The organism is uncultured Pseudoflavonifractor sp., assembly GCF_944387275.1.
GTDB lineage: Bacteria > Bacillota > Clostridia > Oscillospirales > Oscillospiraceae > Pseudoflavonifractor > Pseudoflavonifractor intestinihominis.
On record NZ_CALXEG010000013.1, the window covers coordinates 1 to 55,653 of the forward strand.

53 protein-coding genes, 1 tRNA gene, 1 pseudogene and 1 riboswitch are annotated in these 55,653 nt (G+C 62.7%); of the genes and pseudogenes, 30 read left to right on the forward strand and 25 right to left on the reverse strand.

Features of this window, described 5'->3' with window-relative positions:
• The 3 genes from Q0K23_RS04820 to Q0K23_RS04830 form a co-directional block, all read left to right on the forward strand.
• The coding region (locus Q0K23_RS04820; RefSeq protein WP_294518508.1) for a MoxR family ATPase at positions 1 to 612 on the forward strand (612 nt) is incomplete at its 5' end.
• Positions 612 to 1,619, forward strand: a complete 1,008-nt coding sequence (locus tag Q0K23_RS04825) for a DUF58 domain-containing protein (RefSeq protein ID WP_294518511.1) — start codon at positions 612 to 614, stop codon at positions 1,617 to 1,619. The genes Q0K23_RS04820 and Q0K23_RS04825, both read left to right, overlap by 1 nt.
• Positions 1,616 to 3,931, forward strand: coding sequence for a transglutaminase-like domain-containing protein (locus Q0K23_RS04830; protein ID WP_294518514.1), 2,316 nt, complete (start codon positions 1,616 to 1,618; stop codon positions 3,929 to 3,931). The genes Q0K23_RS04825 and Q0K23_RS04830 overlap by 4 nt, the downstream gene beginning before the upstream one ends.
• Before the next feature lie 61 nt (positions 3,932 to 3,992).
• Here Q0K23_RS04830 and Q0K23_RS04835 read toward each other — a convergent pair whose 3' ends face one another.
• The 3 genes from Q0K23_RS04835 to Q0K23_RS04845 are packed head-to-tail and all read right to left on the reverse strand — an operon-like array spanning position 3,993 to position 8,196.
• Positions 3,993 to 6,032 carry an ABC transporter ATP-binding protein gene (locus Q0K23_RS04835; protein ID WP_294518517.1) on the reverse strand — a complete coding sequence of 680 codons (2,040 nt, stop codon included), beginning with the start codon at positions 6,030 to 6,032 and terminating at the stop codon, positions 3,993 to 3,995.
• Complete coding sequence (locus Q0K23_RS04840; RefSeq protein WP_294518520.1) at positions 6,025 to 7,758, reverse strand: ABC transporter ATP-binding protein; 1,734 nt, start codon at positions 7,756 to 7,758, stop codon at positions 6,025 to 6,027. The genes Q0K23_RS04835 and Q0K23_RS04840 overlap by 8 nt, the downstream gene beginning before the upstream one ends.
• A 57-nt stretch (positions 7,759 to 7,815) precedes the next feature.
• Complete coding sequence (locus tag Q0K23_RS04845; RefSeq protein WP_294518523.1) at positions 7,816 to 8,196, reverse strand: MarR family winged helix-turn-helix transcriptional regulator; 381 nt, start codon at positions 8,194 to 8,196, stop codon at positions 7,816 to 7,818.
• A gap of 348 nt (positions 8,197 to 8,544) precedes the next feature.
• Between Q0K23_RS04845 and Q0K23_RS04850 the strand changes: the two genes are divergently transcribed.
• Complete coding sequence (locus Q0K23_RS04850; protein ID WP_294518526.1) at positions 8,545 to 9,390, forward strand: hypothetical protein; 846 nt, start codon at positions 8,545 to 8,547, stop codon at positions 9,388 to 9,390.
• Between the two features lie 46 nt (positions 9,391 to 9,436).
• Here Q0K23_RS04850 and Q0K23_RS04855 read toward each other — a convergent pair whose 3' ends face one another.
• Complete coding sequence (locus Q0K23_RS04855; RefSeq protein WP_294518529.1) at positions 9,437 to 10,120, reverse strand: TVP38/TMEM64 family protein; 684 nt, start codon at positions 10,118 to 10,120, stop codon at positions 9,437 to 9,439.
• A 154-nt stretch (positions 10,121 to 10,274) separates the two neighbouring features.
• Here Q0K23_RS04855 and Q0K23_RS04860 point away from each other — a divergent pair, with 154 nt between their 5' ends.
• The 9 genes from Q0K23_RS04860 (at position 10,275) to Q0K23_RS04900 (ending at position 16,983) form a co-directional block, all read left to right on the forward strand.
• On the forward strand, positions 10,275 to 10,520 hold the full coding sequence (locus Q0K23_RS04860) for a hypothetical protein (protein WP_294518533.1): 246 nt from the start codon (positions 10,275 to 10,277) through the stop codon (positions 10,518 to 10,520).
• Between the two features lie 131 nt (positions 10,521 to 10,651).
• Positions 10,652 to 10,725, forward strand: a tRNA-Gly gene (locus Q0K23_RS04865).
• A 101-nt stretch (positions 10,726 to 10,826) separates the two neighbouring features.
• Entirely contained in the window at positions 10,827 to 11,576 is a 750-nt protein-coding gene (locus Q0K23_RS04870) for a hypothetical protein (RefSeq protein ID WP_294518536.1), read from the forward strand.
• A gap of 76 nt (positions 11,577 to 11,652) precedes the next feature.
• Positions 11,653 to 11,752, forward strand: a riboswitch (TPP riboswitch).
• Positions 11,753 to 11,828: 76 nt separating this feature from the next.
• Positions 11,829 to 12,464 carry a YkoF family thiamine/hydroxymethylpyrimidine-binding protein gene (locus Q0K23_RS04875; protein WP_294518538.1) on the forward strand — a complete coding sequence of 212 codons (636 nt, stop codon included), beginning with the start codon at positions 11,829 to 11,831 and terminating at the stop codon, positions 12,462 to 12,464.
• A 35-nt stretch (positions 12,465 to 12,499) separates the two neighbouring features.
• Positions 12,500 to 13,099 carry an ECF transporter S component gene (locus Q0K23_RS04880; RefSeq protein ID WP_294518541.1) on the forward strand — a complete coding sequence of 200 codons (600 nt, stop codon included), beginning with the start codon at positions 12,500 to 12,502 and terminating at the stop codon, positions 13,097 to 13,099.
• Positions 13,092 to 14,549, forward strand: coding sequence for an ABC transporter ATP-binding protein (locus Q0K23_RS04885; protein ID WP_294518544.1), 1,458 nt, complete (start codon positions 13,092 to 13,094; stop codon positions 14,547 to 14,549). Before Q0K23_RS04880 ends, Q0K23_RS04885 begins: the two co-directional genes overlap by 8 nt.
• On the forward strand, positions 14,537 to 15,253 hold the full coding sequence (locus Q0K23_RS04890) for an energy-coupling factor transporter transmembrane protein EcfT (protein ID WP_294518547.1): 717 nt from the start codon (positions 14,537 to 14,539) through the stop codon (positions 15,251 to 15,253). Before Q0K23_RS04885 ends, Q0K23_RS04890 begins: the two co-directional genes overlap by 13 nt.
• Before the next feature lie 21 nt (positions 15,254 to 15,274).
• Complete coding sequence (locus Q0K23_RS04895; RefSeq protein WP_294518550.1) at positions 15,275 to 16,492, forward strand: radical SAM protein; 1,218 nt, start codon at positions 15,275 to 15,277, stop codon at positions 16,490 to 16,492.
• Positions 16,493 to 16,494: 2 nt separating this feature from the next.
• Positions 16,495 to 16,983 carry a hypothetical protein gene (locus Q0K23_RS04900; RefSeq protein WP_294518554.1) on the forward strand — a complete coding sequence of 163 codons (489 nt, stop codon included), beginning with the start codon at positions 16,495 to 16,497 and terminating at the stop codon, positions 16,981 to 16,983.
• 60 nt (positions 16,984 to 17,043) lie between these two features.
• Here the strand turns inward: Q0K23_RS04900 and Q0K23_RS04905 are convergent, their stop codons facing one another.
• Positions 17,044 to 17,796, reverse strand: a complete 753-nt coding sequence (locus Q0K23_RS04905; RefSeq protein ID WP_294518557.1) for a carboxymuconolactone decarboxylase family protein — start codon at positions 17,794 to 17,796, stop codon at positions 17,044 to 17,046.
• Between the two features lie 33 nt (positions 17,797 to 17,829).
• Entirely contained in the window at positions 17,830 to 18,996 is a 1,167-nt protein-coding gene (locus Q0K23_RS04910; protein WP_294518562.1) for an iron-containing alcohol dehydrogenase, read from the reverse strand.
• 301 nt (positions 18,997 to 19,297) lie between these two features.
• Here Q0K23_RS04910 and Q0K23_RS04915 point away from each other — a divergent pair, with 301 nt between their 5' ends.
• Together Q0K23_RS04915 and Q0K23_RS04920 are read left to right on the forward strand one after the other, a co-directional pair.
• Positions 19,298 to 19,858, forward strand: coding sequence for a TetR/AcrR family transcriptional regulator (locus tag Q0K23_RS04915; RefSeq protein ID WP_294518565.1), 561 nt, complete (start codon positions 19,298 to 19,300; stop codon positions 19,856 to 19,858).
• A gap of 146 nt (positions 19,859 to 20,004) precedes the next feature.
• Positions 20,005 to 21,972 carry an oleate hydratase gene (locus tag Q0K23_RS04920; RefSeq protein ID WP_294518569.1) on the forward strand — a complete coding sequence of 656 codons (1,968 nt, stop codon included), beginning with the start codon at positions 20,005 to 20,007 and terminating at the stop codon, positions 21,970 to 21,972.
• 101 nt (positions 21,973 to 22,073) lie between these two features.
• On the opposite strand, the gene Q0K23_RS04925 is transcribed toward Q0K23_RS04920, so the two are convergent.
• Positions 22,074 to 22,859 (reverse strand): hypothetical protein, encoded by a 786-nt coding sequence (locus tag Q0K23_RS04925; RefSeq protein ID WP_294518572.1) that lies wholly within the window; start codon positions 22,857 to 22,859, stop codon positions 22,074 to 22,076.
• Between the two features lie 289 nt (positions 22,860 to 23,148).
• Between Q0K23_RS04925 and Q0K23_RS04930 the strand changes: the two genes are divergently transcribed.
• Positions 23,149 to 25,383 (forward strand): FMN-binding protein, encoded by a 2,235-nt coding sequence (locus tag Q0K23_RS04930; RefSeq protein ID WP_294518575.1) that lies wholly within the window; start codon positions 23,149 to 23,151, stop codon positions 25,381 to 25,383.
• Positions 25,384 to 25,492: 109 nt separating this feature from the next.
• Here the strand turns inward: Q0K23_RS04930 and Q0K23_RS04935 are convergent, their stop codons facing one another.
• From Q0K23_RS04935 to Q0K23_RS04950, 4 genes are read right to left on the reverse strand one after another with little or no spacing between them, the layout of a single operon-like run.
• Positions 25,493 to 26,002, reverse strand: coding sequence for a cyclophilin-like fold protein (locus tag Q0K23_RS04935; protein WP_294518578.1), 510 nt, complete (start codon positions 26,000 to 26,002; stop codon positions 25,493 to 25,495).
• 22 nt (positions 26,003 to 26,024) lie between these two features.
• Complete coding sequence (locus tag Q0K23_RS04940) at positions 26,025 to 26,999, reverse strand: alpha/beta hydrolase (protein ID WP_294518581.1); 975 nt, start codon at positions 26,997 to 26,999, stop codon at positions 26,025 to 26,027.
• A gap of 21 nt (positions 27,000 to 27,020) precedes the next feature.
• Entirely contained in the window at positions 27,021 to 27,560 is a 540-nt protein-coding gene (locus Q0K23_RS04945; RefSeq protein WP_294518584.1) for a flavodoxin family protein, read from the reverse strand.
• On the reverse strand, positions 27,557 to 28,138 hold the full coding sequence (locus Q0K23_RS04950) for a sugar O-acetyltransferase (RefSeq protein ID WP_294518587.1): 582 nt from the start codon (positions 28,136 to 28,138) through the stop codon (positions 27,557 to 27,559). Before Q0K23_RS04950 ends, Q0K23_RS04945 begins: the two co-directional genes overlap by 4 nt.
• Positions 28,139 to 28,279: 141 nt before the next feature.
• Between Q0K23_RS04950 and Q0K23_RS04955 the strand changes: the two genes are divergently transcribed.
• Positions 28,280 to 29,167 carry a LysR family transcriptional regulator gene (locus tag Q0K23_RS04955; protein WP_294518675.1) on the forward strand — a complete coding sequence of 296 codons (888 nt, stop codon included), beginning with the start codon at positions 28,280 to 28,282 and terminating at the stop codon, positions 29,165 to 29,167.
• A gap of 83 nt (positions 29,168 to 29,250) precedes the next feature.
• Here Q0K23_RS04955 and Q0K23_RS04960 read toward each other — a convergent pair whose 3' ends face one another.
• Complete coding sequence (locus Q0K23_RS04960; RefSeq protein WP_294518590.1) at positions 29,251 to 30,228, reverse strand: ADP-ribosylglycohydrolase family protein; 978 nt, start codon at positions 30,226 to 30,228, stop codon at positions 29,251 to 29,253.
• Positions 30,229 to 30,410: 182 nt separating this feature from the next.
• Between Q0K23_RS04960 and Q0K23_RS04965 the strand changes: the two genes are divergently transcribed.
• Positions 30,411 to 31,232: a DNA-3-methyladenine glycosylase gene (locus Q0K23_RS04965; protein WP_294518593.1), complete on the forward strand. Its 822-nt coding sequence runs from the start codon at positions 30,411 to 30,413 to the stop codon at positions 31,230 to 31,232.
• A 134-nt stretch (positions 31,233 to 31,366) separates the two neighbouring features.
• Here the strand turns inward: Q0K23_RS04965 and Q0K23_RS04970 are convergent, their stop codons facing one another.
• Positions 31,367 to 32,254 (reverse strand): LysR family transcriptional regulator, encoded by an 888-nt coding sequence (locus tag Q0K23_RS04970; RefSeq protein WP_294518596.1) that lies wholly within the window; start codon positions 32,252 to 32,254, stop codon positions 31,367 to 31,369.
• Positions 32,255 to 32,399: 145 nt separating this feature from the next.
• On the opposite strand from Q0K23_RS04970, the gene Q0K23_RS04975 reads away from it, so the two are divergent.
• The 9 genes from Q0K23_RS04975 to Q0K23_RS05015 all read left to right on the forward strand — a co-directional run bounded on the left by Q0K23_RS04975 (position 32,400) and on the right by Q0K23_RS05015 (position 44,752).
• Positions 32,400 to 32,879, forward strand: a complete 480-nt coding sequence (locus Q0K23_RS04975) for a flavodoxin (RefSeq protein ID WP_294518599.1) — start codon at positions 32,400 to 32,402, stop codon at positions 32,877 to 32,879.
• The gene (locus Q0K23_RS04980; RefSeq protein WP_294518602.1) at positions 32,879 to 33,916 is read left to right on the forward strand and encodes an aldo/keto reductase; all 1,038 of its coding nucleotides are present in this window, start codon (positions 32,879 to 32,881) and stop codon (positions 33,914 to 33,916) included. Before Q0K23_RS04975 ends, Q0K23_RS04980 begins: the two co-directional genes overlap by 1 nt.
• Positions 33,917 to 34,403: 487 nt before the next feature.
• On the forward strand, positions 34,404 to 35,891 hold the full coding sequence (locus Q0K23_RS04985) for a TIGR02677 family protein (RefSeq protein ID WP_294518604.1): 1,488 nt from the start codon (positions 34,404 to 34,406) through the stop codon (positions 35,889 to 35,891).
• The gene (locus tag Q0K23_RS04990) at positions 35,884 to 37,041 is read left to right on the forward strand and encodes a TIGR02678 family protein (protein WP_294518607.1); all 1,158 of its coding nucleotides are present in this window, start codon (positions 35,884 to 35,886) and stop codon (positions 37,039 to 37,041) included. Before Q0K23_RS04985 ends, Q0K23_RS04990 begins: the two co-directional genes overlap by 8 nt.
• A complete protein-coding gene (locus tag Q0K23_RS04995; protein ID WP_294518610.1) occupies positions 37,019 to 41,071 on the forward strand; it encodes a TIGR02680 family protein in 4,053 nt (1,350 codons plus the stop codon). Before Q0K23_RS04990 ends, Q0K23_RS04995 begins: the two co-directional genes overlap by 23 nt.
• Positions 41,068 to 42,351 (forward strand): TIGR02679 family protein, encoded by a 1,284-nt coding sequence (locus tag Q0K23_RS05000; protein WP_294518613.1) that lies wholly within the window; start codon positions 41,068 to 41,070, stop codon positions 42,349 to 42,351. Before Q0K23_RS04995 ends, Q0K23_RS05000 begins: the two co-directional genes overlap by 4 nt.
• Before the next feature lie 158 nt (positions 42,352 to 42,509).
• Positions 42,510 to 43,967: an RNA-binding domain-containing protein gene (locus Q0K23_RS05005; protein WP_294518616.1), complete on the forward strand. Its 1,458-nt coding sequence runs from the start codon at positions 42,510 to 42,512 to the stop codon at positions 43,965 to 43,967.
• An 84-nt stretch (positions 43,968 to 44,051) separates the two neighbouring features.
• Positions 44,052 to 44,381, forward strand: a complete 330-nt coding sequence (locus tag Q0K23_RS05010; protein ID WP_294518619.1) for a cupin domain-containing protein — start codon at positions 44,052 to 44,054, stop codon at positions 44,379 to 44,381.
• A gap of 20 nt (positions 44,382 to 44,401) precedes the next feature.
• Positions 44,402 to 44,752, forward strand: a complete 351-nt coding sequence (locus Q0K23_RS05015) for a cupin domain-containing protein (RefSeq protein WP_294518622.1) — start codon at positions 44,402 to 44,404, stop codon at positions 44,750 to 44,752.
• A gap of 126 nt (positions 44,753 to 44,878) precedes the next feature.
• On the opposite strand, the gene amrS is transcribed toward Q0K23_RS05015, so the two are convergent.
• The gene (gene amrS, locus Q0K23_RS05020) at positions 44,879 to 45,703 is read right to left on the reverse strand and encodes an AmmeMemoRadiSam system radical SAM enzyme (RefSeq protein WP_294518625.1); all 825 of its coding nucleotides are present in this window, start codon (positions 45,701 to 45,703) and stop codon (positions 44,879 to 44,881) included.
• Positions 45,700 to 47,088, reverse strand: a complete 1,389-nt coding sequence (gene amrA / locus Q0K23_RS05025) for an AmmeMemoRadiSam system protein A (RefSeq protein ID WP_294518628.1) — start codon at positions 47,086 to 47,088, stop codon at positions 45,700 to 45,702. The genes amrS and amrA overlap by 4 nt, the downstream gene beginning before the upstream one ends.
• A gap of 196 nt (positions 47,089 to 47,284) precedes the next feature.
• Between amrA and Q0K23_RS05030 the strand changes: the two genes are divergently transcribed.
• From Q0K23_RS05030 to Q0K23_RS05040, 3 genes are all read left to right on the forward strand, one after another.
• Complete coding sequence (locus Q0K23_RS05030; protein ID WP_294518630.1) at positions 47,285 to 48,274, forward strand: O-acetyl-ADP-ribose deacetylase; 990 nt, start codon at positions 47,285 to 47,287, stop codon at positions 48,272 to 48,274.
• A 22-nt stretch (positions 48,275 to 48,296) separates the two neighbouring features.
• Positions 48,297 to 48,647 carry a DUF2200 domain-containing protein gene (locus Q0K23_RS05035; protein WP_294518633.1) on the forward strand — a complete coding sequence of 117 codons (351 nt, stop codon included), beginning with the start codon at positions 48,297 to 48,299 and terminating at the stop codon, positions 48,645 to 48,647.
• Positions 48,648 to 48,734: 87 nt separating this feature from the next.
• The gene (locus tag Q0K23_RS05040) at positions 48,735 to 49,385 is read left to right on the forward strand and encodes a vWA domain-containing protein (protein WP_294518636.1); all 651 of its coding nucleotides are present in this window, start codon (positions 48,735 to 48,737) and stop codon (positions 49,383 to 49,385) included.
• Between the two features lie 64 nt (positions 49,386 to 49,449).
• Here Q0K23_RS05040 and Q0K23_RS05045 read toward each other — a convergent pair whose 3' ends face one another.
• From Q0K23_RS05045 to Q0K23_RS05085, 10 genes and pseudogenes are all read right to left on the reverse strand, one after another.
• Positions 49,450 to 49,953 carry a DUF6933 domain-containing protein gene (locus tag Q0K23_RS05045; protein WP_294518639.1) on the reverse strand — a complete coding sequence of 168 codons (504 nt, stop codon included), beginning with the start codon at positions 49,951 to 49,953 and terminating at the stop codon, positions 49,450 to 49,452.
• The gene (locus Q0K23_RS05050; protein WP_294518641.1) at positions 49,953 to 50,411 is read right to left on the reverse strand and encodes a metallophosphoesterase family protein; all 459 of its coding nucleotides are present in this window, start codon (positions 50,409 to 50,411) and stop codon (positions 49,953 to 49,955) included. The genes Q0K23_RS05045 and Q0K23_RS05050 overlap by 1 nt, the downstream gene beginning before the upstream one ends.
• Positions 50,408 to 51,124 (reverse strand): SDR family oxidoreductase, encoded by a 717-nt coding sequence (locus Q0K23_RS05055; RefSeq protein ID WP_294518644.1) that lies wholly within the window; start codon positions 51,122 to 51,124, stop codon positions 50,408 to 50,410. The genes Q0K23_RS05050 and Q0K23_RS05055 overlap by 4 nt, the downstream gene beginning before the upstream one ends.
• A 12-nt stretch (positions 51,125 to 51,136) precedes the next feature.
• The gene (locus Q0K23_RS05060) at positions 51,137 to 51,451 is read right to left on the reverse strand and encodes a TIGR04076 family protein (RefSeq protein ID WP_294518647.1); all 315 of its coding nucleotides are present in this window, start codon (positions 51,449 to 51,451) and stop codon (positions 51,137 to 51,139) included.
• Positions 51,448 to 51,858, reverse strand: coding sequence for a peptide deformylase (locus Q0K23_RS05065; RefSeq protein ID WP_294518650.1), 411 nt, complete (start codon positions 51,856 to 51,858; stop codon positions 51,448 to 51,450). Before Q0K23_RS05065 ends, Q0K23_RS05060 begins: the two co-directional genes overlap by 4 nt.
• 1 nt (position 51,859) lies before the next feature.
• Entirely contained in the window at positions 51,860 to 52,474 is a 615-nt protein-coding gene (locus Q0K23_RS05070) for a DUF1349 domain-containing protein (protein ID WP_294518678.1), read from the reverse strand.
• Between the two features lie 67 nt (positions 52,475 to 52,541).
• Positions 52,542 to 53,273 (reverse strand): hypothetical protein, encoded by a 732-nt coding sequence (locus tag Q0K23_RS05075; protein WP_294518653.1) that lies wholly within the window; start codon positions 53,271 to 53,273, stop codon positions 52,542 to 52,544.
• Between the two features lie 268 nt (positions 53,274 to 53,541).
• Positions 53,542 to 54,054, reverse strand: a complete 513-nt coding sequence (locus Q0K23_RS05080) for a hypothetical protein (RefSeq protein WP_294518681.1) — start codon at positions 54,052 to 54,054, stop codon at positions 53,542 to 53,544.
• 215 nt (positions 54,055 to 54,269) lie between these two features.
• Positions 54,270 to 54,554 (reverse strand): annotated as a pseudogene (locus Q0K23_RS12705) (hypothetical protein); the annotation flags it as partial.
• A 159-nt stretch (positions 54,555 to 54,713) separates the two neighbouring features.
• On the reverse strand, positions 54,714 to 55,388 hold the full coding sequence (locus Q0K23_RS05085; protein WP_294518656.1) for an alpha/beta hydrolase: 675 nt from the start codon (positions 55,386 to 55,388) through the stop codon (positions 54,714 to 54,716).
• Between the last annotated feature and the right edge of the window lie 265 nt (positions 55,389 to 55,653).

The window sequence follows — 55,653 nt, forward strand, 5'->3', positions numbered from 1 at the left end:
GACGAGCTCAACCGGGCCACCAGCCGCACCCAGTCCGCCCTGCTGGAGGCCATGGAGGAGGGCCAGGTGACGGTGGACGGCGTGTCCCACCCGGTGCCCCGGCCCTTTATCGTCATCGCCACCCAGAACCCGGCGGGGGCTGCGGGCACCCAGCTGCTGCCCGACTCCCAGATGGACCGGTTCATGGTGCGGCTGTCCATCGGCTACCCCGCCCCCGAGGCGGAGAAGGAGATGCTCCGCCGCCGGCAGGGGGGCAACCCCCTGGACAGTGTGGAGCGGGTGGTGGACCACGGCGGCCTGCTGGACCTTCAGAAGCAGGTGGACGCCGTCCACCTGTCCGACCAGGTGCTGGACTATATCGTGGCTCTGGTGGGGGCCACCCGGGTCCACCCCATGATCGAGCAGGGGGCCAGCCCCCGGGCCTCTCTGGCTCTGTCCGCCATGGCCAAGGCCGCCGCCTTTGTCCAGAACCGGGACTACGTGCTGCCCGAGGATGTGACCATGGTGTTCAAGGACACGGTGGCCCACCGGCTCATCCTCTCCCCCAGAGCGGGCGAGAACAACCCGCTGGAGGACGTGATGCGGGCGGTGACGCCGCCCAAGGTGCAGTAATGGCCCGGTGCCGGGTGGGGTATCTGCTGGCGCTGGGGGCGGCGGTACTCTTTTTCGTGTGTTTCAACGGATATTTTTCCTTCTATGTCCTGGTGCTCGCTCTGGTGTTCCCCCTGTTCTCTCTGCTGGTGAGCCTGCCGGGCATGCTGGGCTGCGCCGTGGAGCTGGGCCTGTCTGCCCGGGCTGTGCGCCGGAACGAGACGGCGGAGGCCCAGCTCACTGTCATCAGCCGCAGCCGCCTGCCGGTGGCGCGGCTGACCGTGGACCTGAGATGGGACAACGCCATGAACGGCCAGTCCGGCGGAGCCCGGGTCAAGCTGTCCGGGGCGTCCCTGGGGGCGGTGCGGCGGGAGAGCCTGCCCACCGGCCACTGCGGCATGGTGCGCTGCCGGGCGGCGCGGGTGAGGGTGTGCGACCTGCTGGGGCTGTTCGCTTTCCGGCGGCCCATTCCCCCGGCGGCCGAGCTGGCGGTGCTCCCCCTGGACCTGCCCCCCGAGCCGGTGCCGGCCCTGCTGGGGGCGGAGAAGAACCAGGTCATGCGGCCCCGGCCCGGCGGCGGCCCCGGCGAGGACTACGACCTGCGGCCCTACCGGGCTGGGGACCCCCTCCGCTCGGTCCACTGGAAGCTGTCCACCAAGGTGGATGCCCTGGTGGTGCGGGAGACTCTGGAGCCCCAGAAGGCCGTCATTGTCCTGAGCTTTGACCACTTCGGCACGCCGGAGGACCTGGACCTGATTCAGGACCGGCTGGAGGCGGTGTCCCGCGCCCTCATCGAGCGGGAGCGGCCCCACGCTGTCCGATGGCTGGAGGAGGGGGCGGGCCGGGTCAGGGAGCGGAAGGTGTCCAGCCTGACCGACCTGCGGGCCTGCCAGTGGGAGATATTCTCCACCCCCGCCCCCGCTGACGGCCACACCGCGGCGGCCAGACTGAACGGGGGCGGCGGCGCTCTGGTCCGCAGTCTCCACATCACCGCCGGGGACGGCAGGGGAGAGGAGGGTGCCCAATGAAAGAAAATCTCACCCTCACCCGCCGCACAGCGGTGGTCCTCTCCGATTGCCTGATGCTCTTCCTGGGCCTGTACGGCACGGTGTTCTGCCTGATCTCCGCCTTCCACCTGCCGGTGGACTACCGGACCATCACCGTCACCTGCCTGGTATGCGCGCCCCTCTTTACAGTGGTGTTTTCCCTGCCCTGGCGCTGGGCCAGGGGGGCGCTTTATCTGGGCTGTGCCGCCGCTGTGGCGGTGACGGCCTGGCGCTGGCTGGATCTGCTGGAGCTGGGCGGCCTGGTGCTGGCCCGGCAGGTGGTGAACACCTTTGCCTGGGCTCTGGGCAGCAGTGTGACCCTGGATATCACATCCCTGACCGGCGAGACCACCCTGGGGAGCGAGGCGGCGGCCATGACCGCTCTGTTCCTCCTGCTGACCGTGGCCCTGGCCTTCTGGATCGGGTGGCTGTGGCAGCGGATGCGGTCCTTCTGGCTCACCTTCTGGGGCACCTTCCCGCTGCTGGCGCTGCCGCTGTCGGTGACCGTAACCCCGGGCTGGACGCCCCTGCTGATGCTACTCCTGTTCTGGGGCGTGGGCCTGCTGGTGCGCCAGGCCAACAAGAAGGACCTGTCCGGCAGCGCCAAGACCGTGCTCATGACGCTGCCCCTGTGCGCCCTGCTGCTGGCGGGGCTGGGGCTGGCCCTGCCCAGGGAGGAGTACGAGCAGACCGACTGGGCGGCGGAGGCCCGGCTGGAGATCATTGACCGCCTGGCGGCGGCCGGGCGGGGCATGGCCAACGCCGGGGCGGACCTGGGCCTGGCCTCAGGCTCCGACCAGATCGACCTGAGCCGGGTGGGGCCTCTGGACTTTGACGGCGACACGGCCCTGCGGGTGCGCAGCGAGACCACCGGCCACATCTACCTGCGTGGCTTCTCCTCCGCCGTCTACACCGGCGGCGGCTGGGAACAGCTGTCCGACGAGGTGTACCAGCAGATGCGGGAGGGGTGGACGTTTACCGTGCCCGATATGGCGGCTATCTCCTCCATGAAGAGCGGGACGGAACTGCAGATAGACGGCATCGGGGACTACCAGCCCATCAACTTCCCCGCCATGGCGGACGCCGATGCAGATTCTGTCCGCATCGAGGTGGAGAACGTGGGGGCGGCCGACCGGTTCGTGTACACCCCCTACCAGCTGAACACCACTCCCGACCGGATGACCGGCGCGGAGTTCGTGGGGGACGCCTATCTGGCCCGGGGCACCGGCGTGTGGACCCACATCCTCTACGCCCGTGAGACGGCCAGTCCCCTCAGGGCCAGGCTCACGGGGGATGCCGCACAGGCGGAGGAGAGCTACCGGTATTTCGTCTATGAGAACTACCTTCAGCTCCCCGAGGAGCTGAAGCCGGAGATTGACGGGCTGGTGCAGGACCTGGCGGGCTGGAACAGCCCGGAGGCCATGGCGGAGATGGAGGCGAACATGGATCAGGGGGTACCGTACGCTGTGTCCCTGACCCGGTACATCGCAGCCTATCTGTCCTCCATCGCCGTCTACGACCCGGACACCCCCGCGGCCCCGGATGGCACGGACTTTGTCACCCACTTCCTGGACGAGGGCCGGGGCTACTGCATGCACTTCGCCACCACCGCCACCCTGATGCTGCGGAGCATCGGTCTGCCTGCCCGGTATGTGTCCGGCTATGTGGCGGACACGGTGGCGGGGGAGTGGGTGGATGTGCCCGACTACAACGCCCACGCCTGGGTGGAGGTGTACCTGACGGGGTACGGCTGGCAGCCGGTGGAGGTGACGCCGGGCTACGACGGTACCTTTGCCTGGGAGAAGGAGCCGGAGGAGACGCCGGAGCCCACCGAGACCCAGGCCCCCGAGACCACCCCCGCGCCCACCCACAGCCAGGCGCCGCGGCCCACCTGGGAGCCAGCGACGCCGGAGGGGACAGAGGAGCGGGAGCCCCTCAGCCCCTGGCTGTGGCTGCTGGCCATTCCTGCTGTGCTGGTGCTGGCGGTAGCCGGTCTGGTGCTCCGCCGCCGTCTGGCGGCCCGGAGCAGAGCCCGTAAGTTCGGACAGCCCGATCCCAACCGGGCGGTGATCGAGATGTACCTCTACATGGAGAAGGTGGCCGCCCACACCGGCGGGACCGTGGACCAGACCCTGGAGACCCTGGCCAAGAAGGCGACCTTCAGCGCCCACGTGCTGACGGCCCAGGAGCGGGAGACCGCCCGCGCTCTGACGGAGCAGGGGGCCGAAGCGGCGGACCAGAGCCGGAGCAGACTGGACCGGCTGGTGTTCCGGTACGTTCTGGGACTGTATTGAGCGAAAAAAGCCTGCCGGACGCATATGCGTCCGGCAGGCTTTTTGTATGGGATGAATGGTCTTACTCCAGCTCGAAAGCGCCGGTGTAGAGCTGGTAGTACACGCCGTGCTGGGCGATCAGGTCCTCGTGGCTGCCCCGCTCAATGATGCGGCCGTGATCCAGCACCATGATGGCATCGGAGTTGCGGACAGTGGAGAGCCGGTGGGCGATGACGAACACGGTCCGCCCGCTCATCAGGCTGTCCATGCCCCGCTGGACCAGGGCCTCGGTGTGGGTGTCGATGGAGGAGGTGGCCTCGTCCAGGATCATGACCGGGGGATCGGCCACGGCGGCCCGGGCGATGGCCAGCAGCTGCCGCTGGCCCTGGGACAGGTTGGCGCCGTTGCCAGTGAGCATGGTGTCGTACCCCTGAGGCAGGCGGCGGATGAAGTCGTCGGCGTTGGCCAGCACGGCGGCGGCCTCCACCTCTTCGTCGGTGGCGTCCAGGTTGCCGTACCGGATGTTCTCCCGGACGGTGCCGGTGAACAGGTTGGTGTCCTGGAGCACAATGCCCAGGGAGCGGCGCAGGTCGCTCTTGCGGATGTTGTTGATGGAGATGCCGTCGTAGCGGATCTTGCCGTCGGCGATGTCGTAGAACCGGTTGATCAGGTTGGTGATGGTGGTCTTGCCCGCGCCGGTGGCGCCCACGAAGGCCAGCTTCTGGCCGGGCTTGGCGAAGAGGGTGATGCCGTGGAGGATGGTCTTGCCCTGCTCATAGGCGAAGTCCACGCCGTCGAAGCGCACATCGCCGGAGAGCTTGACCAGGTAGTGGTCCTCCCCCTCCACGTTGCGCACGGGGCCCTGAATGATACGGTAGGAGGGGCCGGTCTCGGTCTCCGGGTATTTCCAGGCCCAGGCGGAACCCGCCTCCGGCTTTTTCAGCTCCTTAAGGCTTCCGTCCTCCCGGGTGCGCACCGGCACCATGGTAGCGCCCACGCCGTGGGGTACCTTCCAGGCCCAGAGGTTGGTCCGCTTCTCGCTCTCCTCCAGCTGGCTGCCCGACTTGTCGTAGGACACGTTTACCAGGGTGACCACGCCGTGGTCCTCCTCGGGGGCCTCGTCCATCAGCTGGAAGATACGCTCGGCGCCGGCCAGACCCATGATGACGGAGTTGAGCTGCTGGGAGATCTGGCTGATGGGGTTGCTGAAGCTCTTGGACAGCTGGAGGAAGGAGGCGATAACGCCCAGGGTGATGCCGGTATCGAAGCCGCCCAGGGCCATCAGGCCGCCGGCCATGGCCACGATGACGTACTGGATGTTGCCGATGTTGATCATGATGGGCATGAGGATGTTGGCGTACTTGTTGGCCTGATAGGCACTGTCGCACAGGGCGTCGTTGACCTCGTCAAAGCCCTTCTCGGCCTCCTCCTCGTGGCAGAAGACCTTGATGACCTTCTGGCCGTTGATCATCTCCTCGATGTAGCCGTTCAGGTCGCCCAGCTTCATCTGCTGGCGGATAAAGTACTTGGCGCTGCGGCCGGCGATGTAACGGGTGACCACCAGCATGCAGCCCACGCACAGCAGCACCACGATGGTGAGCCACACGTTCTTGAACAGCATGGCGAAGAAGGTGACGGCGATCATGACCACCGAGTTGAACATCTGGGGGATGCTCTGAGAGAGCATCTGGCGCAGGGTGTCCACGTCGTTGGTGTACACGCTCATCACGTCGCCGTGGGCGTGGGTGTCAAAGTACTTGATGGGCAGGGTCTGCATGTGGCTGAACAGGTCGTCGCGGATGGTCTTCTGCACGCCCTGGGAGATGGTCACCATGATCCGGTTGTAGGCCAGGGTGCACAGGGCGCCGGTGACGTACAGGCAGGCCATCATGACGAGGGCCTGGAGCAGGGCGGTGTATACCGGGGTCTCCATGGTCAGCAGGGGGGCGATGTAGTCGTCGATGAGGGCCTGGAGGAACAGGGAGCCGCCCACGGAGGCCACGGCGCTGACCAGGATGCACAGCAGCACCAGGAAGAAGCGGAACTTGTAGCCGGCAAACACATAGCTGAGGATCCGACCGGCAGTATGACGTCTGTTGAAGGGCTGGGCTTTCTTATTCATCGTCGCTGCCTCCCTTCGTCTGGGAATCGTAGATTTCGCGGTATGTCTGGCAGGTCTTGAGCAGCTCCTCATGGGTACCCATGGCGCTGATCTTTCCGCCCTCCATCACCAGGATCTTGTCCGCGTCCTCGATGGAGGAGATACGCTGGGCAATGATGAACTTGGTGGTGTCGGGGATCTCGGTCCGGAAGGCCTGGCGGATGAGGGCGTCGGTCTTGGTGTCCACGGCGGAGGTGGAGTCGTCCAGGATGAGGATCTTGGGCCGCTTCAGCAGGGCGCGGGCAATACACAGACGCTGCTTCTGGCCGCCGGACACGTTGGAGCCGCCCTGCTCGATGTGGGTGTTGTACTTGTCGGGGAACTCCTGGATGAAGGGGTCGGCCTGGGCCAGACGGCACATGCGGACCATCTCCTCATCGGTGGCGTCGGCGTCGCCCCAGCGCAGGTTCTCCTTGATGGAGCCGGAGAAGAGCACGTTCTTCTGGAGTACCATGGCCACCTGCTGGCGCAGGGCCTCCATGTCGTAGTCCCGGACGTCCACGCCGCCCACCAGCACCCGGCCCTCGGTGGCGTCGTACAGGCGGGGGATGAGCTGGACCAGGGTGGTCTTGGAGGTGCCGGTGCCGCCCAGGATGCCCACGGTCTCGCCCGACTTGACGGTCAGGTTCACGTCCTTCAGGCACTCCTTATTGGGGTCGTTGGCGTAGCTGAAGCCCACGTTCTCAAAGACCACGGAGCCGTCCTTCACCTCGGTGACGGGGTTGGGACCGTTCTTCAGGTCGCTCTCCTCGCTGAGCAGCTCATAGATACGCTCGGCGGAGGCGCGGGCCAGGATGATCTGCACCAGCACCATGGAGCACATCATCAGGCTCATGAGGATCATCATGATGTAGCTGAACATGCTGGTCAGGTTGCCGGTGGTGATCTCGCCGCCCACCACCAGATGGGCGCCCACCCAGGACACGGTCAGCATACAGCCGTACACGCACAGCTGCATCAGGGGCGCATTGAAGGAGATGAGCTTCTCGGCCCTGGTGAAGTCGGTGAAGATCTCGTTGGAGACGTTGCCGAACTTGGCCCGCTCGTGGTCCTCGCGGACAAAGGACTTGACCACCCGGATGCCCAGCAGGTTCTCCTGCACCACGTTGTTGAGCCAGTCGTACTTCTTGAACACCCGCTCGAAGATGGGGTGGGCGTTGGTCATGATGAGGAACAGGCCCAGAGCCAGGATGGGGATGACAATCAGGAAGATAAGGGCCAGCTTGGGGCTGATGGTAAAGGTGAGGGCCCAGGCGCAGATGAGCATGATGGGGCAGCGCACGGCGATGCGGATGATCATCATGAAGGCCATCTGCACGTTGGTCACGTCGGTGGTCAGGCGGGTGATGATGCCGCCGGTGGAGAACTTGTCGATATTGGAGAAGGAGAACTTCTGCACGTTGCGGTACATCTCCCGGCGCAGATTGCGGGAGAAGCCGGTGGCGGCCTTTGCGGCGAAGCGGCCGGACAGGGCGCCGAACAGCAGGGCCACCAGGGCCATCACCACCAACAGTACGCCGTACCGCACGATGTTCTCCATGCTCCCGGCCTCGATGCCCTTGTCGATGAGCTGGGCCATCATCATGGGGATCAGAACATCAAAGGCCACCTCGAAGATAACGAAGATGGGGGTCAGGATGGTGTCCCGCTTGTACTCCTGAATACAGGCGTTCAGACGTTTGATCATGAAATCGCTCCTTTGCAGTTGGAATCGTGAGAGTGCAGGGACCGGCTGTCCCGGGGGCTAATCCAGCAGATTGCGCTGAATTTTCCGCGCCGTGGCGATGAACTGCTCCAGTTCTTCCGCCGTCAGGCCGGCGGTCATGAGGGCCTCGGCGATCTGGAATTTCTCCGCAATTTCCGCGTGGATGGCCATGGCTTTTTCCGTTGGGACCAGCTTTTTCAGCCGCGCGTCCTGGGGGACGCTCTGGCGGGTGAGCATACCGTCCCGCTCCAGGTTCTGGAGAAACCGGGAGGCGGTGGAGCGGCGGATGCAGAACACCTCTTCCACGTCCCGCTGATAGAGCTCACGGTCCAGGTGGTCGCAGAGAAAGCCCATGATGAGTCCCTCCGTCTCAGTGATGCCGTGGCGGTCCTCAGGCGGGGGGGGGGTGAGCTCCATCATTTTCCGACGGAGCAGATTGGACAGGCTGCGGATGACAAAGCCAACGGAGTTCTGGCGCTGTATGGCGATCTACCCCCTCACTTTAGTTAGATTGCTAACATATTATAGTGAGATAAAAAATAGATGTCAATAGGGGAAATGGGAATTTACTCTTTGACAAAAAAAGAGAAGGAAGAAGGTTAAAAAATAGACAAAAATCCAAAATATCAGAAGAAGGGGAAAACAATTGCCAAGGGGTCAAGTTTTCCCGGGAAGGGGAATTGCAATCGGCGGAGGGACGTGCTAACATGTAAGCTACCAGATGAAAGCCCCTGCCGGCAGGGGTGGATTGAGACCAGGTGATGAAGGGTGAAATATTTCTATGGGGCCGGAAAGAGGGGGCCCTATTTTGAAGGCTGGCAGTTCCGGCACCAGGCGCCCGGCGGCGAGACGCTGTCCCTGTTTCCGATGCTGCGCATCGACAGGGCGGGGGGCACCACGGCGTCCGTCCGGGTGGAGTCCCGGGAGGGCACGTGGAACATCAGCTGTCCGGGAGAGAGCTTCCAGGCCTCCGAGGGGCTGTTCCAGGTGTGGGTGAAGGGCAGCCTCTTCAACCGGAAGGGGCTGTGGCTGGACCTGCGGACCGGAGGCATGACCCTGTGCGGCGAGCTGCGGTACGGCCCCTTTACGCCGCTGAAGTACGATTTGATGGGGCCGCTGGGGGCGCTGCCCGTGTTCCCGGTACGCCGGGGGGTCATCAGCATGGGCCACCGGCTGGAGGGCGTTCTGCTGCTCAACGGCCGGCGCATCGACTTCACCGGCGGCACCGGGTTTATTGAGACGGTCCGGGGCACCGACCGGCCTTCTACATCTCTGTGGAGCCAGAGCATCTGGCGTGAGGAGCGGAGCAACAGCATCCTGGTCAGCGTGGAGCGGGTGTCCACCCTGGCGGGGCCGCGGGTCAGCTGCCTGTGCGCAGTGCTCTACGGCGGACGGGAGTACCGCCTGGTCTCCTACCGCGGGGCCAGCGTGGAGCAGTGGTCTCCGGCGGGGACCTTGATCCGGCAGGGCGCCCTGCGCCTGGCCGTGGAGCCGGCGGGAGAGGGGGAGCATCCCCCCGTCCGCTACCAGCTCTGGGACGGGGACAAGCTACTGTTCGACCACCTGGACCCCTGGGCGGGCTACCGCTTCACCGAGGAGAAAAAGGACAGCTGAACAAAGCAGGAGGGAGGACGCTCACAGACCGAGCGTCCTCCCTTTTTTAGTGTTTGAATTTTTCCAGCAGGCGGGCCTCCCACTGGTCGCCGTACTTCATGGCGGCCAGGAACAGAGCCAGACCGGCCAGACCGATGAGGGCCATGGCCCAGATGGGGACGGCGATCACCGAGCTGCCCACAGCCGAGGCCACCAGCAGGCCCCAGGGCCGGGTGAGGACCACGATCACCAGGAAGCGGGGGAGGCCGATGTCGGTCAGACCCGCCAGGATGCAGATCAGGTCGTCGGGGAAGAAGGGGAAGAGAAAGACCAGCGCCAGGAACACGTCCCGCTTGCGGCGGATCACCTCCAGGTATCGATCGGACACCTTCTGGCTGACAAAGCGGCCGGCGAAGGACTGGCCCAGCACCCGGGCCAGCCAGAACACCACCACGGAACCCAGCACCACCGCCCCTGCCGTGAGCAGGAAGGCGGGCCACATGCCGAAGAGCAGTGCGCCCCCTGCGGCGGTGATGTTGCTGGGGATGGGCGCGATGACCACCGAGGCCAGCTGGACCAGGAAAAAGACCAGGTGGGAGTAGGGGGAGAACCGGGTGATGTAGTCCTGGATGCCGTCCAGGGATCTGGCGGCGGAGAAAAAGCCGGTGTTCCAGAGGAAAAGGAAGATGCCGCCTAGGATCAGAATGGTGAGGATCAGCGTGGCGATCCATTTTTGATTTCTTTTTTTCATATGCCAAGCCCCTTGTCTTGCGCTGCCGGGATGGGAGCCGGACGACCATATCCGACATCCATTACCATAAGGCTACCACAGGGAGATAAAAGATGCCATAGGGAAAAGGTTAAGATTGTTTGAATAAATAGAAAACACGCGGCAGGCGCTCCTTTTGAAAGCCATAAAAAAGGCGGCCCCGGCCGAAACCGGAAGCCGCCCCAATAAACAAAAAGCCACACCGCAGCCGGTGTGGAACTTCTGTGTCGCACGGTATGTACTGTCGAGTTTATCGATCGCTGACGATAACCTGCTCATCGCCGCCAAAAATCAATTCGTCGACATCCGTGCTCTGGATGTCAGTCCACTTCATGGCCTCAACCCCCTTTCTGGATTTGATGACTTTATTATAGTGCAGTGAAGGTCAAGAAACAAGGGACAATTGTACAAAATTGATAAATAAATTGTAAACAAACTGTGTATTTTTGTGTCGCAAAAAATTCCTTGCTATTTTCTGCCCTGTGTGCTATACTATCAAAGTCAATTTCAGATGCAGGTGTAGTTCAATGGCAGAACGTCAGCTTCCCAAGCTGAACACGAGGGTTCGATTCCCTTCACCTGCTCCAGCATAAGAAACCTGCTTTTGACCCGGGTCAAAAGCAGGTTTCTTATGCGTTTTATTGGTCCCGTTTCGCCGTTCCGATACAGATAGAAAAGGAAGAATGAGATGTCTGCCACAAGAAAGACCTACTTTGCCCGGCTGGTGGGGCGCTGCCTGATTTTTATACTGTGCGTCCTGATGTACCTGTTCTGGCGGGCGCCCTTTGCCGTGTTGGACGGGTGGAACTTTTTCAAAATGCTCTCGCCGCTGCATCTGCTGTGGGGCGTATGGGTGGTGGACATGTTTCTCCAGATCATCCCCATCCGGAACAAGGTCCCCCTGGGCTCACAGAAGCTCTTTGCCAACCGCTTCAGGCCCATCCGGGACAAGATCAACTATGAGGCGCTGAGAAACTATATCGTGGACATCACAAAGAGCGCATATAAGGTGTTTATCCTCTGGTGCCTGCTGATCGCGGGGATCGGGGCGCTGTACTATTCCGGCGTGATCGACAAGGTCACGCTGTTCATGATCTCCGTGCTGTTCTATGTGTGCGACCTGATCTGCGTGCTGATCTGGTGCCCCTTCCGGCTGATTATGAAGAACCGCTGCTGCACCACGTGCAGGATCTTCAACTGGGACCATCTCATGATGTTTTCGCCGCTGATCTTTATGGGCGGCTTTTTTGCGGTCTCCCTGGTACTGATGTCCGCGATGGCGTGGCTGGTGTGGGAGCTGTGCGTCATGATGTACCCGGAGCGGTTCTGGGACCGCTCCAACGCGGCCCTGAAGTGCTCCGAATGCACGGACAAGCTCTGTACTCAGTACTGCCGCAGATTGCGCGGCGGGGATGAGGCGGCGGCAGGGCACCGGTGAGCTGGAATGGGAGTCCGGATTCTTGACAGCGCTTTTCCACAGTGCTATAGTAACACCTGAAAATTGAATCACGACGATGGAATTCTGGGGGGACTCTGCGGAGTTGAGAAGGTAAAACCTGACCCTATGAACCTGATCTGGCTCATACCAGCGTAGGGAAGCAATTCTGTACCGTTCTCCGAAAAAGACGTGAACAAAGGGTGCTTTCCCCAGGGAAGGCGCCCTTTTTATTTTTAGAAAGAAGGAATTTTTATGACAGAACCCAAGAGCTGTTGCTGCTGCCAGCGGGAGGACCTGCCCTGGTCGGGGCGGGGCGCCACGCTGGATATCTCTGGCTGCCGCTTCTCCCTGTACCCCATGGACTCGGACTTTGTGTCCATCATCCTGGGCGCGCTGGAGAAGACCGACACCTCCGCCGTGTGGAGCCAGTCGGACGCCCTGTCCACCGTCTACCGGGGCAGGCTGCCCTATGTGGTGGACGCGGTGGAGGGCCTGTTCATCAACGCCTTCCGCGAGGGGGTCCACATGGCCCTGGAGTGCCAGTTCTCCAAGGGCTGCCCCGGCGACTGCGACGGGGACAGCTTCCTGGGCTGGGAGGGGGAGGCCCCCAACGCCGCCGTGGTGGCGGGCGCCCACTTCCCGGTGCTGTGCAAGATCGCCCTCTACCCCATGGGCGTGCCCGACTACATCGACCACATCGCCAAGGTGTGGCACATGGCGGAGGACGCCGGCCTCCAGCCCACCAGCATCCACTACGCCACCCGTCTGACCGGCGACGTGCAGGATGTGTTCCGCTATCTGGAGTCGGTGTGCCGTCTGATGGAGCAGTCCGTGCCCCACTACATCCTCCACTGCACCCTGTCGGTGAACAGCCCCACGCAGGAGTAAGACCTACATACATATATAAAAGGAGAATGGTTCCCATGGAAACCAAAAAGGAAGGTATCTGGAAGCTGAAGGACGTTATTTTCGTAACCATGCTGTGCGTGGTTCTGGGCGTGGTCTATCTGGCCGCCGTCTATCTCATCTCGCCCCTGACTGCCGTCTTTGCCCCCACCGGTATGTCCCTGCTGGGCACCGAGCTGATCTTCGGCATCTGGTTCATGGCCCCCACCCTGGCGGCCTACATCATCCAGAAGCCCAGCGTGGCCATCGTGGCCGAGGTGCTGGCCTCCCTCGTCGAGGTGCTGCTGGGCAACATGTACGGCCCCATGGTCATCGTGGCGGGCATTGTCCAGGGCGCGGGGGCCGAGATCGTCTTTGCCCTGTGGCGCTACAAGCGCTTTGACCGCACCACCATGTATCTGGCCACTGTGGGCTGCACCATCACCAGCTTCCTGTGGAGCTTTGTCCGCTCCAACTACATCGCCATCGCCCCGGGTCTGCTGGTGGTGTACTTCCTGGTGCGGCTGGTGAGCGCCTTCCTGTTCTCCGGCGTGCTGTGCAAGGTGATGGGCGACGCCCTGGCCAAGACCGGACTGCTCAAGAGCTACGCCCTGGGCCGGGCTGTCCACAATGGCTGAGCCCATCCTGGCGTGCCGGGACCTGACCTTCCGCTATGAGGGGGAGCCGGTGTTCGAGCACCTGTCCCTGTCGGTGGAGCCCGGCGAGGCCGTGCTGCTGATGGGGCCGTCCGGCTGCGGCAAGAGCAGCCTGGCCTACTGCCTGTCCGGCCTCTACCCGGCCTACGGCGGGGAGCTGTCCGGGGAGATCACCCTGGAGGGCCGTCCCCTGGCCCAGTATGAGATTGCGGACCGGGCCCAGGCGGTGTCCATCCTGTTTCAGAACCCGGACAACCAGTTCTGCATGGACCGGGTGGACCACGAGGTCCTCTTTGCCCTGGAGAACATCAACTACCCCGGCGATCTGAGGGCGCGGATGCGCCAGCTGTTGGCCCTGGTGGGGCTGGAGGCGGTGGAGACCGCCCTGATCCACACCCTGTCCGGCGGCACCAAGCAGAAGTTGGCCCTGGCCACCGCCCTGGCTACCGGGGCCCGGATGCTGATCCTGGACGAGCCCTTTGCCAACCTGGACCCGGGTGCCTGCGCCCAGCTGTCCGAGCAGCTGCGGCAGCTGAACAAGCAGGGGCTGACCCTGCTGATCGTGGATCACCGTCCCGACTACTGGCGGCCTTTCCTGACCCGGGTGCTGATGATGAACCGGGACGGCTCCCTGGAGCCGGGCTGTCTGCGGCCCGACGAGCTGGAGAGCCACCGGGCAGAATTTGAGGCCCGGGGCCTGTTTCTGGACGACCAGTGGCTGGAGCGGCGGCGGCCTCTGCCCCTGCCCCAGCCGGAGACGGCCGCGGTGGAGGGGGAGAATGTGAGCCTGATGTACGGCCGCAAGACCGTGGCCGCGGGGCTGTCCTTCCGGTTCCCCAAGGGGGGCGTCACCGCCCTGGTGGGCCGCAACGGCAGCGGCAAGACCTCGCTGCTGACAGCCATCGCCGGCGCGGGCGGGTACAAGGGCAAGCTGCGGGTGGAGGGCCCTGTGGGCCTGGTATTCCAGAACCCCCGGTTCCAGTTTCTCAGCCTGTCGGTGGAGGAGGAGGTGCTCACCACCCTCCGGGCCGCAAAGCCCAAGGCCGACCCCAACGAGCTTTCCGCTCAGGCGGAGGCGCTGCTGGAGGAGTTCGGCCTGTTGGCCTGGCGGAAGCACTCCCCCTATGCCCTCAGCCAGGGGCAGCAGCGCCGCCTGGCTCTGCTGGCCATGCTGGCGGGGGAGCAGCCCCTGCTGCTGCTGGATGAGCCCACCTACGCCCAGGACCAGCGGGCCACCGCCTTTATTCTGGATTTGCTGGAGCGGCGGGTGGAAGACGGGCTGACGGCGGTCATCGCCACCCACGACCTGACCCTGGCCAGGCGCTGCGCCAACGTCATCTACCTGCTGGAGGACGGCAGGATGGAGCGCCTGACGCCGGAGGACCTGGACCGCTACGCCAGAGAGAGGGGGTGCGTCCCGTGCGGAAGCTGAATCCGGCCTGGAAGCTGCTGACCCTGATCATCGCGTCCCTCATTATGTCGGTGACCTACAACACCAGGCTCAACCTTATCACCGCCGGAATTTGCCTGCTGGTGACGGTGTGTACCCCAAAGGTGAACCGGAAGCTGCTGGCCCTGTCCATGATCCCCTTCCTCATAGCCGCCTTCGGCATGTTCATGACGGGCATCCTGTTCCCCAGCGAGGGGGTGCAGCAGGGGGTAGAGATGGCGGCCTTCGGCCAGCGGGTCATCTACGCCAACTCCCTCACCAGCGCCATGCAGCTGGCCTCCCGGGTGCTGGTCTACGGCGGACTGGGCATGCTCTTCGCCTTCACCACCAACTCCATGGACCTGATCATGAGCCTGATGCAGCAGTTCCATCTGCCGCCCAAGTTCGCCTACGGCATTCTGGCGGCCTACCACTTTTTCCCCGTGGTCCGCAGCGAGTTCGGCACCGTAGGCACGGCTCTGAAGGTCCGGGGCATCAAGACCCTGCCCTTCTCGCCCAAGCGGCTGCTGCCCATGCTGGTCCACGCCCTGGAGCGGTCGGAGAGCCTGGCCATGGCCATGGAGTCCCGGGGCTTCCAGGAGGGGCGGCCCAGGGCCGTGGCCTTCCGGGTGGCCTTCGGGTGGATCGATATCGCGTTCTTCATCGGACTGCCCGCGGCGCTGCTGGCGGGCCGGTTCCTGCTGTGACAGGAAGGAGGTCCCATGACCATGACAAAACTGGAAGAGCTGGAGGCGCTGCGGGCGGAGCACCCGGCGTTCTCCCCCTTCGCCCTGCTGAAGCTGAGCATGATCCGCTACGGCGCCGTGTTCACCGAGCGGGCCCTGGACAGTATCCAGGGTTCCCCCTACGCCTTTGGGGACGACAACGCCTTTGACATCCGCTTCGGTGGCCGGGACGGCCGCCGGGCCATGCCGGGGCCCATCCTCCTGCGGGATGGCTCCTTTGTGTACGTCAACTACGGGGAACCCTACGAGAACCCCTACACCATTGACTGCGACGGCGGGGTGTACCTGCTCCTGGACGAGGAGAAGCTGGTGGATACTTTGGACTTTGTCCCCCGGCCCGACTTCTACGGCAAGCGCACCAGCCGGGGCACCCCCATGTCGTCGGTGGCCGACGTCCGGGGCCAGAAGCTGATCCTCAACGCCTACCAGCGGTGCCGCCTGTGGGAGGGGGGAGACCAGTGCGGCTTCTGTGCCTTCTTCACCGGCGGACACAGCGCCGGGGCGGTGGACTGCCAGGACGTGTACGAGACCATCCGGGAGGCGGTGAAGGAGCCGGGCCGGTTCTCCGAGATCAGCCTGTCCGGGGGCACCGACTTCTCCGGCGAGCCTCCCTTCTCCGTGGAGATCGACCGGTACATCAAGGTGCTGCAGGCCATCGGCCGCAACTTCACCGGCCGTTTCCCCTGCCAGCTCATGGCCCCCGCCTATCCCAAGGCGGAGCTGCAGAGGATCTATGACCAGACGGGCATCACCTCCTACGCGCCCAACATCGAGGTGTGGGGGGAGGAGCTGTTCAAAGAACTGTGCCCCGGAAAGAACCGCTGGATCGGCTATGAGGAGTGGATTCGCCGCACCCTGGACGCGGTGGAGGTATTCGGCGTGGGGAAGGTGTGCACCCAGGTGGTGGCCGGGGCGGAGCTGGCGGCAAAACACGGCTTCTCCGGCCCGGAGGAGGCTCTGGAGTCCAACTTTCAGGCCTGCCAGTTCTTTGCCAGCCGGGGCGTCCAGTTCCTGGTGACCATCTGGCGGCCCCACCGGGCCACCCGGCTGGGCTGCCGCCCCATGGCGCCTCTGGACTACTACGTGCGTCTGGCGGAGGGGGTCCACGCCATCCGGAAGGCCCACGGCCTGCACAACACCAACGACGACTACAAGCACTGCGGGAACCACCCCGACAGCGATCTGGAAAGGCTGGATTGACCATGGAACTGCCGCGTTTGACCCCTATTGCGCCCCAATATCTGGCCCTGCTCCGGGCGGGGGAGCCGGTGGCCGTGGTGGACGACAGGGGAGAGAGCTTCCCCTTCCGCCCCGCCATCCTTCTGAGCCCTGACGGCGCCGTGCTGGCCCTGGGGCTGGAGCAGGAGCGGACCCGGGCGGGCCGGGGCCTGGTCCGGGCCCTCTGGTTTGGCGGGACCGTGACCCTCTTTTTCCGGGGCAAGGAGGGCGCTGTCCGCCTGACGGCCCGGCCCTGGAAGTGCCACATCACCGGCGGATTGTTCCGGCAGGTGCTGGACCGGTACCGGGGCGAGCACCCCGGCGGCGACCTGTCCGTGGTGTGGGAGCTGCACCCGGTGAAGTGGGAGGATACGGCGGAGCAGCCTCCCCGTCCCCAGCCCCAGGACCTCCTCTCCGAGGCGGAGGTCCATCTGGAGCTGCTGCAGCCCGGGGATACAGGAAATGAAAATTAAACGGAAAAAACAGGCAGGCAGACGCATAGGCGTCTGCCTGCCTGTTTGCGCTGACGTCAATCAGCTCAGCTTGCCGTATACCTCGTCGGTGACGGCCTCCAGCCACTCGTTGGAGCAGTCCTCGCCGGGCACCTCCAGGGCCAGGTGGGAGAACCAGCTGTCCGGGGCGGCACCGTGCCAGTGCTTCACCTCGGGCGGGATGTTGACCACGTCGCCGGGGTGGAGCTCCCGGGCCTCCCGGCCCCACTCCTGGTAGTAGCCCCGGCCGGCCACGCAGACCAGGATCTGGCCGCCGCCCTTGGCGGCGTGGTGGATGTGCCAGTTGTTGCGGCAGCCCGGCTCAAAGGTCACGTTGTACACGCCCACCTGGCTGGTAGAGAGGGGCTGCAGATAGCTCTGGCCCACAAAATACCGGGCAAAGCCGTCGTTGGGAGCCCCGATGGGGAAGACCATCTCCCGCTGGTGCATGGCCTTGCCGTCCTCACCGTCGTCCTCGGCCCACACCTCCTTGGCCATGCGGAAGGCGGCCCAGGCCTTGGGCCAGCCAGCGTAGAAGGCCGCGTGGGTCAGGATCTCGGCGATCTCCTGCCGGGTGATGCCGTTGTGCTTTGCGGTGGTCAGGTGGTACTGGAAGGAGCTGTCCACCAGGCCCTGGGCCATGAGGGCCACCACGGTGACCAGGGACCGGTCCCGCAGGGAGAGTTTGTCCTCCCGGCTCCACACCTCACCGAATAACACGTCGTCGTTGAGCTGGGCGAACTTGGGCGCGAACTCGCCCAGCGCCGCTCTGCCCGCCGTCTGTTTCACTGCCATGCTGTTTTCCTCCTTTTATACGCTATACACTCATTACATGCTGGCCTTCAGAATCTGGATCACATCGGCCCGGGTCAGCTCCCGATAGCCGCCGGACAGGAGGAAGGTGCCGTCGGCGATGCCCTCCAGCATATCCTCCGTGACGCCCAGGTCCCGGATATTCATGGCCACGCCCAGCTCCTTCATCCAGGCCTCCATGGCCTCCAGGCCGGCCTGGGCCAGGGCCCTGTCGTCCTTGCCCCTGGGGTCCACGCCCCACACGTTGACCGCGAAGCGGGCAAACTTGGGCAGGCCGTACTCCATGATGAAGCGGTAGTAGGCCAGGGACACGGCGGACAGGGTCATGCCATGGGTTGCGTCGGTGTAGGCGCCGATGGACTGGCCGATCATGTGGACCTCCCAGTCGGTGGACTTGCCCATGGCCAGCAGGGTGTTCAGGGCCCAGGTGGCCGCCCACATGATGTTGCTGCGGGCCTCGTAGTCCTCCGGGTTGCGGAGGGCGGCCCGGGAGCTGACGATGAGGGACTTCATCAGCCCCTCGGCGATGTAGTCGGTGGTGTTGTCGTCGGTGCCGGAGAAGTACTGTTCGCAGATGTGGTTGAAGGCGTCGTAGATGCCGGCCACCATCTGCTTCATGGGCACCGTGAAGGTGTAGGTGGGGTTCAGAATGGTGAATTTGGGCATGACGTTGCTGCCGAACACGTGGCCGATCTTCCGCTTCTGCCGGTGGTTGGTGATGACCGAGCCGCCGTTCATCTCCGACCCGGTGCCCACCATGGTGAGCACGCATCCCACGGGGATGATCCGGTTGTCCACGTCCTCCATGCGGAGGTAGTATTTCTCCCAGGGGTCCTGGGCGCACCAGGCGGACACGGACAGGGCCTTGGCGTAGTCGCACACCGAGCCGCCGCCCACCGCCAGGATCAGGTCCACGTCGTGTTCCCGGGCGATACGGCAGCCCTCGTACAGCTTTTCCACCGTGGGGTTGGGCATGACGCCGGGCAGCTCGAAGACCTCCTTGCCGCAGCGGTTCAGGATGTCCACCACCTGCTGGTAGAGGCCGGACTTCTTGATGGACCCTCCGCCGTAAGCCAGCAGCACCTTGCCGCCGTAGCCAGCCAGCTCGCCGGACAGGGCCTCCAGGGCCTTCTCGCCGAAGTGTACGCGGGTGGGGTTACAGTATGTGAAATTTCCAAGCATGGTCGTTCCTCCTGTGTGGGCTGGGTCCGTCCGGCTCCAGGCCGGTCCGGACCGCCGGGTTTCGGCCCTCCCCGGCGGGGAGGTTTTCTCTGGTATCAGTGTAGTACAGCCGGCCTCAAATAGCAAATACCCATATTTTATTTCATACTATGCTTTAAAGGCATTTTTGATTCGGGAGGATCAGACGCTCCGGCCCTGCCTGCTGACGCGCACGGGCTTGAAAACCGCCGGGTTCTCCGTATAATATAGAACATGGCTGACCAATGAGCCCCAAGACCATCGGAAACGCTGGGAGGCACACATGTCAAACACCACCAAACAGGCGCTGGAGGCGTCGCTGAAGCGGATGCTGCTGAAAAAACCGCTGGACAAAATCACCATCCGGGACATTACGGAGGACTGCGGAATCAGCCGCATGGCCTTTTACTACCACTTCAAGGACATCTATGACCTGATCGAGTGGGTCTGCGTGGAGGATGCGACCCGGGTCCTCGCGGGTAAAAAGACCTACGACACCTGGCAGGAGGGGCTGCTCCAGATTTTCGAGGCAGTGCTGGAGAACAAGGCCTTTGTGCTTAACGCCTGCCGCTGCATCAGCCGGGACCAGATGGAGCGCTTTCTCTTCAAGCTGACCTACGGCCTGATCCGCGGCGTGGTGGACGAGAAGAGCCAGGGCGTGGACATCTCCGAGGAGGACAAGGCCTTTATCGCTGAATTTTACAAGTACAGCTTTGTGGGGATCATGCTGGACTGGATCAGGCAGGGGATGCAGGGGGACTGCCGGACCATTGTCCGGAAGATCAGCGCCACCATGCAGGGGAACGTATCCAATTCCATCCGGAATTTTGCCGCAGACAGATAAAAACTTTACACATGGGGCCCGGTGATAAAAAACTGATCACCGGGCCCCTTTTGTAAATGGCGGTGGGGCGGAAAAGTGGGTAGGATATAGCCACACACAGATGTGCGACCGCGAGAGCGGTGGAATATGGAAAGGTGGCTATTCTGATGGCAAAGAATCTTGGAAAACTGACTGCTGCGGCTGCCGGCCTGGCGGGCGCGGGTGCGGCTGTAGTGCTGGCGAAGAAGGCGGCCCAGGCCAGAAAGGCGCCGGAGGTCCATGAGCAGGAGAACGGCGGCTACCGCAACACAGAGCTGGGACGCCACGGGAAGAACAAAAAGGGCATCTACTACTCGAGCGGCAACTACGAGGCCTTTGCCCGGCCGGAGAAGCCGGAGAGCGTGGAGGAGAAAAATGCCTATATCGTGGGCAGCGGTCTGGCCTCTCTGGCGGCGGCCTGCTTCTTGGTGCGGGACGGCCAGATGCCCGGCTCCCACATCCACATTCTGGAGGCCATGGACATCGCCGGCGGCGCCTGCGACGGCATCTTCGACCCCAGCCGGGGCTATATCATGCGGGGCGGCCGGGAGATGGAGAACCACTTCGAGTGCCTGTGGGATCTGTTCCGCTCCATCCCCTCCCTGGAGAAGCCGGGGGCCTCGGTGCTGGACGAGTTCTACTGGCTCAACAAGCACGACCCCAACTACTCCCTGTGCCGGGCCACGGTGAACCGGGGCCAGGACGCCCACACCGACGGAAAGTTCAACCTGAGTCAGAAGGGCTGCATGGAGATCGTGAAACTCTTCATGACCCCCGACGAGGACCTGTACGACAAGACCATTGAGGATGTGTTTGACAGCGAGGTGTTCGACTCCACCTTTTGGCTCTACTGGCGGACCATGTTCGCCTTTGAGAACTGGCACTCCGCTCTGGAGATGAAGCTCTACTTCCAGCGCTTCATCCACCACATCGCCGGCCTGCCCGACTTCAGCGCCCTGAAGTTCACCCGGTACAACCAGTATGAGTCCCTCATTCTGCCCATGCAGAAGTATCTGGAGGCGGCTGGGGTGGACTTCCAGTTCGGCACCGAGGTGACCAACGTGCTCTTTGACATCAAGGGGGGCCGCAAGGTGGCCACCGCCATTGAGTGCCGGGTGAAGGGGGCGGAGAAGGGGATGCTGCTCACCGAGAACGACCTGGTGTTCGTCACCAACGGCTCCTGCACCGAGGGCACCATCTACGGCGACCAGGACCACGCCCCCAACGGCGACGCGGAGGTGCGCACCAGCGGCTGCTGGAGCCTGTGGAAGAACATCGCAAAACAGGACCCGTCCTTCGGCCGGCCGGAGAAGTTCTGCTCCGACGTGTCCAGGACCAACTGGGAGTCGGCCACCATCACCACCCTGGACGACAGGATCATCCCCTACCTCACCAACATCTGCAAGCGGGACCCCAGGACGGGCAAGGTGGTCACCGGCGGCATTGTCAGCTGCCAGGATTCCAAGTGGCTGCTGAGCTGGACCATCAACCGGCAGGGCCAGTTCAAGGCCCAGGACCCGGAGAAGGTGTGCGTCTGGGTGTACGGCCTGTTCACCGACGTGCCCGGCAACTATGTGAAAAAGCCCATGAAGGAGTGCACCGGCCGGGAGATCACGGAGGAGTGGCTCTACCACATCGGCGTGCCGGTGGAGCAGATCCCCGAGATGGCGGAGCACAGCGCGGTGTGCGTGCCCACCATGATGCCCTATATCACCGCCTTCTTCATGCCCCGGGCCAAGGGCGACCGGCCTGACGTCATCCCCGACGGCTGCGTCAACTTCGCCTTCCTGGGCCAGTTCGCCGAGACGCCCCGGGACACCGTGTTCACCACCGAGTACTCGGTCCGCACGGCCATGGAGGCGGTCTACGGCCTGCTGGGTGTGGACCGGGGCGTGCCCGAGGTGTGGGGCAGCGTGTACGACATCCGGGATCTGTTGGACAGCTCGGTGTGCCTGATGGACGGCAAGTCTCCTCTGGAGATGGAGCTGCCCGGGCCGCTGAACCTGGTGAAGAAGCCGGCCCTCAAGTTCATCAAGGGGACCGTGATAGAGAAGCTGCTGCGGGACCACAACATCCTCCGGGACGGGATGCTGTAAGGCGGCGGATTGCCCAATATCTCTGCAAACAGATACCCGTATGGCCCGGGGGCGTTCAGCCCCAGGCCATACGGGTATTTTGCCTGCGTTTCTTTGCGTTTTTACTGGAATAGGACGCTGACATCGCCCATGGTGCAGTAGACCTGGATGGTCTTTTCGCTGCCGTTGTCAATGGAACGGCTCCCTTTTGGACCGCCGAGGGAGAGGTCGCCCACCTGAATGTGACCCAGGCTGTATTCCAGCTCAAAGTTGTAATCCGACGATGCTCCCTCCAGCTGCAAAACCGTCTGGCCCTGGAGGTGCTCCACATCGGCGCTGCCGTCCAGGCGGCCCGAGTAGTAGATGGCCCCCTGCGTACAGCTGGTGGACAGCGCCTCGGTGTCAATGCCCTCAACGGTCAGGTTCCCGCCGGAGGCTGTCAGAGTGACCTGTTCAAAGGTGATGCCTTCGGGTACGGTCACGACGATGGGGGTGTCCTGGGTGGTGCTGGCGGAGACGACGTAGGCGTTGTCCTCAATGTACGCCTCGCACTCGGCTTCGCTGCCCTCGGACAGGCCGAATTCCGTGCCCTCCACGATCTTGACTGCCCCGAGGGCGGCGGAACAGCGGAGCTCCGTCACAGCGGCCTGTGCGTCTTCGCCCCCCGATTCCGCAGGGGTTCCCGCCTCCGGGCCGTTTGTATCCCCGGAGGAATCCCCGCCTTCCGCTTCGCCGCCGGAAGGCGCAGGCGTACCCACTGTAATTGATTCCGACTGGGAGGCCGAGGGCGTCCCGGAGACAGGGGAGGACGGGCTGCCGTCCCGCTGATAGAGATAAATCACCGCCGCAGCCAGAACGATCACGGCGGCCAGCAGGACAAGAAGCAAAATATTGGTTATTTTTTTCATATATTCCACCTCATTTATTATTATACACTATTTTGTTCCAAGTAGGAAATAAAATAATGTGATACGGCAAGAGAAGGCAGCCTGTCTCCGGCTGTCGGAGTGGTCGTAAGGACAGCTGTATGGGACGAGGAAAGTCGTCGGAAACAGGAGATACCAGGGCTCTGACCTGGCCAATCTATGATAAAAAATTAACGCCAGGTAGTTGCAGAAACTTTTTGACGGTGCTAGAATACAGGTGTTGGCAGAGATCTTGATCTTGTGCTAACTCAATACTTAAGAGGGTGAAAAAATGAAAAAGGTGCTCAGTATCGTACTTGCACTGGCCATGTGTCTCTCGCTGGCGGCCTGTGCACAGAACCCGAAGGAGTCCACGGAGCCTTCCGACTCCGTGAAGCCGACGGAGGAAGCCGGCATCTACACGCCCGGTACCTACACCGCCACTGCCAGAGGGCATGAGGACGGCGTTCAGGTCACTGTGACTGTGGATGCCAACAGCATCACGGACGTGACGCTGGATGTCTCCAAGGAGACGGAGAGCATCGGCGGCGCCGCCGCGGATAAGCTGAAGTCTCAGATCATGGATGCCCAGAGCGCGGAGATTGACGGCGTGTCCGGCGCCACCGAGACCAGCAACGCCGTGAAGATGGCGCTGCAGGACTGCCTGAACCAGGCCATGGGCGTCAGCTCCGACGAGAAGACCCCCATGGCCGACGGCACTTACAGCGGCACGGCCCCCAGCTTCGGCCTGACCAGCCAGATGACCTGTGAGGTCACCTTTGAGGGCGGCAAGATGACCGACATCCAGGTGACCGAGGAGAGCGACAGCGCCACCGGCGAGTGGTTCGCCAGCGCCCAGGAGCTGTTCATCCCCCGCGTGCTGGAGAGCCAGTCCCTGGCTGTGGACGCCATCACCGGCGCTACCACCTCTTCCAACGGCATCCGCAACTGCGTGGCCGCGGCTATTGACGCGGCTGGCGGCGACAGCTCCCAGTGGTACACCGAGATCCCCAAGAAGACCGACACTGTCAAGCTGGAAGGTTATGACGTCATCGTAGTGGGCATGGGCGGCTCCGGCGTCCTGTCCTACTGCGCGGCTGCTGAGCAGGGCGCCACTGTGTTCGGCATCGAGGCGGCCGGCAAGATCGGCGGCGACTCTGTGTGCACCTACGGCCCCATGGCCATCAACAGCCAGTACCTGAAGGACCTGTACAACAACGGCGAGGATTATATCAACGCCGACGATGTGTACAACACCTGGATGGAGTACGTGGGCAGCGACGAGAAGGCGGACGTGATCCACGAGGCCGTGTACAACTCCGGCTCCGCCCTGGACTACTATGTGGACAACTTCGGCTTTGAGTTCGAGGGCATGGGCCTGCTGGGCAGCTTTGTGGTGCCCGAGTGGACCAAGCTGTGGTGCGTGTACAGCGCGGACGACGACAACACCTCCTGGAACATCCTGGGGCCCAACAAGACCTTCCAGTTCACCAGAGCCTTGGAGACCGCCAATGCCATGAACGAGAAGAACGAGTACATGACCGAGCTGACGGCCACCAGCCTGATCTTTGACGACGACGGCAAGGTGATCGGCGTCAACGCCCAGTACTACGACGGCACCACCTATGAGATCTACGGCAAGACCGTGATCCTGGCCACCGGCGGCTTCCTGGGCAACGACGACATGATGAACGAGTACCTGGGCTCCACCGTCTCCACCATCGGCGACACGGTCAACGACGGCACCGGTATCCAGATGGGTATCTCCGCCGGCGGCGCCACCTATATGATGGGCACCCTGCCCATGGTCCACATCTCCCAGGTGCCTCACCTGATCCGCACCGACGACCTGACCGCGGACCAGAAGGCCATCCTGACCGCTCTGGCCCTGACCACCGATCAGAAGATGATCACCACCGAGGGCAACGTGTGGGGCAATGAGAACCAGAGCGGCACCGAGGACGAGGGCATCACGGTGGAGATCGTGTATGCGCCCGACTACATGTACTATGTGGTGTACTCTCAGGAGGACATCGACAACATCCGCACCAACGGTCTGACCGAGGCCCAGGCCAACGCCACCTCCCAGTTCCTGAGCCAGGGCGGCACGCTGCCCGCTGCCGGCACTCCCGTGGAGGACATCGACCAGATCCTGCAGGTCGGCGAGGAGTACCAGAACGTGATCAAGGCGGACAGCATCGCGGATCTGGCCGCTGCCATCGGCTGCGATGAGTCCAACCTGACGGAGGCGCTGGGCGGCGTGGACACCACCTACTACGCGGTGATCTGCGACAGCTACGCCTACGCCACCGTGGGCGGCCTGGACGTGGACGTGAACATGAACGTGCTGCGTGAGGACGGTACCCCCATTGAGAACCTGTTTGCGGTTGGCCAGGATTCCGAGGGCGTCTGCAACGCGGACGGCAAGGCCTATACGCCTTGGGGCGGCCAGGCCCAGTCCTGGACCTTTGTGTCCGGCCAGATCGCCGGCACTCAGGCCGCTGCCGTTGCCGCGGCTGCGGAGTAAAAGCAAAATAACAAAGTGGGCTGCCATAGGCAGCCCACTTTGTTTTTCCTGTAAACAACGAGAGGGTGATGCGCCGCATCGCCCTCTCGTTTTATAGAATAGAAAGGATTCACGCCAGAGAGAAGATAACCTGTACCGTCCCGTCTCCCAGAATCTCCTTCAGACCGGCCGGGTCGTTGATTCTGGCCAGCCGGGTGAAGCTCCAGGTGTTGGTGTCATAGTAGATGGTGATCTGGTTTCCCTGGTAGAGAATGATATCGCCCGGTTCTGTGGTGATCTGCGTGTCGTTTCGGGTCAGGGCGGTGCCCAGCGGACCCACTTTTTCGAATCCGCCGTAGTCCTCCATCTCGACGGTCACCGGCCCCTGAGCCAGAAGGGCTTTGAATTCCTCTGCGGAGCTGTTGTCCTCAAAAGCGGCCAGCAGTTCCCGGTCTCCCACTGTGATCTTCAGCATCGCTTCCTCCTGGCTGGGCTGTGTTCCTTCGGACTGCTGGGGGGTCTCCTGCTCCTGGACCGCCGTCTGGGCTGGGGGCGTGCTGCTGTGCTCTGTGGGCGCCTCCCTGACGGTGCAGGCGGCCAGGCTGAAAACGGCGAGGAGCGTGCAGAGCAGCCGTATCATAAAATCCCTCCTTTTCAAGCCGTCACTTCAGGTACTGGAGGAAAAACTGCTGGATCTTGTCAAAGGGGATGATGTCCTTCCGGTCGTAGAGGTCGGTGTGGACCGCGCCGGGGATGATGAGCAGCTCCTTGTTGCCGGCGTAGGGGTTGTCCCGCACCATGTCGGCAAAGGCGTCCCGGCTGAAATAGCAGGAGTGGGCCTTTTCGCCGTGGATGACCAGCACGGCGCTGCGGATCTCGTTGCTGTAGCGCAGGATGGGCATGTTGAGGAAGGACAGGGAGGAGGTCACGTTCCAGCCCTGGTTGGAGTTGAGGGACCGCTCGGTGTAGCCCCGCTGGGTCTTGTAGTAGTCGTAGTAGTCCTTCACGAAGAAGGGGGCGTCCTGGGGCGGGGGGTCCACCACGCCGCCCGCCCGGGCGTAGGCGCCGTTTTTGTAGTCCTGGGTCCGCTGGGCGTTGAGGGCCTTCTTGGTCTCATACCGGGCGTCGGCGCTGTCGGCGGCGTCAAAGTACCCCTTGGCGTTCACCCGGGTCATGTCGTACATGGTGGAGGTGGCGGTGGCCTTGATGCGGGTGTCCATGGCGGCGGCGTTGAGGGCCATGCCGCCGAAGCCGCAGATGCCCAGAATGCCGATCTTCTCCGGGTCGATGAAGTCCCGGGTGGAGAGGAAGTCCACCGCGGCGGAGAAGTCCTCGGTGTTGATGTCGGGGGAGGCCACGTTCCGGGCCTGGCCGCCGCTCTCCCCGATGAAGGAGGGGTCAAAGGCCAGGGCGGCGAAGCCGCGGCTGGCCAGCTCCTCGGCGTACAGCCCGGAGCACTGCTCCTTTACCGCGCCGAAGGGGCCGGACACGGCCACGGCGGCCAGCGTTCCGGCAGCGCCCTTGGGCAGGTACAGGTCGCCCGAGAGCTCAATGCCGTAGCGGTTGTGGAAGCGCACCTTCTCCCGGGTGACCGTGTCACGCATCTGGAAGGAATAGCCGTTGTATCTGGATTGCATGTGTTTTCCTCCTCATCGTCTTCAGATGTGCAGGCCCATCTCGTAGGCCGCCGCCAGTTTTTCGGTCTGCTTTGCCATGTCGCCGGGGTCGTTGGCGCCGCCGCCCCGGACCACGCCGGCCAGCCGCGCCTGCTGGAAGCAGGCGATCCAGCCCTCCAGGCCGCTGACGGGACCGTCCGAGGCGTCGTCACCCTCGGCGGAGGCGGTGAGCAGATAGATGTCCCGGAAGGCGTAGTCGGCGGAGAACAGGGGATTGGCCCGGTCCAGCAGGGTCTTCAGCTGGCCGGACAGCTCGTAGTAATAGACCGGGGTGGCGAAGCAGATGATGTCCGCAGCGCCCATTTTCTCCACAATGGCGGCGGCATCGTCCTGGATCACGCACCGAGGGGCTTTCAGGCAGGCCATGCAGCCGGTGCAGAAGCGGATGTCCTTGCCCCGCAGAGAAATAAATTCCACCTGGTGGCCGGCGTCCCGGGCGCCCTGGGCAAACCGCTGGGCCAGCAGGTCGGAATTGCTGTCCCGGCGCAGGCTGGTGGAGACGATCAGAACCTTTTTGCTCATGCCTCATCCTCCTCGCTGATGGTGCGTATAACTTTGGCGGGCACGCCGCCCACAACGGTGTTCTCCGGTACATCCTTTGTGACCACGGCCCCGGCGGCCACGATGGCCCCGTCTCCAATGGTCACGCCGGGCAGCACGGTGGCGTTGGCTCCGATCCACACGTTTTTCCCGATTCGGATGGGCGCGGGGACCATGCTGCTCCGGTCCTTGGGGGACATGACGTGGTTGAGGGTGGCCAGCACCACGTTGTGGCCGATGAGGGCGCCGTCGCCGATGAAAATGCCGCCCTGGTCCTGGAGCTTGCAGCCCATGTTGAGAAAGACGTTTTTGCCCACGTGGATGTTCTTTCCGCAGTCGGTGTAGAAGGGCGGGAACATGCCGAAGCTCTCGTCCACCGGCTGGCCGGTGAGCCGGGAGAAGAGGGCCCGCAGCTCCTCCGGCGTATGATAGCCGCTGTTGATCTCGGCGGTGATCTTCAGGGCCTCCTGGCTGACGCCGTGCATGAACTGGTGTACTTCACCGCCGCCCTTCACCGGCCTCCCGCTGTTGAGCTCGTTGAGAAATGTCTCTAGATCCATATTGCGCTCCTGTTATACATAGTTTCTGTCCCTATTTTATCATCCGCCGGATATGATAACAAATACCTATAGAGAATATTGTACTATGCTTGAAACCTATGACTGCCCCGTGGTATGATGGGCGTATCCGGAGGTGGTATGATGGAATTGCGAGTGCTGCAATATTTTCTGGCGGTGGCGCGGGAGCAGAACATCTCCGCGGCGGCCCAGTCCCTGCACCTGACCCAGCCCACCCTGTCCCGGCAGCTCCGGGAGCTGGAGGAGGAGCTGGGCAAGCAGCTGATGATCCGGGGCAGCCGGAAGATCACCCTGACGGAGGACGGCATGCTGCTGCGGAAGCGGGCGCAGGAGATCCTGGAGCTGGTGGACCGGACGGAAAAAGAGGTCATGCACACGGACGATACGGTGAGCGGGGATATCTATATCGGCACCGGGGAGACCGACGGGGTGCGCCAGATCGCCCGGGTGGCCCACCAGCTCCAGGACAGCTGTCCGGGCGTCCGCTTCCACATTGTCAGCGGCGACGCGGTGGACGTGTGCGAGGAGCTGGACAAGGGGCTGCTGGACTTCGGCGTGCTTCTGGGGGACATGGACAAGACGCGGTACCACTACATGGAGCTGCCCATGAGGGACATCTGGGGCGCGCTGATGCGGCGGGACAGTCCGCTGGCCCGGCAGGACACCGTCTCACCCCGGGACCTGTGGGACAAGCCCCTGATTCTCTCCCGGCAGATGGACAACAAGAGCGGCCTTTACCGCTGGCTCAGGAAGGAGCAGGCGGAACTTCACACGGTGGCCACCTACAACCTGATCTACAACGCGTCCCTGATGGTGGACGAGGGGATGGGCTACGCCTTCACCCTGGACAAGCTGGTGAACACCACAGGCAGCGACCTCTGTTTCCGGCCGCTGAAGCCCAGGATGGAGCTGGGCATGTACCTGGTGTGGAAGAAGTCCCAGCGTTTCTCCCGGGCGGCGGAGCTGTTCCTGGAGCGGGTGCAGGAGCAGCTGGCCCAGGAGCAGGAATGACGCGCTGATTCCCACTAGGACATAAAAGCGGACGGCGCCCTGGAAAAACAGGGTGCCGTCCGCTGTGTTATGGAGTGTTTACTTCAGGTCTGTCTGCGGCAGGAGCAGGAAAAGCGGCGGCTCAGCGCGCGGATCTCACGGTACTTTGCGGTGGCCTCAGCCCACTCCTCCGGGATGGCCTCCGGGCCGTACCAGAGGCCGGCCAGGCCGCCGGCCACAGCGGCGGTGGTGTCGGTATCGTCGCCCAGATTGACGGCTTCGAGCACGCATGTCCGGTAGTCGCAGGTGGTGAGGAGGCACCACAGGGCGGCCTGGAGGGTGTGGAGGACAAATCCGCCGCTGCGGATCCGGGCCTCCTCCCAGGAACCGATCTCCGGCAAGGAAGAAAAGCCGCCGTACACGGAGGAGAACGCGGGGTCTTCCCGGTAATAGGACAGGGCGGAGTGGATTCCCTGGGCCACTGCGGCATGCAGATCATCGCCCCGGCACAGCTGAAACAGCACGGTGCAGTAAATGCCGCAGGCCATCTGGCAGCGCGGGTGGGCGTGGGTGCAGATAGACGTGTTATGGATCAGCCCGGCGGCTCTGGCGTCCAGGCCGTCGTTCCCGTACTGCCCGACAATGTAGAGGGCAGTGGGGAGTATCCGCATCAGAGAACCGTTTCCGCAGGTATTTTCCGCGGTTTCACCGCATTGCAGCGGCGCGGCTCCCTTGAAAAAGTTGAAAATGGCGTGCCTTGTCGTGCCGCCTACGTCAAACACCTCGCCATGGGCCGTGTTGGAGGCGTTCCACAGCCAGTCTGCAAAGCGCCCCATCAGGTCGCTGTAGTCCACCCCCGCTTCCATGAGAGAATCCATGGTGCAGAGGGTCATGCTGGTGTCGTCGGACCAGGTGCCCGCGGGCTGGTGATGGGCCCCTCCGTCCCTCATGCCGCGCACCGGGTCTTTACGCAGCGCACTCCGGCTCATGAACTCAGCCGGCACGCCGAGGGCGTCTCCCACCACAAAGCCCAGAATCCCGCCCTCTACAAGCTGAGAAAAGTCCCGCTCTGTTCCTGCCATCCGTATACCTCCCCTTGCTCGGCGTATTTCCAATGCCATTATATCCATATCCCTGTGGGAAGACAATCATATTGTTCCAGATTTCGACAATGTGTGCCCGAGGCGGGGGAGGCGCTGCGCCTTGCCCGCCTTCCCGCAAGCAGTTATAATAGGAATATGGCATGATGGAAGGAGCATATCCGATGGAAGTCCATATTCCCGATCTGTTTGACCTAAAGAAGATCGCCGACAGCGGCCAGTGCTTCCGGGCCGTATCACGCCCCGACGGGACATACCGGTTCATCACCGGAGATCAGGTGCTGTACATCCAAAAGGCGCCGGATGGGTGCTACCGGGTGAGCTGCAGCCAGGAGGTCTGGGACCGTGTCTGGCGCCCCTACTTTGATCTCGAACGGAATTACCGGGAGATCAGCGCCGCCATCCCGGAAAAGGACGCCTTTCTGCGGCGGGCGGCCCAGGCGGGCGCGGGGATTCGCATCCTTCGCCAGGACCCCTGGGAGACGCTGGTCACCTTTATCATCTCCCAGCGCAAGAGCATCCCGGCCATCCGCGCCGTGGTGGAAATGCTCAGTGAGCGATACGGCACGGCAGTTCATGTATCCGGCGAGACCCTCCATACCTTCCCCACGGCGGCGCAGATGAGGGATGTGGGCGAGGAGGATTACATCGCCTGCAAGGCCGGATACCGGGCGCCCTATCTCTGCGACGCGGTGGAGCAGGTCCTGTCGGGACGCCTGGACCTGGAAAAAATCTCTGCCCTCCCGGATGACCAGCTGATCGCCGCGCTGGAAGGGGTGCGGGGCGTGGGCGTAAAGGTGGCCAACTGCGTGGCCCTGTTCGCCTATGGCCGGGCGGCCTGCGCCCCGGTGGATACCTGGATCAGGAAGATCATCCAGCAGGAGTACAGGGGCAGGAATCCCTTTGACAGGTACGGCGCTGCGGCCGGCATCATGCAGCAGTATTTCTTCTATTACGCCCAGAGCCACAAGGCGGAGACGGCGTAAAATCAGAAAAGCCCGGGGCTGTACGCAGGCCCCGGGCTTTTGCGAAAATAGAGGGGCATTGCAGGCCTATCGGGGACTTCGGGCAGGTCCGCTTTTCCACCCGTTGGGCCATTCCAACTGCTCCGCGTGTCTGTTCATTTTGAATGGCCGGCAATCGTATCCAGGCAGTTTTTGACGTGGTTGATAAGCCCGGCCACGGCGGGGGAGAAGGTCTCGGCCTTTTTCCAGGCCAGCACCGTGCTGGACTCCAGCGGCGGAGAGAGGGGGACGAACCGCAGGTTGTCGTAGGTGCAGTGGAGCCTGATGGTAAGGAAGGCGCCCATGCGTGCGCCGGCCAGAAGGGCCATGTTGTAGGGTAGATTCCCGGTGGCGGTGATGTGGAGCTGCTGGGCGCAGGGCCCGAACCACCGCTCCATCTCCTGCTGGATCAGCTCCCGCCGGGTCAGGATCAGGGGGATGCCCGCCAGATCTTCCGGCGTGACTGACTCCTTCCGGGCCAGAGGGTCGTCCTGGTGGATCAGAACGCCCCACTGCTCCTTGACCGGCATCCGGATGAAGTCGTATTTGCTGATGTCCACCGGCTCCAGCAGCAGGCCCAGATCCAGCGTGCCGCCCTCGATCCGCTCCTTGGTGTGGTCGGCGTTGCCGCTGTAGAGCTGATAGGTCACCTCGGGGTGGAGCGCCTGGAAGGAGGCCAGCATCTCCGACAGCAGGGACATGCCCTCCAGGTCGCCGCTGCCGATGGAGATCTCCCCCCGCAGCTGGTCCTTCTGGCGGAATTCCTGGGCTGTCTTTTCCGCCAGGTCCACCAGCTCCTGGGCCCGGCGGCGCAGGAGCATGCCGTCGTCGGTGAGGACGATGTGGTACCGACTGCGGTGAAAGAGCTGTACGCCCAGCTCCTCCTCCAGCTGCATCAGCTGCCGGGACAGGGTGGGCTGGGTCAGGTGGAGCAGCGCCGCCGCCCTGGTGATATTCTCCTCCCGAGCCACCGCCAGAAAATATTTCAAAACACGCAGTTCCATGGCCAAGCCTCCTTTTCTCCATGCTATCATCTCCGGCCGGAGGACGCAAGAGAGAAATGCCTTTAAAGAATATTTTAAGATAATAAATGAGCATTTTACATTTTTACTGATAGGCAGTACAATTGTGCCAAAGGAGGAGATATGTATGAAAAAAGCATTGGTCGCCTATTTTTCCGCCAGCGGGACCACCGCGAAGGCGGCAAAAGCCCTGGCACAGGCCGCGGGCGCGGAGCTCTATGAGATCAGACCCGCGGTGCCCTACACCCGGGCGGACCTGAACTGGATGGACAAGAACTCCCGCAGCAGCGTGGAGATGGGGGACAAGAGCTCCCGCCCGGCCCTGGCCGACATGGACGCCCCTGTGGCGGACCACGACGTGATCTTCCTGGGCTTCCCCGTCTGGTGGTATGTGGCCCCCACCATTATCAACACGTTCCTTGAGGGCTATGATTTTACCGGCAAGACCATTGTGCTCTTCGCCACCTCCGGCGGCAGCGGCCTGGGCAAGTCGGCGGCCGGACTGAAGGCCAGCGCCCCCGGGGCCAAGATCCTGGATGGCCGCATGCTCAACGGCCGCCTGAGTGAGGCGGAGCTGAAAGCCTGGGTGGAGGGGCTGAAGCTGTGATGGAGTATATCAGACTGGGCGGCTCTGACCTGAAGGTGTCCCGTATCTGCATGGGGTGCATGGGGTTCGGAGACGCCCGAAACGGCCAGCACTCCTGGACCATCGACGAGGCCCACGCCCGGGAGATCATCAAGCGGGGTCTGGAGCTGGGGATCAACTTCTTTGACACCGCCATCGCCTACCAGAGCGGCACCAGCGAACAGTACCTGGGCCGGGCGCTGGGGGACTTTGCCCGGCGGGACAAGGTGGTGGTGGCCACCAAGTTTCTCCCCCGCACCAACGGAGAGATCGAGGCGGGGATCAGCGGCCAGGAGCACATCCGGCGGATGGTGGACAAGAGCCTTCAGAATCTGGGCATGGACTACGTAGACCTGTACATCTGCCACATGTGGGATTACCGGACGCCCCTTTATGACATGATGGAGGGGCTGAACAACGCCGTGAAGGCGGGAAAGGTCCGGTATATTGGCATCTCCAACTGCTTTGCCTGGCAGCTGTGCAAGGCAAACGACCTGGCCGAGCGGGAGGGCTTTGCCAAATTCGTCTCGGTCCAGGGACACTACAACCTGATCTTCCGGGAAGAGGAGCGGGAGATGGTTCCCTATTGCCGGGAGGAGAATATCGCCATGACGCCCTACAGCGCCCTGGCCGGCGGACGGCTGTCCAGGCATCCGGGGGAGACCTCCAGGCGGCTCCAGGAGGACAGCTACGCCCATCTGAAGTATGACGCGGCCCGGGACCAGGACGCCCCCATTCTGGCCCGGGTGGCGGAGCTGGCCGACCGCAGGGGCGTGTCCATGACGGAGATCTCCCTGGCCTGGCTGCTGACCAAGGTCACCGCCCCCATCGTGGGCGCCACCAAGCTCCGCCATGTGGAGGGAGCGGCAAAGGCGGTGGAGCTGAAGCTGACGGCGGAGGAGTGCGCCTGGCTGGAGGAATGCTACACGCCCCACCCCCTGGTGGGCGTGATGGCGCAGAACACGGCCCCGGCAGCGGGGGAAGCCCATGTCTGGTCTGTGGGCAGCCAGAAAATCTGATATGAGGCACAGCCATAGGGGCGGCGGAGCCAAGCGATCCCCGTGCCCATAGCTGTCGGAGAAATAAAAAATAGGACGCGACGGAGTGGAAGCCCTGCTCCGCCGCGTCTTATTTTATGGGATATATGCCAGAACATCAGCCTCTCCGGACCGAGCCGGCCCAGGTAAAATTCCAATCTCCCAAACCGCGGGAAATGGAATGCAAAATACTGATATTGGATGGGCACCCATGCATGAACTACACGGATCCTTAAATAAAACAGCAGCAGCCCGGAGAAAAGTGAAAAATGAAAGCGCGCAAGAGTATGCCGGTTGTAATGTCCTGGCTGATTTGATAAAATTAAAATAGTTTGGTTTTATCTACACCAAATACAATAAAAGTCCAGAAAACGGGACGATTTATGGCGTAAAATGACAGCGGAGAAGAGAATGTGGAGGTTGTAACACAGCGCTGTAGACGTGATTCTGAGAATAAAGGATGATCGCTATGATGCAGGCTGATCTTTTGGAAAATATCTCGGAGACCAAATACCTTTCAGTGGACAACTACACGGTCTATCGTACTGTTATGCGGATCTTCTACCTGGAGCACCAGAAGATGCACTACCAGATGGACCGGGACGCTGTCCTGGGGCTGCTGCGGCAGCAGTCCCTTTTTGCGCAGTATTCCCCGGAACAGCTGGCAATTGACCTGCAGCAGCTGGTGAAGTGGAAAAACCTCATACCGATCCAGGATCCGCGCAAGCCCCGGACCATCGCCGAGTTCAAAAACCGGCAGTTTCAGTACATGATGTCTCAGCCGGCCATTGAGATCGAGCGGATGACCATTACGCTGGAGAACCTGTCCAGCCGGACCGCCGCCCTCTCCGCCAGCCCGTTCCGGCGCATCCGGGAGGACCTGTACCGGGCGGAGCAGCTGGACGGACTCTCCCTCCGGGAGGTGCAGGACTGGTGGGAGGATCTGCAGGAGGACTTCCAGCGTCTCAGCCAGAGCCACCAGGACTACCTCCGGGAGTTCTACGGCCCCGGTATGGAGATGCAGATGAAAGCGGTGGAGTTCATCACCTACAAGCAGAATCTGGTCCGATATCTGGAGGAGTTCATACAGGACCTGCAGCACAGTGTGGCGCAGATCGGCGCCCAGCTGGAGGGCTTTTCCCCGGAAGAGACGGCCCACATCCTGGAGCTGGTCAGGCGCAGCGCGCTGGAGATCCCGCGGCCCCAGTCGGAGCAGACGCCCGGATGGGAGGAGGAGCTGCTCACCCGCTGCGAGGGGGTCTGGCGCTCCCTGTTGGACTGGTTCACCGGGAGCAATTCCACGGCCCGCCAGGTGCTCAACGTCACAAACGAGGTCATCCGACGGACAGTGCAGAACGCCGCATTGCTGGTACAGATGGAAAACATGGGCGTGAGCAATAAGGCGGAACTGCGCCATTTGCTCACGCTGTTCGCCGGGTTTCAGTCTGTGGACGAGGCGCACAGGCTCTCCGCTCTGGTGTTTGGCGTGCAGCAGGTGCGGCATTTTGCCTTTACCGCCGTCCGGGAGACGGAACGGGTGGACCTGAGCACCTATGACGAAGCGCCCGTTTCCCATCTCCTTCAGCCCAGGACGCGCTCCTACAGGCCGCGGATGGACCGGTCCGGATTTGCGGACAAGAGTCATGAAAAGGCGGCCCAGAGGCAGAAGATACTGGAGGAGGAGCGGGCCCTCCGCCAGAAGGTCATGGGATATATCCACGGCGGAAAGCTGGACCTGGCCGCCCTGGATTCCCCGTTGTCCCCAGACGTCCGGGCGGTGTTTCTCTCCTGGGTGGCCGCCGCCAACCTGAGTCCGGATCACAGGGGCAGGACCCAGTATGGACAGGCCTATACGCTGGAGAGACGGGGAGACCGGACCTGCCGCCTGGTCTGCACAGATGGGACGCTGACCATGCCGGACTGCGTATTGATCTTTGAGGAGGCTGGCCATGAATGAATTCCGCACGCTGCTGGACCGGTTTTGGGTCACACGCTGGGAAGACCGGGAGCTCTATTTTGCGCTCAAGCGGGCCCAGCCTGACTACCGCAGATTGGTCAATGAGGCTCTGGGCTGGAATCTGATTGTCAACGAATCGGTGGTCAAGCTGGAAAAGGTGCCGCCCAGAGCCATGCCCTGGATGGGCATCCAGTCCTTCCAGGAGCCCATGGACTACTGCCTGCTGTGCGCGCTTCTGCTGTTTCTGGCGGACCTGGACGACGGCGCGCCGTTTTTGCTCTCCTCTCTGACAAAGGCCCTCGGGACGTTCCTGGCGGAGATCAAGCCGGTGGACTGGACCCAGTTTCTCCACCGGAAGGCCCTGGTGCGGGTCCTGCAATATGCCCAGGAGACGGGGCTGGTGGTGGCATATGACGGAAACAGCGCTGGCTTTAGCGGCGATCAGAACCAGGAGGTCCTCTACGAGAACACGGGCCTGTCCCGGCACTTTCCAGTCCACTTCGGCCGGGATACTCTGCAATGCCGCTCCATCGAGGACTTTGAGGCCCTTTCCGGGGCGGGGGACAACACCGAGCGCAGGCGGCACCGGGTCTATCAGCAGCTGGCGCTGTCCCCCGGCGTTTACTGCTCCCCGGAGAACCAGAGCGACTATGAATATGTCAAGAACCAGCGCCGGGCCATCGGCGCCAGCCTGGACGAGGCCCTGGACGGGGAACTGCAGATCCACAGAAACGGCGCCTTTTTCCTGCTGTCCGAGGGCGAGCGGTGCGGAATGGTCTACCCGGGCACCCGGGCGCTGTCTGACGCGGCGCTGCTGCTGTGCGCCCAGCTCCGGGACCAGATCCTCAGCGGCGTCTACCGCCGCCGGGAGGACGATACCGTGGTGCTGAGCCGGCGGGAGTTCCGCTACGAGATCGAGGGGTGCCGGGCAAAGTGGGGAAACGGCTGGGGATCCCAGATCCGCGCCATGTCGCTGGATCGGCTGGTGCAGGAGCTGACGGCCTATATGGCCGGATGGATGCTGCTGGAGGAGCTGGAGGAGGATATCGTGCTCTGCCCAGCGGTGGGAAAGCTGGTGGGGCATTATCCGCCGTCCTATCACAACGAACTGCATGGGGAGGATGAAGATGGTCCGCTGGAAGATGAATAAACTGGGCTTCCTCAATTTCTGGCTGTACGACCAGGAGGAGTTCCCGCTGCATGACGGCCACATTTTGCTGCGAGGAAACAACGCCGCCGGAAAATCCATTACCACCCAGAGCTTTATTCCCTTTATCCTGGATGGGGACCGGCGTCCGGAGCGGCTGGACCCCTTTGGGTCCCGGGACCGCAAGATGGAGTTCTATCTCCTGGGGGACAACGAGCGGGACGAGTCCACCGGATATCTGTACCTGGAGTTCCGGAAGCCGGGGGTGGAGGAGTACCGCACCATCGGCGTAGGGATGCGGGCCCAGAAGGGGAAAGGGATCGATTTCTGGGGCTTCTGCCTGCGGGATGGGCGTCGGATCGGCCCAGACGGGGTCCAGCTGTATGAGAGCGCAGGCCAGCAGAAGATGCCCCTCACCAAAAAGAAGCTGCGCGGCCTGATCAGCGACCCCGACTGCTGGGCGGAGAGCCAGACGAAATACAAGGAGATGGTCAATAACCAGATTTTCGGCTTCCGGGATATCCGGCAGTACGATCAGCTGGTACAGCTGCTGATCCTGGTGCGGGCGCCCAAGCTCTCCAAGGATTTCCGGCCCTCTGAGGTGAAAAAGATCCTGAATGAGTCCCTCCAGGTGCTGACGGACGAGGACCTCTCCGCCATGGTCAACACCATGGAACAGATGGACAATCTGGAGAGCACCATGCAGGGCTACAGCACTGCCATTAAGGACGCCAGAATCATTCAAAAAGAGTACACCCGCTATAATCAATACATATTGGGCGGCAAGGCACAGGCCTATCTGGACGCACGGAACAGGACCCGGAGCCTGAGCAGCCAGCTCCAGGAGGCAGAGAACAAGAAGAAGGATGCGGAACGGCAGCTGGAAGAACAGGGGGAGCGGAAGCGGCAGTCGGCCCTGCTGCTGGAGCGGGCCAGAGCCCAGCGGCTGTCCATGGGGGAAGATGACCTGTCGGCCAAGCAGGACCGGCTCAGCCAGATGGAGAAAGAGTGCGGCCGCCTGGAGAAGCGGCTGGCCCAGGGCCAGGGGCAGCTGGAGAAGATAGAGGACAACATTCAGAAGAAGGAGGTCCAGCTGCGGCAGATCGACCGGGACGAGGCGGACGCCCGGGCTGCGCTGCGCCTGAGTTTGCGGGACCTGAACGACCAGAATGAGCTGCTGTTGCTGGGGCAGGAGCACGCGCAATATGTCCACAGCCTCCAGGCGGAGCGTCTGAAGGAGAAGGACGCCCCGACGCTGCTGGAGGAGGCCCTCCAGCAGCGGGGCCGGCAGATCGAAGCGGTTCTGGACTGCCTGCGGCAGACAGAGGCGGCCAGAGGGCGCTATGACGCCGCCTGTCAGGCGCTGGATCAGGCGGAGACAGCCGCGCAGGAGGCGGAGCGTCAGGTCCGGGATGCCCAGGCCCGGGAGCGGGAGGAGCGGGACGAGCTGATAGAGGCGTTTGCGAGGCGCCGGGAACAGAACACACAGCTGGATATCCCCCAGGAAATCTGGCTGGAGATCCGCCAAAGCCTAAACACCTACAGCACACCGGCGGACTGGACCCCGATCCGCAACCAGCTGGACGACTGTGAGCGAAAGACAGCGTCTGCGCTCCAGGGGGAACAGCTCCAGGCGGAGCGCGGCCTGTCCGAACTGGAGAAGGAGCACCGTGAACTGGAGTACCGCCGCAGGCAGATCGAGAGCCAGCCGGAGCCCATCCCGCCCCGCCGGGCGCAGACCGAGGCCGCCCGTATCCAGCTGATGATGCGGGGGGTGCCCTGCGCGCCTGTGTATGAGCTGTTGGACTTTGCCCCCGGTCTGTCCCGGGAGCGCCAGGCTCTTCTGGAGGCCCAGCTGCTGGACGCCGGACTGTTGGACGCTCTGGTGGTGCCCGACGGCCGCCTGTCGGAGATACAGGAGCTGCTGGCGGAGTATCCGGATCGCTTCCTGGTACCCGGTCCCGCCGTTGCCGATCCCATTGACAGCCTGATCCCGGACAAGGCGGGCCGTTTCCCTCAGGAGGCCGCCGCCTGCCTACGGAGCATCTCCCGCTCTGACCTGAACGCGGAGACCGCCCTGCTGGAGGACGGGCGGTTCCGCTGCGGCATGATCCGGGGCTATAGCCGGGCGGAGGGCCCGGCCGGCTTTGTGGGGGCGGCCGCCCGGGCGGAGAACCGCAGGCGCCAGCTCCAGGCGATGGAGGAGGAACTGACGCGCTTGGCGGCCGATATACAGGAGGCCCGGCGCAAGGTAGACGATTGTAAGGTCCGGCTGGAGCAGCTGCGGCAGGAGCGGTCCCAGATGCCAACTGCAGAGGAATTGGACCAGGCCCTGATGCGGCTGGGGAGGGCCCGAAACGCATTTCAACAGGCGGAAGGGGAAAAGAAACGGTGCCTGGACCAGGAGCAAAAGACAAAGCAGGCCTGGGCCGCGCTGGAGCAGGAGAGCCGAAGCCGCAGTGCGGGGCTGCCCTACGAGAAAACGGTGGAGGCATATCAGGAGGCGCGGGAGGCAGCCAACGGCTACCGGGATATACTGGCAAAAGTGAACCGAAAAAGAGGAGATTTGATAAGTGCGATCAGTTCCGGTCAAGCTACGCGGGACATCATTGACAACCTGAGGGATCAGGCGGACGATAAAAAGAAGGACAATGACGACACCCAGGAGTCCATCTTCACGCAGCAGGCCGGCATACAGGAGCTGCGGGACTTTTTGAGCCGCCCTGAAAATCAGGCGCGGGCCCGCCGCCTGGCAGAGCTGGACCGGGAGATCCAGGTTCAGGACCAGGAGAACCGGGATGCGGAAAAACAGTGCATCCGTTTGGAAGGAGAGCGGAACAGCGCGGACGAGATCATACGGCAGAGAAAGCAGCGCCTGACCGAAGCGGAGATGGACGAGCAGGACCTGGAGCGCTATTTTGCGGAAGATCTGGATCTGGGTTTTGTCACTCTGGACCGGGAGCGGGGGCTTGAAGAGTGCGCCCGGCAGGCGGCCAGCAGGGTGCAGGCCTCTGACCGGGGGCGCACCGTCGCGGAGATGGGGGAGGCCATATCCAGCAATTTTCAGCGGTACAGAGGCAGTCTCTCCAACTATCATCCCGAGATCAAAATGTGGTTCGGCGCGCCCGGCAAGCCCGCCCAGCTCCGGCAGCGCTATGTGATCGTGCTGAAGAAGAACGGCAAGGAGCTGTCGCTCTACGGATTCATCCAGTCCCTGCAGAGCGACATCGACACCACGGGGAACCTGCTGGAGGACAAGGACCGGGATCTGTTTGAGGACATTCTCACCGACACCGTCAGCCATACGCTGCGGGCCCGTATTGAGGAGAGCGCCCAGTGGACCCGGAATATGACCGGACTGATGGCCAAGCTGACCACCTCCATGGGTCTGAACTTCAGCCTGGACTGGAAGGAGAAGAAATCGGAGGGCACAGGCGAGCTGGATACCGCCCAGCTGGTCACCTTCCTGAATAAAGACCGGGCGCTGCTCACCCCGGAGGACAGCCAGCGGGTGTCCGGCCATTTCCGCAGCAAGATGAAGCGGGCCAGGGAGGAGGCGCATATCCAGGGGATAGCGGTCAATTACGCCGATCTGATCCGCTCGGTGCTGGACTACCGCAGCTGGTATGAATTCCATCTCTTCTATCAGCGGGGAGACAGCGGCAAGAAGGAGCTGACGGACCGGGTCTTCAACCGGTTCAGCGGCGGCGAGAAGGCCATGTCCATGTATGTGCCGCTGTTTGCCGCGGTCTCCGCCCAGTATCTGAAGGGTGGGGACGCCTGCCCTCGGCTGATGGCGCTGGACGAGGCCTTTGCCGGCGTGGATGACCAGAATATCAGCGCCATGTTTGAGCTGATGGAAATCCTGGAGTTTGATTACATCATCAACTCCCAGGTCCTGTGGGGATGCTATGCCTGCGTGACCGATCTGGATATTGCGGAGATGTACCATCCGGCCAACGCCCCGGTAGTCACCATCCTCCACTACCACTGGAACGGCGCGCAGAGGACGTTGGAGGACGGCGAGGGATGAGAGAGCAGGTTGAAGCGTGTGTGGCATACTTCCGCGCCTGTCCCGCGTACCATCGCATCCTCGTGGAGCTGAGGAAGAAATACCGGCGCTACGGCCGTCCGGCGGGGAACGTATGCCTGCCGGACGCCACGGAGGAGGAACGGGAAGCGGCCAGGCGCTTCTTCGGGCGCTCCTTTTCCGAGTCCCTTCGCTTTTCGACGGAGCAGTTTGAGGCCGCGCTCCAGCAGACCAAGTTTCGGGGCGTCTGTCTGCGGGAGTTGCTGGAGGCGTATTTCGGCGAGGAGATCAGGACCAACCGGGAGGCCAGAGAGGCGCAGGAGCAGCGCCTCTCCGCCGTCTTGGACCGGGCCGCGGCGGAAGTCCGGGGAGAGAACAGCATTCGCTGGATCCGGTCGCTGAAGGAGGGGCAGGGCGGCGGATACGGGCTGCTCCGCCGGGAGGCGGCCAGGGCTCCAGAGGCGGCGGGCACGAGTTTGATACGGGCCTGCCGGAGCATGGACTGCCTGGAAAGCAGAACGGTAAGGCCGGTCCGGCTGGCCGTGCTCAGCGCAGAGGCCACCTCCGATCCCCACGCTCTGGACAGCGGCACCCTGAGCGGGAAGCTGTTCCTGCACCTGCTGTCCTTCTGCTCCGGGCTGGAACTGCCCGACCGGGCGGAACAGAGGGACGCCCTGTATTATGGACACGGCATCCTGTGCGACAGCATCTCCAGCCTGGTCACTCAGGTGGGACTTGTCCTGGACGCGGAGGGCGGGGAGCATCCCGCCTACCGCCTGCTCCGGCAGCGGCATGAGGTATGTACCCTGTCGCTGGCCAGCCTGTCCGGGCTCAGGGGCGCCCGCAGCCCCACAAAACGGGCGTACCTTGTGGAGAACGAGATGGTCTTTTCCCAGCTCTGCGACCGGGCCGCTCAGTTCCACTCTCCACTGCTGTGCACCTCGGGCCAGCCCTCCGTGGCGGCGCTGCGGCTGCTGGATCTGCTGGCAGACAGCGGGACAGAGCTGTTTTACTCCGGCGACTTTGATGGAAAAGGGCTGTCCATCACCGCCCAGCTGTGGGCCCGCTATCCGCGCCTTTTTCACCCCTGGCACATGATGCCCGAGGACTACGCCCGGTGTCGCTCCGACGTCAGGCTGAGCGACAGCAGCCTGTCACTGCTCTCATGCTGCAAGGGAACGGGACTGGAGGCCACCGCCGACGCGGTGGCGCAGCAGGGCTGCGATGGCTATCAGGAGCTGCTGCTTCCCCAACTGGAGCGGGAACTGACCGAAATACCGTGACCGGAAAGCGAAAAAGCAGGTCTCGCGCTCTAATACCGCCGGGGCCCTGATGGATAAACGGGGTTTTTTATGGTATGCTTATGGTGTGTTCCCCAGAGAGAGCCGGGAAAGCATGGAATGATGATCGCAGCTTGGCGCTGAGCCGCCGGAGGAGGGCCATGATTGATTTTTCTCAGATCGAGCAGTACCGCGAGAACAACCGGATCGAAGCCAAGAAAGCGCTTGGCGGCCTTCCTCAGAGCATTTGGGAGACCTATTCCGCCTTTGCCAATACCCTCGGCGGGATGCTCCTCCTGGGCGTGGAGGAGCATCCGGACCACTCCCTGCACACGGTCGATCTCCCCGACCCGGAGCGGCTGATCCGGGCGTTCTGGAGCATCATCAACAACCCCAAGCGGGTCAGCGTCAATATCCTCACCAACCGGGACGTACAGGTGGTGGATGTGGATGGGGACAGCATCATCGCCATCACAGTGCCCCGCGCCCAGCGGTATGACCGGCCGGTCTACATCGACGGGGACCCCAGGCGCGGCACATACCGCCGCAGCGGCGAGGGCGACTACCGGTGTACATATGAGGAAGTGCAGAGCATGCTCCGGGACGCGGCCATACAGACCCAGGATATGAACGTGCTGGAGCGGGTGTCGCCGGACGCGCTGGACGGGGAGAGTATCCGCCGCTACCGGGCCCGGATGCGCAGTTACCGCCCCGGCCATGTGTGGGAAAAGCTGGAGGACGGCGAATTTCTCTCAAAACTGGGCGCGGTGGGGGTGGGCACCGACGGCGGGACCCATCCCACCGCCGCCGGACTCCTGATGTTCGGCCTGGAGGGTGAAATCGTCAGGGAATTTCCCAACTACCGCCTTGACTATCAGGAGCAGATGGGATCTGACGGCAGATGCACGGACCGGATCACGTCCTTCTCCGGGGGCTGGAGCGGCAACCTCTACGAGTTTTACTTCCGTGTCCATGAAAAGATCGTCCGGGATGTCAGGCTTCCCGCTGTGTGGGAGGACGGCGACCCCATGGAGGCCGCCCCTGTCTACAGCGCCCTGCGGGAGGCGCTGGCCAACTGCATCATAAACGCCGACTATTACGGCGCACAGGGGCTGTCCATCGTCAAGCGCCGGGACTGGATCACCTTCTCCAATCCCGGCGGATTCCGCATTGAGGTGGAGACCGCCAAAAGCGGCGGTGTGTCGGACCCCCGCAACGCGGCGCTGATCAAGATGTTCAATCTGGTCAACATCGGCGCAGGGGCGGGCAGCGGTATCCCCAATATCTACTCCGTCTGGAGGAGGCTGGGCTGGCCCCAGCCGGCGATCGAGGAACAGTTTGCGCCGGAACGGACCACATTGGTGCTGCCGCTCCGGAAAAACAGCGGAGAAAAAACGGATGCCAGAGGCGCGGCGCCCAGGTCGGCCCTTGTGCAGATCAAGAAAGGGCTGATCATCGAATACCTGACCGAGCATGTCAGCGCAAAGACGTCCGAGATCGCGGAGTATCTGGAGCTGAAGCCGTCGCGTACCCGGGGCTATTTGAACAGATTGATTGCAGAGGACATTGTGATGGCGGAGGGCAGCGGGAAGGGACGTGTCTACAAGCTGAAGGCGTGAGGGGCAGCCTCCAGATTTTGTTGCAGATGCAACGGAATTCCCCTTAAAAATCGGGTATACTGGGTACATAAGGAGGTGAGGCCTGTGGACGCCTTGCGCAATCTGCCCACGCAGCAACCGGAGCAGCTGGCCCAGCTGATCCAGATCCAGCCCGGCCGGGTGGTCAGCATGTCCATGAGCCGGCAGGAGAACTGCCAGATGACCCTGCTGGCCTTTGGCGACGGGGAGAGCGTCAGCGAGGAGCGCTACTTCGGCGACACCCTCTACTATGTGCTGGAGGGCGAGCTGCATCTCGTGCTGGAGGGCGTCAGCCGCCGGCTGTGTGCGGGCGACTGCCTGGCGGTCCCCGCCGGGGAGCCCCACGAGGTGGCCGCGCCCGGCGGCTGCAAGCTGCTGCAGATCACCCTCTCGTAACCCACAAGGAGGAGTTTATCATGGAAGCACTGATCAAAAATGTCCCTCACGCCCAGCCCTTTGACCTGGCGGGACAGGTGAACTATGAGGCGGGCAAGGTGGTCAGCCTGACCCTGGCCCAGCAGCCCGGCGTGGGGGCCACGCTGTTTGCCTTTGACGCGGGGGAGGCCATCAGCACCCACGCCGCCCCTGGCGACGCCATGGCCACCATTCTGGAGGGCACCGCCCAGATCACCATTGACGGCGTTCCCCACACGCTGAGCGGGGGAGAGGCCATCGTGATGCCTGCCGGCATCCCCCATGCGGTCAAGGCGGTCACTGCCTTCAAGATGTATCTTGTGGTGGTCAAGGCCCCGGCTGCTGACCGGTAAGAGGCCGGCCGATTTCGGCATGAAAACAAGAGGGACCCCAGACATAGCCTGGGGTCCCTCTTGTCCTGTCTGAGATCGTTGGCCGTGTTGCCGCCGGTCCCATACCGAAATATGGCCGGAGTGTTTTCAGCAGTTGCCTGTGTAGACATAGCGGAGATGTTTCCGCGCCGCCTGGGCCAGACGGTAGACCGTCTCCACCGGTGTGGGCCCGCGGTCGGTCATACGGTGGCGGGGGAAAAAGCGGGAGACGTGGAGGGGAATGTCCGGGCCGACGGACGCAAGCCAGCCGGACAGGTCCTCCATCTCCTCCACGCTGTCGTTTTCACCCGGTACGATCAGGGTGGTGACCTCCACATGGCAGCGGCCGGCGGCCAGGGCGATGGAGCCCTTGACCGTCTCCAAATCGCCGCCCAGAGTGCGGTACCAGCCCTCGGTGAAGCCCTTCAGGTCGATATTGACCGCGTCGATGAGGGGCAGCAGGGCCCGCCAGGGATCCGCCGCAATGGTGCCGTTGGTCACCAGTATGTTGTACAGCCCGGCCTCATGCACCAGCGCGGCGCAGTCCCGCACATACTCATACCCCACCAGCGGCTCGTTGTAGGTGTAAGCCACGCCGATGCTGCCGCAGTCCCGCAGGCGGACGGCCTCCTGCGCCAGGACCTCCGGGGGACAATCCCGGGCGGGAAACTCCGCCCCTGCGGCGGCGATCTCCGCGTTCTGGCAGAACGGGCAGCGCAGATTGCAGCCGAAGCTGCCCACCGACAGCACCAGGCTGCCGGGATGGAACCGGCGCAGCGGCTTTTTCTCGATGGGGTCCAGGGCCACGGATGTGAGCCGTCCATAGTTCAGCGGGACGATCCGGCCGCCCCGGTTGGCCCGGGCGCGGCAGGCCCCGGTTTGCCCCTCGTCCAATATGCAGCGGTGAAAGCAGAGCTGACACTGTGCGCTCATAAGTGCCTCACCACCTTGAACCGCTGGATCTGATAGGGCTCTCCGGCGTGGATGCCGCCCTTTTGGCGGGCGATGTCCAGCTGCTCCTCCACGGTGTCCACGCCGTCCAGGTCGGGCAGCAGCAGCCCCCGCCGCTGCCCGCAGCTGACGATGACGCCGTACTGCCTGGGGTCCAGCTGGTCGGGGGAGTCCACCGCCTCGGGCCGGCCCAGCACGTCCACGCTGTACTCCAGCGCGTCCAGCTCGTCGGCCCCCACAGGGGGAAAGCGGGGGTCCCGGGAGCAGGCGGACACGGCGTTGCAGACGATCTCCCAGGCCACATTCTCCTGGGTGGGGGCGATGGTGCCGATGCAGCCCCGCAGCCGTCCGTTGATGTGCAGGGACACGAAAGCCCCTGCCGCCTGTCCGGTCAGCGCCTGGGGCAGGCCGTCGGGCAGACGGTCCAGACGCTTCCCGGTGCGCACATAGGTCTCCAGGGACAGCCGCGCCAGCTGCACCCAGGGGTCCTCGTTTGCCCGGCGCTGGTGGAGACGGTCCCGCTGGGCCTGTTCACAGGCTGCGGCGAACCGGCGGCTCTCGTCCCGGCCCGTGACCGGGAACAGGGCCACCGCGTAGCCCACGCCGAAGGTGCCCTCGTGGCTCAGAAGCCGGGGGGCCACGGCCAGGCCGTCCAGAGCGCCCGCCATCATCTGGAAGGACCGCAGGCCGCACTCGCCGGCCCGCTCACAGAGGGACGGGTCCATGGTGAGAAACCGCAGGAAATCTCCGGACGCCATGGCCTGGGTGACCGCGTCGTCGAAGACCGGTCCCTCCGGCGCAAAGCCATAGGGGCCGTCGGACTTCAGCTTGTGGGACAGGTCGCCGCTGGCCACAAACACGGCCCGGCGGCCCACCGCCTCCACCGCCTCCGCCACGCACTGGCCCAGCCGGTAGTGGGCCAGGGGGGAGAAGCCCGACAAGCCCAGGCGCACGATGGGGCAGCTGACGCCGGCCTTGCGCAGAAAATAGAGAGGGATCAGGACGCCGTGGTCCAGGGACGGGTCCCGCTGCCCCAGGGTACCGGCCTCCAGCCCTGCGGCCTGGGCCCGGCTCACGATCTCGTTCCGCAGCGGGATGTCGTACCGTACTTCCACGCGCACCTGGGGTGCGCCGAAGGCGGACATATCCCCCGCCGCGCCGCTGCCGGGGGATATGTGAAAATAGTCCCCGTACAAAATGGTGTGGGGTGAAGCGACGATGAGAACGTCCAGTTTCCACCGGGCCACCTCCTCCGCTGCGGCGGCCATGGCCCGGCCGGTGGCGCCGATCTCCTGCTCCCGGCCTCTGCCCACTTCGGGCAGCAGCACAGGCGGGTGAGGGGTCAGAATTGCACCAAGCATCGGCATATCAGAGCGCTCCTTTCTGATTTGCGCAGGGGGACAGCGGCCTGCTGTATTTATTGTAGCGCATCCGCCGGATTCTTACAAGCGTCCGCACGCCCGGGGAGGCGGATGCTGTAGATGTGTATCTCTATGGGGCCCTCTGGTTGCCAGACAGGGCGGTTCATGGTATGATGAGGCTATCAAGCGAGGAGGTGTCTCCATGCCCCTTCACATTGTGAGAAACGATATCACCACCATGAAGGTGGACGCCATCGTCAACGCCGCCAAGGAGAGCCTGCTGGGCGGCGGCGGTGTGGACGGCGCCATCCACCGGGCCGCCGGGCCGGATTTGCTCAAGGAGTGCCGCACCCTGGGCGGCTGCAAGACAGGACAGGCAAAGATCACGAAAGGCTACCGCCTGCCTGCGAAATATGTGATCCACACCGTGGGCCCCGTCTGGCGGGGCGGGAGCCACGGCGAGCGGGAGCTGCTTATCTCCGCCTACCGCTCCTCGCTGGAGGTGGGGCTGGCCCATGACTGTCAGACCGTGGCTTTTCCCCTTATCTCCTCCGGGGTGTACGGCTATCCCAAGGACCAGGCCCTGAAGGTGGCGGTGGACACCATCGGGGACTTCCTGCTCGCCCACGACATGACGGTCTACCTGGTGATCTTCGACCGGGACGCCTATACCATCGGCGGGAAGCTCTATTCCGATATTGAGGCCTATATTGACGACCGCTATGTGGATGCGCACACAGACGACCGGGCGGAGCAGCGCCGCCGGGCCGTGACGTTCCAGGCCGCGGCATCGGCGCCCGAGGAGGAAACGCTGTGGGAGCCCGCAAGTCTGGACGAGGCCCTGAGCCGGCTGGACGAGAGCTTTTCCCAGATGCTGCTGCGGAAGATCAGCGAGCGGGGCATCACCGACGCCCAGTGCTATAAGAAGGCCAACATCGACCGCAAGCTCTTCTCCAAGATCCGCTCCGACATCCACTACAAGCCCTCCAAGCCCACTGCCATGGCCTTTGCCGTGGCGCTGGAGCTGCCGCTGGAGGAGGCCCGGGAGATGCTCCAAAAGGCGGGCTTCTCCTTCTCCCACGCCAGCAAGTTCGACATCATCGTGGAGTATTTTATTGCCCATCACAACTACAATATCTTTGAGATCAACGAGGCGCTGTTTGCCTTTGACCAGAGCCTGCTGGGCGGCTGAGCCAGGGAGAGGAGGATGCCCCATGCCGCGCACCGATGTGACGCAGATGCCCTTTGCCAAGATCTATCCGCTGCTGGTGAAGAAGGCGGAGAAAAAGGGACGTACCAGGGAAGAGGTGGACCGGGTGGCAACCTGGCTCACCGGATACACGCCCCAGGACATCGCCCGGCTGGAGCAGTCCGATGTCAGCTACGGCGGCTTCTTCCGGGATGCCCCCGCCATGAATCCCTGCCGCACCCTGATTACCGGCAAGATCTGCGGCGTGCGGGTGGAAGCGATTGAGGACCCGCTGATGCGGGATATCCGGTATCTGGACAAGTTGGTGGACGAGCTGGCCAAGGGAAAGACCATGGAACAGATCCTGAGAAGATAATTGTCGCCTGCCGGGCGACCAAACCGAAACGAAATCCCCCTATACTGTGCTTGTAGACCGGACAACACAGAATAGGGGGATCTATTTATGAAAAAGAATCTGACTGAACTGGTATTCATCCTGGACCGCAGCGGCTCCATGCAGGGGCTGGAGGGCGACACCATCGGCGGCTTCAACTCCATGCTGGACAGGCAGAAGCGGGAGCCCGGCGAGGCGTATGTCTCCACCGTCCTTTTCGACGACCGGGCCGAGGTGCTCCATGACCGGGTGAAGGTGGGCCAGGTCAGGCCCATGACCGAAAAGGAGTATTATGTCCGGGGCTGTACCGCACTGCTGGACGCCGTGGGCGGGGCCATCCACCACATCGGAAACATCCACAAGTACGCCCGGAGCGAGGACGTGCCGGAGCACACCCTCTTCGTCATCACCACCGACGGCATGGAGAACGCCAGCCGCCGCTATTCGGCCCAGCAGGTCAGGGAGATGATCCGGCGGCAGAGGGAGAAGTACGGCTGGGAGTTCCTCTTTCTGGGGGCCAATATCGACGCGGTGGAGACGGCGGGCCGTATGGGCATCGCCCCCGACCGGGCGGTGAATTATCACTGCGACAGCGCGGGCACCCGCCTCAACTACGAGGTGGTGGGGGAGGCCGTGGCCGCCGTCCGGTGCAGCGCGCCCCTGGACGAGCACTGGAAGGACGCTATCGAGGAGGACTTCCGGAACCGGAAAAAGCAATGACATAGGGCCCGCCCGGAGCATCTGAGGATAGGGCGGCTCCGGGCGGTTTTCACATCCATATTTCTTACCCATCCAGCACCGCAGCTATCCGCGCCAACCCCGTCCCCAGGCCTTCAGAGCCCACGCACCGGCTGGGGCGGGTGTTGACCGCGTGGTCCAGCAGGGGCTGGGCCTGGCTGGCGGCGTCCAGGCACAGGTCCAGGGCCAGCACATCCTCCCAGGCCCGGTTGAGGAAGGCGACCTCCCGGCGGCCGTGGGTGCGGGTGACGGCAGCGGAGCCCGCCTGCTGCAGGTATTGCTCTGCCTGCTCCTGCGCGAATCCGGCGGCGGCGAGGCTATCGGCCAGACCTGTCCGGAACAGACCGGGAATGTCCGCCCACAAGAGGGGCGGTACATCATAGCGCACAAAGGCGTACCGGCTGTGGCAGTGGACGGCCAGCAGACACTTGCGGCCCCGCAGGTCGATCACATGGAGATCCCAGCAAAAGCGCCGGTCGGGCTCTGAGCCCCAGGCCGGCGTTTTCATGCGCAGAAAGCGCTGGAGAGGGAAGGTCAGGCCCAGCTCCATCACGTCACCTCGTGGGGGATGGTGATCTTCTCCACCTGAATGTTTCCGTTCTCCGCCTCTGCCATCATCATGGTGATCTCCTGGTGGAAACGGCGGGGGCCGCAGGAGCCGGGATTGAGCCAGAGAAGGCCGTCTTTCTCCTCCTGCACATATTTGTGGGAGTGGCCGAACACCACTGCATCCACCCCGGAGAGGTCCGGCGGGACCTCTTTTTTGTTGTGGACCATGTAAAAGGTCACGCCGCCCAGGGTGACGGTGAGGTGGTGGGGGATGGCCTCCGCCCACTCCTTGTCGTTGTTGCCCCGGACGATGTAGAGCGGGGCAAACTGCCCCAGCATATCCACGATGCTCTGCCTGTTGATGTCTCCGCCGTGCAGGATGGCGTCGGCGGTTTTCAGAAGCTCCGCCACCTCCGGCCGCAGCAGGCCGTGGGTGTCGGAGAGAATGGCGATCTTCATCCGTCTCCACCCTCCCCCAGGGTCCAGCCGAAGTCGTTGTGGTAGATCATCAGGCGGGTCATGCCGCCGTCGATGCAGATATTCTCCCCGGTAATAAAGCCCGCCTTGTCCGAGCAGAGGTAGAGGGCCATATTGGCGATGTCCAGGGGGTTGCCCACCCGTCCGGCGGGCTGCTGGACCGCGTCCGGGCCCTTGTAGACGGTGTAGTTGGTGTCGATCCAGCCGGGGGAGATGGAGTTCACCCGCACCTTGCCCGCCAGGCTCACCGCCAGGGCGTGGGTCAGGGCGGAGATGCCCCCTTTGGCCGCCGTGTAGCTCTCCGTCTGGGGCTGGCTCATCCGGTCCCGGGAGGAGGAGATGTTCACGATGGCCGCCCCGGGGGCAAAGTGGGGCGCAAACAGCTTGGTGAGGTAAAAAGGCGCGGTGACGCCCACCCGCAGGGCGTAGTTGAACTCCTCATAGGTGCATTCGCCGATGCCCTTCATGAGCGGCAGGGCGTTGTTGACCAGATAGTCCACATGGCCGTAGTCGGCGATGACCTTGTGCGCGAAATCCTCCAGGACTGCCTGGTCGGCCAGATCGCCCACGTAGTAATCGTTGGGCAGCAGGTCGATGACGCACACCGCGGCCCCCGCCTTGCGGAATTCGTCGGCGATGGCCTTGCCGATGCCCTTGGCGCCGCCGGTGACCACGGCGATTTTGTTTTCAAACACGGTCCTTCCTCCTCAGTCTGCATCCTCATCCAGCGTCTCCACCAGAAAGCTCACCGGACGGAAACCGTCGTTGCAGGAGAGCATGGCGGATTTGGGATTCTTCATCCACCCGTCGTAGAAGTTTTCTCCCCCGTGGCTCAGGGCCAGCACAAAGGGGGAGAGGGTGTCCCAGGCGCTCTGGCAGAAGCCCTCCGGCCTCTCCCAGCCGTTGGCGATGAACACCTGTCCCAGCTCCATGTCGCAGGCATGGGAGATGGGGTTCTCATACCGGACCATCAGGTCCTCGTACCGGGTGATGCGCATGACGGTGATCCTGCATTTTTTCATATGATGATGCCCTCGCAGTGGTCGATCTCGTGCTGGATGATCTGGGCGGTCCAGCCGGTAAAGGTCTTCGTCCGCTCCTGAAACTTCTCGTTCTGCCAGCGCACCTTGATGGACTTCCACCGCCTGGCCGGGCGGAGGCCGGTGAGGGAGAGGCAGCCCTCTTCCGCGTCATAGGGTTCGGACCTTTTGATGATCTCCGGGTTGAACATGACCATGTAGGAGCCCTCGTTGTCAAAGGCGATGATGCGCTTGTTGACGCCGATCATGTTGGCGGCCATGCCCACGCAGCCGTCCTTGTGGTGCTCCAGGGTCTCCAGCAGGTCGGCGGCAGTCTGAATATCGTCCAGTGTGGCCGGCTCCGCCTTTTGAGCCAGAAAGGTCTCGTCTTTGCAGATGTCCCGAATCATATCAGGCCTCCTGATCCGGCTGCTGCCCGTCGTGGGCCTGCCACTGGCATTCCATCAGGCGCATCTGGGAGAACACCGCCGTAAAGGAGGAGTCCTCAGGAGAGCAGGTGTAGAGGCCGAAACGGATGATGCCGCCGCCCTTGTGCATGTGGCAGATGCGCATCTGGCTGAAGTTGACCCCGTCCCGGGAGCATTCGATCCGGTAGTCGTCCTCCCGCCGGCTGAGGCGGTACCACATGGTGCGGATGCTGCCGTCAATGGCGGTGGTGGCCCAGTCGGAATACCCCCCGTTGGTGACCACGCTGCCGAGATGCTGGAACGCGCCGTTTTCATATTCCACCGAGGCCTTGAGCCAGTTTTCGCTGTCCAGGTAGAGGACGATCCCGCACTGGTCAAAGCGGTGCTTGCTGTCGGTGAAGTCGGTCTTGACCACAAAGCTGAAGTATGGTTCCGCGGTCTCCATCTGCAGGACCGGGGCATTGTCGTTGCGGAAGTGATAATAGGTGCGCTGCCACAGATCGGTGTGGGGCAGCGTGGTGATCTCGATCCAGTCCGGAGAGATGCGGCAGTGCTCCGGCGCTCTGGTCCAGGCCAGCTTGTTCACGTCAAAATTCATCATTCCAATTCCTCCATGGTTCATAATTCCGCTGCGGGCGCTTTACCGGGAAAACAGGGCGCCGCAGTCATCTGCCCCACCCCAGCACGACCTGAAGCGTGGCCTCCGTGGCCGAGGGGAAGTTCTTTTGCACCTGCCGATAGATCAGCTCTTTGGACTGGGCGGGGTCCAGCCTGTAGGCGGAGGAGATGTGCTCACAGCCCCAAAGCGCCTCCGGGGTGCTGTAGACCGAGATGGGCCATCCGTAGGGCTGGCCCTTTTTGTTGAGGCGCTGCCGGAAGTCCCGGATCAGCAGATAGCCGCCCATCTGAAGGTCGGTCACCGTGCCTTCAAAGTTCTTCTCGCCCTCTTTTCCAAACCCGGCCAGGCGCTTGAGATCGAAGGAGTACAGCTCATCCTTGGCGGTGAACTGGTCCATGATCCGCTTCTGGCGCAAGCTGGCCAGTTCCTCGTCCCAGCGGCTGTCGAAGTCGTAGCCGTCCCTCCGCCAGTTGGCGAAGTGGGGGAACCAGGCCCTGGAGATGAACCCGGCCTTTTTGCCGAAGAACTTGCCGTAGGCCACCTGGCCGCTGTGGGCGATGAGCTGCCGCCACTCCCAGGGGTCCTGTTCCGGGTCACCGCTCCACCAGGAGCGGGCGGAGGTGTGCTCCTCGGCAGAGAAACCGTCAATCTCGTTCTTGAAGAGAGGCAGAAATCCGATTTCATCGATCCAGCGGATCAGTTCCTGCCAGCTGCGGATGCGGCAGGGGTCGTCCCAGTCCAGACCCCGCATGATCCATGCTCCGTTCTCAATGGCCACGGCAGACATCTCCTCTTCCAGCTTGTTACAGGCATTATAACACAGCGGTGGAGGAAATGCCACGCCGGCCTGTGGGCATGGACCCAGTGGAGCCGGGAACATGGTTGTTCCCGGCTCCACTGCCGATCTGATATCATTGATATGGGGAGCCGGCGGGACCGATGTTTTCCAGAATATCTTCCATCCCCTTGTAGGCCATGGGGCGCTCGTCCAGGGTGGCCTTGCTCACCGAGGATGTGATCTGTGACATGGCAGTTTCTCCTGAATGTTATTCTTTTTCCATCAGCCCTTCGGCCTGCATCCGGATCACATAGAAGGTCCGCACCCAGTCCAGTTCCCGCTCCATGGATTCCTCCAAAGCCAGCAGACGGCGCTTTCCCAGCCTGCGGTCCAGGAGAGCGAAGATACGGACAAGGGGATTTTCACTGACAAGGCTTTTCTCAAGGCTCTGGTTGTCAAATATCCCAAACGCCTCATAGAAAAAACCGTTGTCAAAACAGCCGTCGTTCAGTGTCCCCTCATGAGCCAGGCGGAAGGGTGTCTTTGAGTCATTTTCTCCAGCGCCCTCTCGCTGCAGGGCCTGATATCTGTTCCAGTAATTTTGCTCATAGGCATAGTAGTTGCTCCGCAGAACTTCCACACCGTCCAGTCGGATAGCCGCTCGACCGATTTGGTCATGACTTTCCCGATAGCTGGCGGCAAAGTATTGGATATGTCCCCGGAGTGCGGGGCACAGGTAATCCTGCTCCAGTTTGTTCCTGATTCCGCTCCAAGTCGACACGCTTGCCATATCACCACTCCCTTTGATGCCATGATATCTCAGTCCGCAACCGCTCCACCGATACTCGAACTTCTTTCCGCTGGCCATCCTCTACATCGCAGCCCCATAGGATCAGACCGCCACTTGTCCAGCGTTTCCTGCACCACTTCGGTGTCGGTTTTGCCTTCCGGCAGGGCAGTGATCAGTGCGTCCCGAACATCATCCGGTGCACGTTAGTAGAGCTCACATGGGTAGAATACCCTTGCGGCCAGCGCTGCCCGCTGGATCTCCGGGGTGATGGCGGCCCGGTAGCCCAGCAGATGCCAGAAGTCGGTGAGCTCCGGGTCCTCCATATTACCCAGCCGCTGAATATTCTGAATCAGTCTTCTCTGCTTTTCAGCAATTTGTTCCGGCGTCCAGGCTTATGCGGCCTTTCAATCCTGCTCAGATTTGCATTTCCAGCATAAACCATCATAGCACAAGGGTGTCCCCCAGCCGGGGCAGGTGTATTTCAGACGCATACGCTTTGACTCCTTTCGCAAGATAGGAAAAACGCCCTTAGAACTTACATCAATGAAATCCCAGAAACCGTTCTCCGCAAGGTATTTTTTCAAGTCAGGCATATCAATTTTTAACACGTCTAAACAAAAATTACCGGCCCGGCGACAGGAGAACTTACCTCACTTGCTCAGGAGCCAACAAAGGCCTGCGGCGGTGCGCGCTACAGCATGGTTGTAGTGATTGCCTGGATTCAGCTGGAACACTGTATCAATACCCTTACCTTGATAGAAAGCATGAATCTCCTCTGTGTTCTGTCGGACACTTTTCAGAACAGGATTGCGGGTTTTGCTCTCCTTGTCTCCAAGGGAGAAGTACATGTGCTCCGGTCGACTCTTCGGCTCATGGGAGAAGATGTACTCCTTCATTCCGGGGAACCAGAGAGAGCCGGACATGCTGCCCACACGGGAAAACAGGTCCGTCTGGTAGATGGAATACAGCGCAAACAGCCCTGCCAGAGAGTACCCGGCGATCCCTCGCCAACGAGGGACTCCGGTAATCTCTTTCTCTGCTGCTGGAATAATTTCTTCGGCCAGAAGCCACAGATAGTCGTCCGCGCCGCCGGTGCAGGGCTGGGCATTTTTGAAGGCAGGCGGACTGTCCCAGGGCACCATGTCGTGGTTCCAGTCCAGATCACTGATCGCCACCAATGTGAACGGTGGGCAGCCGGCAGCCTGTGCGGACTCATATACCTTCTGGCCCTCGTCAGAGAAGGTGTTGAGATAGATAATAGGCACAGTTGCTTCAAGACTTGGAAAAATGGATATCGTTTTGCCCTTAGTTGAGAAGGTATACATAGCTTGAATCATCCGCTTTCTATTTTGACAGGGGGCTACACAAAGAATAGTCCTGCTTATTGGACAAATATGACGTTAAACTGATTCACCAATGACGGGAAGAGAGTCGTCGTCAGAGCTAGACAGCTTTGTTGATATTTTCCAACAAGTCCTTGTTGGATTTCGGAATTCCAGTTATACTAATTACAATATACATCCGCAAAAAGAATATAGGAAGAGTGAAATACATGATGCCTGTTTCACGGACGAGAACGGGGATTATATT

Bases quoted from the DNA above. Each gene is read 5' to 3' on its own strand.
- Q0K23_RS04835 (WP_294518517.1), bottom strand. From the start codon at position 6,032: ATGAATAAGAAAGCCCAGCCCTTCAACAGACGTCATACTGCCGGTCGG.
- Q0K23_RS04955 (WP_294518675.1), top strand. From the start codon at position 28,280: ATGGAATTGCGAGTGCTGCAATATTTTCTGGCGGTGGCGCGGGAGCAG.
- Q0K23_RS04880 (WP_294518541.1), top strand. From the start codon at position 12,500: ATGGAAACCAAAAAGGAAGGTATCTGGAAGCTGAAGGACGTTATTTTC.
- Q0K23_RS04965 (WP_294518593.1), top strand. From the start codon at position 30,411: ATGGAAGTCCATATTCCCGATCTGTTTGACCTAAAGAAGATCGCCGAC.
- Q0K23_RS04885 (WP_294518544.1), top strand. From the start codon at position 13,092: ATGGCTGAGCCCATCCTGGCGTGCCGGGACCTGACCTTCCGCTATGAG.
- Q0K23_RS05035 (WP_294518633.1), top strand. From the start codon at position 48,297: ATGCCGCGCACCGATGTGACGCAGATGCCCTTTGCCAAGATCTATCCG.
- Q0K23_RS04900 (WP_294518554.1), top strand. From the start codon at position 16,495: ATGGAACTGCCGCGTTTGACCCCTATTGCGCCCCAATATCTGGCCCTG.
- Q0K23_RS05030 (WP_294518630.1), top strand. From the start codon at position 47,285: ATGCCCCTTCACATTGTGAGAAACGATATCACCACCATGAAGGTGGAC.
- Q0K23_RS04985 (WP_294518604.1), top strand. From the start codon at position 34,404: ATGATGCAGGCTGATCTTTTGGAAAATATCTCGGAGACCAAATACCTT.
- Q0K23_RS04980 (WP_294518602.1), top strand. From the start codon at position 32,879: ATGGAGTATATCAGACTGGGCGGCTCTGACCTGAAGGTGTCCCGTATC.
- Q0K23_RS05070 (WP_294518678.1), bottom strand. From the start codon at position 52,474: ATGAATTTTGACGTGAACAAGCTGGCCTGGACCAGAGCGCCGGAGCAC.
- Q0K23_RS04910 (WP_294518562.1), bottom strand. From the start codon at position 18,996: ATGCTTGGAAATTTCACATACTGTAACCCCACCCGCGTACACTTCGGC.
- Q0K23_RS04895 (WP_294518550.1), top strand. From the start codon at position 15,275: ATGACAAAACTGGAAGAGCTGGAGGCGCTGCGGGCGGAGCACCCGGCG.
- Q0K23_RS04825 (WP_294518511.1), top strand. From the start codon at position 612: ATGGCCCGGTGCCGGGTGGGGTATCTGCTGGCGCTGGGGGCGGCGGTA.
- Q0K23_RS04830 (WP_294518514.1), top strand. From the start codon at position 1,616: ATGAAAGAAAATCTCACCCTCACCCGCCGCACAGCGGTGGTCCTCTCC.
- Q0K23_RS05005 (WP_294518616.1), top strand. From the start codon at position 42,510: ATGATTGATTTTTCTCAGATCGAGCAGTACCGCGAGAACAACCGGATC.
- Q0K23_RS04920 (WP_294518569.1), top strand. From the start codon at position 20,005: ATGGCAAAGAATCTTGGAAAACTGACTGCTGCGGCTGCCGGCCTGGCG.
- Q0K23_RS05085 (WP_294518656.1), bottom strand. From the start codon at position 55,388: ATGTATACCTTCTCAACTAAGGGCAAAACGATATCCATTTTTCCAAGT.
- Q0K23_RS04930 (WP_294518575.1), top strand. From the start codon at position 23,149: ATGAAAAAGGTGCTCAGTATCGTACTTGCACTGGCCATGTGTCTCTCG.
- Q0K23_RS04990 (WP_294518607.1), top strand. From the start codon at position 35,884: ATGAATGAATTCCGCACGCTGCTGGACCGGTTTTGGGTCACACGCTGG.
- Q0K23_RS04915 (WP_294518565.1), top strand. From the start codon at position 19,298: ATGTCAAACACCACCAAACAGGCGCTGGAGGCGTCGCTGAAGCGGATG.
- Q0K23_RS04975 (WP_294518599.1), top strand. From the start codon at position 32,400: ATGAAAAAAGCATTGGTCGCCTATTTTTCCGCCAGCGGGACCACCGCG.
- Q0K23_RS04855 (WP_294518529.1), bottom strand. From the start codon at position 10,120: ATGAAAAAAAGAAATCAAAAATGGATCGCCACGCTGATCCTCACCATT.
- Q0K23_RS04870 (WP_294518536.1), top strand. From the start codon at position 10,827: ATGTCTGCCACAAGAAAGACCTACTTTGCCCGGCTGGTGGGGCGCTGC.
- Q0K23_RS05045 (WP_294518639.1), bottom strand. From the start codon at position 49,953: ATGGAGCTGGGCCTGACCTTCCCTCTCCAGCGCTTTCTGCGCATGAAA.
- Q0K23_RS05015 (WP_294518622.1), top strand. From the start codon at position 44,402: ATGGAAGCACTGATCAAAAATGTCCCTCACGCCCAGCCCTTTGACCTG.
- Q0K23_RS05060 (WP_294518647.1), bottom strand. From the start codon at position 51,451: ATGAAAAAATGCAGGATCACCGTCATGCGCATCACCCGGTACGAGGAC.
- Q0K23_RS04960 (WP_294518590.1), bottom strand. From the start codon at position 30,228: ATGGCAGGAACAGAGCGGGACTTTTCTCAGCTTGTAGAGGGCGGGATT.
- Q0K23_RS05040 (WP_294518636.1), top strand. From the start codon at position 48,735: ATGAAAAAGAATCTGACTGAACTGGTATTCATCCTGGACCGCAGCGGC.
- Q0K23_RS04905 (WP_294518557.1), bottom strand. From the start codon at position 17,796: ATGGCAGTGAAACAGACGGCGGGCAGAGCGGCGCTGGGCGAGTTCGCG.
- Q0K23_RS05050 (WP_294518641.1), bottom strand. From the start codon at position 50,411: ATGAAGATCGCCATTCTCTCCGACACCCACGGCCTGCTGCGGCCGGAG.
- Q0K23_RS04970 (WP_294518596.1), bottom strand. From the start codon at position 32,254: ATGGAACTGCGTGTTTTGAAATATTTTCTGGCGGTGGCTCGGGAGGAG.
- Q0K23_RS04925 (WP_294518572.1), bottom strand. From the start codon at position 22,859: ATGAAAAAAATAACCAATATTTTGCTTCTTGTCCTGCTGGCCGCCGTG.
- amrA (WP_294518628.1), bottom strand. From the start codon at position 47,088: ATGCCGATGCTTGGTGCAATTCTGACCCCTCACCCGCCTGTGCTGCTG.
- Q0K23_RS04940 (WP_294518581.1), bottom strand. From the start codon at position 26,999: ATGCAATCCAGATACAACGGCTATTCCTTCCAGATGCGTGACACGGTC.
- Q0K23_RS04995 (WP_294518610.1), top strand. From the start codon at position 37,019: ATGGTCCGCTGGAAGATGAATAAACTGGGCTTCCTCAATTTCTGGCTG.
- Q0K23_RS04935 (WP_294518578.1), bottom strand. From the start codon at position 26,002: ATGATACGGCTGCTCTGCACGCTCCTCGCCGTTTTCAGCCTGGCCGCC.
- amrS (WP_294518625.1), bottom strand. From the start codon at position 45,703: ATGAGCGCACAGTGTCAGCTCTGCTTTCACCGCTGCATATTGGACGAG.
- Q0K23_RS04875 (WP_294518538.1), top strand. From the start codon at position 11,829: ATGACAGAACCCAAGAGCTGTTGCTGCTGCCAGCGGGAGGACCTGCCC.
- Q0K23_RS05000 (WP_294518613.1), top strand. From the start codon at position 41,068: ATGAGAGAGCAGGTTGAAGCGTGTGTGGCATACTTCCGCGCCTGTCCC.
- Q0K23_RS04950 (WP_294518587.1), bottom strand. From the start codon at position 28,138: ATGGATCTAGAGACATTTCTCAACGAGCTCAACAGCGGGAGGCCGGTG.
- Q0K23_RS04840 (WP_294518520.1), bottom strand. From the start codon at position 7,758: ATGATCAAACGTCTGAACGCCTGTATTCAGGAGTACAAGCGGGACACC.
- Q0K23_RS04845 (WP_294518523.1), bottom strand. From the start codon at position 8,196: ATGATGGAGCTCACCCCCCCCCCGCCTGAGGACCGCCACGGCATCACT.
- Q0K23_RS04945 (WP_294518584.1), bottom strand. From the start codon at position 27,560: ATGAGCAAAAAGGTTCTGATCGTCTCCACCAGCCTGCGCCGGGACAGC.
- Q0K23_RS05065 (WP_294518650.1), bottom strand. From the start codon at position 51,858: ATGATTCGGGACATCTGCAAAGACGAGACCTTTCTGGCTCAAAAGGCG.